General features: G+C 52.9%; 56 protein-coding genes, 1 tRNA gene and 3 pseudogenes (2 of these 60 cut by a window edge). 27 read left to right on the top strand and 33 right to left on the bottom strand.

Features of this window, described 5'->3' with window-relative positions:
- Positions 1-472, top strand: the 3' portion of a protein-coding gene (locus JCM12308_RS29390; RefSeq protein WP_208978381.1) for a leucine-rich repeat domain-containing protein. 65 nt of this gene lie to the left of the window's left edge; only the last 472 of its 537 coding nucleotides appear in the window; the start codon falls outside the window, past its left edge; it ends in the stop codon at positions 470-472.
- A 41-nt stretch (positions 473-513) separates the two neighbouring features.
- Here the strand turns inward: JCM12308_RS29390 and JCM12308_RS28260 are convergent, their stop codons facing one another.
- The gene (locus tag JCM12308_RS28260) at positions 514-705 is read right to left on the bottom strand and encodes a hypothetical protein (protein WP_054783405.1); all 192 of its coding nucleotides are present in this window, start codon (positions 703-705) and stop codon (positions 514-516) included.
- Between the two features lie 202 nt (positions 706-907).
- On the opposite strand from JCM12308_RS28260, the gene JCM12308_RS29385 reads away from it, so the two are divergent.
- Genes JCM12308_RS29385 through JCM12308_RS08170 form a run of 4 tightly spaced genes read left to right on the top strand, consistent with a single transcriptional unit; the run spans position 908 to position 2,715 of the window.
- Positions 908-1,108, top strand: coding sequence for a hypothetical protein (locus JCM12308_RS29385; protein ID WP_208978380.1), 201 nt, complete (start codon positions 908-910; stop codon positions 1,106-1,108).
- A 26-nt stretch (positions 1,109-1,134) separates the two neighbouring features.
- Positions 1,135-1,767, top strand: a complete 633-nt coding sequence (locus JCM12308_RS08175) for a GlxA family transcriptional regulator (protein WP_208978379.1) — start codon at positions 1,135-1,137, stop codon at positions 1,765-1,767.
- Positions 1,758-2,135, top strand: coding sequence for a hypothetical protein (locus tag JCM12308_RS31380; protein ID WP_244271852.1), 378 nt, complete (start codon positions 1,758-1,760; stop codon positions 2,133-2,135). The genes JCM12308_RS08175 and JCM12308_RS31380 overlap by 10 nt, the downstream gene beginning before the upstream one ends.
- Entirely contained in the window at positions 2,020-2,715 is a 696-nt protein-coding gene (locus tag JCM12308_RS08170; protein WP_054783404.1) for a DJ-1/PfpI family protein, read from the top strand. The genes JCM12308_RS31380 and JCM12308_RS08170 overlap by 116 nt, the downstream gene beginning before the upstream one ends.
- Before the next feature lie 23 nt (positions 2,716-2,738).
- Here the strand turns inward: JCM12308_RS08170 and JCM12308_RS08165 are convergent, their stop codons facing one another.
- Entirely contained in the window at positions 2,739-3,197 is a 459-nt protein-coding gene (locus JCM12308_RS08165; RefSeq protein ID WP_014286038.1) for a PaaI family thioesterase, read from the bottom strand.
- A 187-nt stretch (positions 3,198-3,384) separates the two neighbouring features.
- Between JCM12308_RS08165 and JCM12308_RS08160 the strand changes: the two genes are divergently transcribed.
- The 4 genes from JCM12308_RS08160 to JCM12308_RS08145 all read left to right on the top strand — a co-directional run bounded on the left by JCM12308_RS08160 (position 3,385) and on the right by JCM12308_RS08145 (position 6,745).
- Positions 3,385-4,215, top strand: a complete 831-nt coding sequence (locus tag JCM12308_RS08160; protein ID WP_054783403.1) for an enoyl-CoA hydratase — start codon at positions 3,385-3,387, stop codon at positions 4,213-4,215.
- A 23-nt stretch (positions 4,216-4,238) separates the two neighbouring features.
- Positions 4,239-4,694 carry a DUF3052 family protein gene (locus JCM12308_RS08155; RefSeq protein WP_054783402.1) on the top strand — a complete coding sequence of 152 codons (456 nt, stop codon included), beginning with the start codon at positions 4,239-4,241 and terminating at the stop codon, positions 4,692-4,694.
- Between the two features lie 7 nt (positions 4,695-4,701).
- Positions 4,702-5,142 carry a CoA-binding protein gene (locus JCM12308_RS08150; protein ID WP_054783401.1) on the top strand — a complete coding sequence of 147 codons (441 nt, stop codon included), beginning with the start codon at positions 4,702-4,704 and terminating at the stop codon, positions 5,140-5,142.
- A gap of 319 nt (positions 5,143-5,461) precedes the next feature.
- On the top strand, positions 5,462-6,745 hold the full coding sequence (locus tag JCM12308_RS08145; RefSeq protein WP_054783400.1) for an O-acetylhomoserine aminocarboxypropyltransferase: 1,284 nt from the start codon (positions 5,462-5,464) through the stop codon (positions 6,743-6,745).
- Between the two features lie 133 nt (positions 6,746-6,878).
- Here the strand turns inward: JCM12308_RS08145 and JCM12308_RS08140 are convergent, their stop codons facing one another.
- Positions 6,879-7,964, bottom strand: coding sequence for a COX15/CtaA family protein (locus tag JCM12308_RS08140; RefSeq protein ID WP_054783399.1), 1,086 nt, complete (start codon positions 7,962-7,964; stop codon positions 6,879-6,881).
- A 290-nt stretch (positions 7,965-8,254) separates the two neighbouring features.
- On the opposite strand from JCM12308_RS08140, the gene JCM12308_RS08135 reads away from it, so the two are divergent.
- Complete coding sequence (locus tag JCM12308_RS08135) at positions 8,255-8,458, top strand: DUF2842 domain-containing protein (protein ID WP_008546191.1); 204 nt, start codon at positions 8,255-8,257, stop codon at positions 8,456-8,458.
- Between the two features lie 15 nt (positions 8,459-8,473).
- On the opposite strand, the gene JCM12308_RS08130 is transcribed toward JCM12308_RS08135, so the two are convergent.
- The gene (locus JCM12308_RS08130) at positions 8,474-9,385 is read right to left on the bottom strand and encodes a polysaccharide deacetylase family protein (RefSeq protein ID WP_208978378.1); all 912 of its coding nucleotides are present in this window, start codon (positions 9,383-9,385) and stop codon (positions 8,474-8,476) included.
- 319 nt (positions 9,386-9,704) lie between these two features.
- On the opposite strand from JCM12308_RS08130, the gene JCM12308_RS08125 reads away from it, so the two are divergent.
- Positions 9,705-10,922, top strand: coding sequence for a GNAT family N-acetyltransferase (locus JCM12308_RS08125; protein WP_054783397.1), 1,218 nt, complete (start codon positions 9,705-9,707; stop codon positions 10,920-10,922).
- Positions 10,923-10,957: 35 nt separating this feature from the next.
- Here the strand turns inward: JCM12308_RS08125 and JCM12308_RS08120 are convergent, their stop codons facing one another.
- On the bottom strand, positions 10,958-13,315 hold the full coding sequence (locus JCM12308_RS08120) for a GumC family protein (RefSeq protein ID WP_054783460.1): 2,358 nt from the start codon (positions 13,313-13,315) through the stop codon (positions 10,958-10,960).
- A gap of 221 nt (positions 13,316-13,536) precedes the next feature.
- On the opposite strand from JCM12308_RS08120, the gene JCM12308_RS08115 reads away from it, so the two are divergent.
- The 6 genes from JCM12308_RS08115 (at position 13,537) to JCM12308_RS08095 (ending at position 18,543) form a co-directional block, all read left to right on the top strand.
- A complete protein-coding gene (locus tag JCM12308_RS08115) occupies positions 13,537-14,094 on the top strand; it encodes a polysaccharide biosynthesis/export family protein (RefSeq protein WP_014286048.1) in 558 nt (185 codons plus the stop codon).
- 183 nt (positions 14,095-14,277) lie between these two features.
- A complete protein-coding gene (locus tag JCM12308_RS08110) occupies positions 14,278-15,492 on the top strand; it encodes a glycosyltransferase (protein ID WP_054783396.1) in 1,215 nt (404 codons plus the stop codon).
- 12 nt (positions 15,493-15,504) lie between these two features.
- Positions 15,505-15,810, top strand: coding sequence for a hypothetical protein (locus JCM12308_RS29380; protein ID WP_208978377.1), 306 nt, complete (start codon positions 15,505-15,507; stop codon positions 15,808-15,810).
- Positions 15,807-17,063 (top strand): undecaprenyl-phosphate glucose phosphotransferase, encoded by a 1,257-nt coding sequence (locus tag JCM12308_RS08105; RefSeq protein WP_208978376.1) that lies wholly within the window; start codon positions 15,807-15,809, stop codon positions 17,061-17,063. The genes JCM12308_RS29380 and JCM12308_RS08105 overlap by 4 nt, the downstream gene beginning before the upstream one ends.
- Before the next feature lie 265 nt (positions 17,064-17,328).
- Entirely contained in the window at positions 17,329-18,327 is a 999-nt protein-coding gene (locus tag JCM12308_RS08100; protein WP_208978375.1) for an O-antigen ligase family protein, read from the top strand.
- Positions 18,328-18,466: 139 nt separating this feature from the next.
- A tRNA-Pro gene (locus JCM12308_RS08095) sits at positions 18,467-18,543 on the top strand.
- Between the two features lie 8 nt (positions 18,544-18,551).
- Here JCM12308_RS08095 and JCM12308_RS08090 read toward each other — a convergent pair.
- The 4 genes from JCM12308_RS08090 to JCM12308_RS08075 all read right to left on the bottom strand — a co-directional run bounded on the left by JCM12308_RS08090 (position 18,552) and on the right by JCM12308_RS08075 (position 23,937).
- The gene (locus JCM12308_RS08090) at positions 18,552-19,334 is read right to left on the bottom strand and encodes a glycoside hydrolase family 108 protein (RefSeq protein WP_208978374.1); all 783 of its coding nucleotides are present in this window, start codon (positions 19,332-19,334) and stop codon (positions 18,552-18,554) included.
- Positions 19,335-19,426: 92 nt separating this feature from the next.
- The gene (locus tag JCM12308_RS08085) at positions 19,427-20,197 is read right to left on the bottom strand and encodes a DUF2793 domain-containing protein (protein ID WP_083416965.1); all 771 of its coding nucleotides are present in this window, start codon (positions 20,195-20,197) and stop codon (positions 19,427-19,429) included.
- Positions 20,198-20,310: 113 nt separating this feature from the next.
- A complete protein-coding gene (locus JCM12308_RS08080) occupies positions 20,311-20,616 on the bottom strand; it encodes a nucleoside triphosphate pyrophosphohydrolase family protein (protein WP_008546976.1) in 306 nt (101 codons plus the stop codon).
- Between the two features lie 258 nt (positions 20,617-20,874).
- The gene (locus tag JCM12308_RS08075; RefSeq protein ID WP_054783394.1) at positions 20,875-23,937 is read right to left on the bottom strand and encodes an aminotransferase class III-fold pyridoxal phosphate-dependent enzyme; all 3,063 of its coding nucleotides are present in this window, start codon (positions 23,935-23,937) and stop codon (positions 20,875-20,877) included.
- A gap of 139 nt (positions 23,938-24,076) precedes the next feature.
- Between JCM12308_RS08075 and JCM12308_RS08070 the strand changes: the two genes are divergently transcribed.
- Positions 24,077-24,505 carry an Lrp/AsnC family transcriptional regulator gene (locus JCM12308_RS08070; RefSeq protein ID WP_008546341.1) on the top strand — a complete coding sequence of 143 codons (429 nt, stop codon included), beginning with the start codon at positions 24,077-24,079 and terminating at the stop codon, positions 24,503-24,505.
- 66 nt (positions 24,506-24,571) lie between these two features.
- On the opposite strand, the gene JCM12308_RS08065 is transcribed toward JCM12308_RS08070, so the two are convergent.
- The 6 genes and pseudogenes from JCM12308_RS08065 to JCM12308_RS08040 form a co-directional block, all read right to left on the bottom strand.
- A complete protein-coding gene (locus JCM12308_RS08065; protein WP_054783393.1) occupies positions 24,572-25,282 on the bottom strand; it encodes a MerR family transcriptional regulator in 711 nt (236 codons plus the stop codon).
- A 41-nt stretch (positions 25,283-25,323) separates the two neighbouring features.
- Entirely contained in the window at positions 25,324-25,635 is a 312-nt protein-coding gene (locus JCM12308_RS08060) for an integration host factor subunit alpha (RefSeq protein ID WP_008546564.1), read from the bottom strand.
- 135 nt (positions 25,636-25,770) lie between these two features.
- A pseudogene (locus JCM12308_RS08055) lies at positions 25,771-26,747 on the bottom strand (beta-ketoacyl-ACP synthase III).
- 10 nt (positions 26,748-26,757) lie between these two features.
- Positions 26,758-27,807 (bottom strand): phosphate acyltransferase PlsX, encoded by a 1,050-nt coding sequence (gene plsX, locus JCM12308_RS08050; RefSeq protein WP_008546257.1) that lies wholly within the window; start codon positions 27,805-27,807, stop codon positions 26,758-26,760.
- Positions 27,808-27,974: 167 nt separating this feature from the next.
- Positions 27,975-28,547, bottom strand: coding sequence for a YceD family protein (locus JCM12308_RS08045; RefSeq protein ID WP_054783392.1), 573 nt, complete (start codon positions 28,545-28,547; stop codon positions 27,975-27,977).
- Positions 28,540-29,100: a ubiquinol-cytochrome C chaperone family protein gene (locus JCM12308_RS08040; protein ID WP_075697056.1), complete on the bottom strand. Its 561-nt coding sequence runs from the start codon at positions 29,098-29,100 to the stop codon at positions 28,540-28,542. The genes JCM12308_RS08045 and JCM12308_RS08040 overlap by 8 nt, the downstream gene beginning before the upstream one ends.
- 127 nt (positions 29,101-29,227) lie before the next feature.
- Here JCM12308_RS08040 and JCM12308_RS08035 point away from each other — a divergent pair, with 127 nt between their 5' ends.
- From JCM12308_RS08035 to JCM12308_RS08020, 4 genes are all read left to right on the top strand, one after another.
- A complete protein-coding gene (locus JCM12308_RS08035) occupies positions 29,228-29,665 on the top strand; it encodes an outer membrane protein assembly factor BamE (RefSeq protein ID WP_008546731.1) in 438 nt (145 codons plus the stop codon).
- Between the two features lie 240 nt (positions 29,666-29,905).
- The gene (locus JCM12308_RS08030) at positions 29,906-30,814 is read left to right on the top strand and encodes a DUF417 family protein (protein WP_054783391.1); all 909 of its coding nucleotides are present in this window, start codon (positions 29,906-29,908) and stop codon (positions 30,812-30,814) included.
- Positions 30,815-30,965: 151 nt separating this feature from the next.
- On the top strand, positions 30,966-31,385 hold the full coding sequence (locus tag JCM12308_RS08025) for an acyl-CoA thioesterase (RefSeq protein ID WP_054783459.1): 420 nt from the start codon (positions 30,966-30,968) through the stop codon (positions 31,383-31,385).
- A gap of 378 nt (positions 31,386-31,763) precedes the next feature.
- On the top strand, positions 31,764-33,029 hold the full coding sequence (locus JCM12308_RS08020) for a carbohydrate porin (RefSeq protein ID WP_054783390.1): 1,266 nt from the start codon (positions 31,764-31,766) through the stop codon (positions 33,027-33,029).
- A gap of 78 nt (positions 33,030-33,107) precedes the next feature.
- Here JCM12308_RS08020 and JCM12308_RS08015 read toward each other — a convergent pair whose 3' ends face one another.
- From JCM12308_RS08015 to JCM12308_RS07935, 17 genes and pseudogenes are all read right to left on the bottom strand, one after another.
- Positions 33,108-35,237, bottom strand: a complete 2,130-nt coding sequence (locus tag JCM12308_RS08015; RefSeq protein ID WP_054783389.1) for a sodium-translocating pyrophosphatase — start codon at positions 35,235-35,237, stop codon at positions 33,108-33,110.
- Positions 35,238-35,417: 180 nt separating this feature from the next.
- Positions 35,418-36,365 (bottom strand): MFS transporter, encoded by a 948-nt coding sequence (locus JCM12308_RS08010; RefSeq protein ID WP_306303327.1) that lies wholly within the window; start codon positions 36,363-36,365, stop codon positions 35,418-35,420.
- Positions 36,269-36,634 carry a hypothetical protein gene (locus tag JCM12308_RS32750; RefSeq protein ID WP_306303326.1) on the bottom strand — a complete coding sequence of 122 codons (366 nt, stop codon included), beginning with the start codon at positions 36,632-36,634 and terminating at the stop codon, positions 36,269-36,271. The genes JCM12308_RS08010 and JCM12308_RS32750 overlap by 97 nt, the downstream gene beginning before the upstream one ends.
- A 621-nt stretch (positions 36,635-37,255) precedes the next feature.
- Positions 37,256-38,275: a thiamine-phosphate kinase gene (thiL, locus tag JCM12308_RS08000; protein WP_054783387.1), complete on the bottom strand. Its 1,020-nt coding sequence runs from the start codon at positions 38,273-38,275 to the stop codon at positions 37,256-37,258.
- A 4-nt stretch (positions 38,276-38,279) separates the two neighbouring features.
- On the bottom strand, positions 38,280-38,771 hold the full coding sequence (gene nusB, locus JCM12308_RS07995) for a transcription antitermination factor NusB (RefSeq protein ID WP_008546596.1): 492 nt from the start codon (positions 38,769-38,771) through the stop codon (positions 38,280-38,282).
- Positions 38,772-38,779: 8 nt separating this feature from the next.
- Complete coding sequence (gene ribH / locus JCM12308_RS07990; RefSeq protein ID WP_008546707.1) at positions 38,780-39,229, bottom strand: 6,7-dimethyl-8-ribityllumazine synthase; 450 nt, start codon at positions 39,227-39,229, stop codon at positions 38,780-38,782.
- A 156-nt stretch (positions 39,230-39,385) separates the two neighbouring features.
- A pseudogene (locus JCM12308_RS07985) lies at positions 39,386-40,007 on the bottom strand (riboflavin synthase).
- Positions 40,008-41,153 carry a bifunctional diaminohydroxyphosphoribosylaminopyrimidine deaminase/5-amino-6-(5-phosphoribosylamino)uracil reductase RibD gene (ribD, locus tag JCM12308_RS07980; protein ID WP_054783386.1) on the bottom strand — a complete coding sequence of 382 codons (1,146 nt, stop codon included), beginning with the start codon at positions 41,151-41,153 and terminating at the stop codon, positions 40,008-40,010.
- 151 nt (positions 41,154-41,304) lie between these two features.
- Positions 41,305-41,790 carry a transcriptional regulator NrdR gene (gene nrdR / locus JCM12308_RS07975; RefSeq protein ID WP_037035745.1) on the bottom strand — a complete coding sequence of 162 codons (486 nt, stop codon included), beginning with the start codon at positions 41,788-41,790 and terminating at the stop codon, positions 41,305-41,307.
- Between the two features lie 69 nt (positions 41,791-41,859).
- Positions 41,860-43,173 carry a serine hydroxymethyltransferase gene (glyA, locus tag JCM12308_RS07970; protein ID WP_008546488.1) on the bottom strand — a complete coding sequence of 438 codons (1,314 nt, stop codon included), beginning with the start codon at positions 43,171-43,173 and terminating at the stop codon, positions 41,860-41,862.
- Positions 43,174-43,358: 185 nt separating this feature from the next.
- Positions 43,359-43,544 carry a DUF6898 family protein gene (locus JCM12308_RS07965; protein WP_014286070.1) on the bottom strand — a complete coding sequence of 62 codons (186 nt, stop codon included), beginning with the start codon at positions 43,542-43,544 and terminating at the stop codon, positions 43,359-43,361.
- Positions 43,545-43,704: 160 nt separating this feature from the next.
- Positions 43,705-45,051: a L,D-transpeptidase family protein gene (locus JCM12308_RS07960; protein ID WP_054783385.1), complete on the bottom strand. Its 1,347-nt coding sequence runs from the start codon at positions 45,049-45,051 to the stop codon at positions 43,705-43,707.
- Positions 45,052-45,576: 525 nt separating this feature from the next.
- Positions 45,577-46,089, bottom strand: a complete 513-nt coding sequence (gene ldtR, locus JCM12308_RS07955; protein ID WP_008546709.1) for a transcriptional regulator LdtR — start codon at positions 46,087-46,089, stop codon at positions 45,577-45,579.
- A gap of 155 nt (positions 46,090-46,244) precedes the next feature.
- Complete coding sequence (gene mmsB, locus JCM12308_RS07950) at positions 46,245-47,147, bottom strand: 3-hydroxyisobutyrate dehydrogenase (protein ID WP_041769086.1); 903 nt, start codon at positions 47,145-47,147, stop codon at positions 46,245-46,247.
- 157 nt (positions 47,148-47,304) lie between these two features.
- Positions 47,305-47,715, bottom strand: coding sequence for a DUF6163 family protein (locus JCM12308_RS07945; protein ID WP_008546554.1), 411 nt, complete (start codon positions 47,713-47,715; stop codon positions 47,305-47,307).
- A gap of 58 nt (positions 47,716-47,773) precedes the next feature.
- Complete coding sequence (locus JCM12308_RS07940) at positions 47,774-48,823, bottom strand: enoyl-CoA hydratase/isomerase family protein (protein WP_208608987.1); 1,050 nt, start codon at positions 48,821-48,823, stop codon at positions 47,774-47,776.
- Between the two features lie 132 nt (positions 48,824-48,955).
- Complete coding sequence (locus tag JCM12308_RS07935) at positions 48,956-50,122, bottom strand: isobutyryl-CoA dehydrogenase (RefSeq protein WP_054783383.1); 1,167 nt, start codon at positions 50,120-50,122, stop codon at positions 48,956-48,958.
- A gap of 478 nt (positions 50,123-50,600) precedes the next feature.
- Here JCM12308_RS07935 and hemB point away from each other — a divergent pair, with 478 nt between their 5' ends.
- From hemB to JCM12308_RS07910, 5 genes and pseudogenes are all read left to right on the top strand, one after another.
- The gene (gene hemB, locus JCM12308_RS07930; RefSeq protein ID WP_008547025.1) at positions 50,601-51,629 is read left to right on the top strand and encodes a porphobilinogen synthase; all 1,029 of its coding nucleotides are present in this window, start codon (positions 50,601-50,603) and stop codon (positions 51,627-51,629) included.
- Between the two features lie 34 nt (positions 51,630-51,663).
- Positions 51,664-52,905: a threonine ammonia-lyase gene (locus JCM12308_RS07925; RefSeq protein WP_054783382.1), complete on the top strand. Its 1,242-nt coding sequence runs from the start codon at positions 51,664-51,666 to the stop codon at positions 52,903-52,905.
- 219 nt (positions 52,906-53,124) lie between these two features.
- The gene (locus JCM12308_RS07920; protein ID WP_208608986.1) at positions 53,125-53,613 is read left to right on the top strand and encodes an RDD family protein; all 489 of its coding nucleotides are present in this window, start codon (positions 53,125-53,127) and stop codon (positions 53,611-53,613) included.
- Positions 53,614-53,696: 83 nt separating this feature from the next.
- Positions 53,697-55,527, top strand: a pseudogene (locus JCM12308_RS07915) (SLC13 family permease).
- A 38-nt stretch (positions 55,528-55,565) separates the two neighbouring features.
- Entirely contained in the window at positions 55,566-56,312 is a 747-nt protein-coding gene (locus JCM12308_RS07910; protein WP_054783381.1) for an arginyltransferase, read from the top strand.
- A 21-nt stretch (positions 56,313-56,333) separates the two neighbouring features.
- Here JCM12308_RS07910 and JCM12308_RS07905 read toward each other — a convergent pair whose 3' ends face one another.
- On the bottom strand, positions 56,334-56,677 hold the 3' portion of the coding sequence (locus JCM12308_RS07905) for a uracil-DNA glycosylase (protein WP_208608985.1). 328 nt of this gene lie beyond the right edge of the window; 344 of the gene's 672 nt are visible here — the last part of the coding sequence; the start codon falls outside the window, past its right edge; it ends in the stop codon at positions 56,334-56,336.

Raw genomic sequence — 56,677 nt, 5'->3', positions numbered from 1 at the left:
AGAGCTACCCAACAGAATCGGAGAACTGGCTGCACTTGAGTATTTTGGGTGTACAGACAACAACATCCGCCAGCTTCCTGACAGCATTGACCAGTTAAAGAACCTCCAGGAGCTTCGTCTCTATGGCAACGGCTTGAAGGAGCTTCCGCAGACATTCAGCAAGCTTTCAGGTTTACGAGAGGCCTATCTGCGCAACAACGCACTCACCAAACTGCCGCCCAACATGAGTGAGCTGAAGCAGTTGGAAATTCTGGATTTACGCAACAATAAAATCAACCGGTTGCCAGAAGACATCGGAGGCCTCTCCAACCTCTACCAACTAGATCTGCGCGCAAACCCACTTGAAGAGCTGCCCAACTCAATGAAGAACCTGACAAACTTGCGCAAACTGGATCTACGCTGGACACGCCTGACACAAGAACCAGACTGGTTCCGTGATCTACGTGCTCAAGGCACACTGATCTATCTTTAGCCCCTTAAAAACAAAGGTAGCGATGCCTCTCACCTATCTTATCATAGGGAATGCACCGCTATCTCATCATCATCCTGTCCGTTCTGCTGGTTGGCATCTGGAACGCACAAGCGCAGGAAAGCAAGTTTCGCAAACGGCCCCGCAGCCTGTTCAAACAACCGGATTGCTACTGCACCAACCGCGGCAAACGCATAGAACTCGGCGACTTCTCCTCCTGTACGTCGATGGCACATCCTACCTCGCCCAATGCCAAATGGCCCTCAACAATCCCATGTGGCGCAAAATACAGGACGGCTGCCCAACAACACGGCTGGAGACCAAACAGCAGACTTCTGAGAGCCTGCTAAAGGCCGAGAGCAACTAACGAAACGAACTGGCAGAAAATGAGGGATCGTTGTCATTGTGCCAACGCACACCTCGTTTATAGTAAGTGTCATGCAAAAGACACCGACAGCCACCTCACACACCTCAGGAACGCACAATACACCTAAGCTCGTTCTTATGGTGGTCTTCGACGGCGCCATTGCTACAGATATCGCAGGACCGTTAGATATCTTTGCCTCTGCCTCACTTATGAAAAACGAGCAGCTTCCCACCTACCAAGTTGAAATCGTTTCTTTGCATGGAGCCTTGTAACCACCTGGCCCACAAACATTCAGATGATGAGTAAGCCTTTCAGTGAGTTCGAGAACAAAGCAATCGATACGCTTCTGATAGCTGGTGGTGCACACAAGTCATCAGTCATCGAAAATCAGCCGCTCATTGACAGTATCCGGGAGGCAGCTCAAAGAGCCCGACGTATTGCATCAATCTGCACCGGAACCTTTGCTTTAGCGCAGGCAGGGTTACTTGATGAAAGATCCGCAACCACACACTGGAATTGGGCCGAACAGCTTCAGGAGCGCTACCCGAAGATAAAGGTGCAGCCCGACGCAATCTATAAGAAGGACGGTAAGCTCTATAGCTCCGCTGGCATGACCGCAGGCATCGACCTTGCGCTCGCACTGACTGAGGAAGATCTAGGGCGGGAGACTGCACTCAAAATTGCGCAGTATTCTGTCATGTTCTTAAAACGCCCGGGCGGGCAATCGCAGTTCAGCTCCGTCTTGTCCTACCAGAAAAGCGATGATGCACGCATGATCGCACTTCAGGAGTGGATACTCGCCAATTTGCAACAAAATCTCTCAGTCGATCGCATGGCAGAGTTCTTGAACATGGCACCCAGAACGTTTGCCCGTTTTTTCAAGCAAAATGTAGCACCTCACCGGCCAAATATGTTGAAGAGATGCGCCTGAACACGGCGCGCCAATACATCGAGAACCCGCAAACATCAATAAATGAGGTTGTCAGGCGCTGTGGCTTTGAGAATGGCGAGAAAATGCGCCGCAGCTTCATACGCAACTTAGGCATCAGCCTCAGGATTACCGCAACAGATTCTGTAGCAGCCAACTCTAAAACACCAACAACGAAGGCATTGATGAAACCTGGAGCTTCTCCGGGAATGGATCACTGCGCCCTGATCACTAAACAAACAGAGAGGAACCCTCATGAAAAAGCTAAAAACAGGTCTCTTCCTTTATCCCGGCATGACCATGCTGGATGCCTACGGGCCCCTTCAATTCCTGGCGTTTGTAAGAGGTTTAGAGACCTTTACGTTTGCTGAAAGCAGCGCCCCTCTGCCCTGCGATGCAGGTATCCAGCTAATGCCTGATTATAGTTTTGAAGACTGCCCGGATATTGATATTCTTCTTGTTCCCGGTGCTGGAAATCCACTTGAGCAGATGCAAAATTCGCGCGTTCTGGAGCACCTGCGCCACGTCGGCGAAAATGCACAGTACATCACATCTGTCTGCTCAGGGGCGTTGATACTGGCAGAAGCTGGCTTACTGGATGGATACGAAGCAGCAACCCATTGGGCCTATCGGGAAACCCTGGAAAAACTGGCTGATGTTACAGTCGTCAACAAACGCGTTTCAGTTGACAGAAATCGTATCACTGGTGGAGGCGTGACTGCGGGAATAGATTTTGCCCTATCTCTCACAGCTGAACTGTTCGGGCCTGAAGAAGCACAGCTTCTGCAGTTGATGTTTGAGTACCACCCCAAACCACCTTTCAACTCCGGCTCACCGGAAACCGCCAGCGCAGAAGCTGTAAAAATAGCCAGACACGAGATCGCTTCTATTGCACCCGATCTGATGCAGTATGCTGAAGAGCGAAGTATCGCGAGAACGCTAACAGCGTAAACTCGCTCAACACAGTGTGTCCCTTACCCCTTAAATGAGGCCGGTGGGATGGAATAGGTTGCGGTGGCGTGTGCAATCAGGTCATCGCTGCCTTCGCGGATGATTTCGCAATCCATAACCACAAGGCGTTTGCCACCTTTCAGGATACGGCACGTGGCGATCATATCGCCCGCCTCAGCTTTGCGCAGGAAGTTGATGTTGATGTTGGTGGTCACCGCAAGCGCGTGCAGGCCCATGTTGCCAAGCAGCACCACATAGGCGGCATAATCCACCAGCGCCATCAAGGATGGGCCGGAAACAGTCCCGCCCGGACGCAGATGAACATCCCCTGCCTTCAACCTGACAATCGCTTTTCCCGGTAGAATTTCGTCGATGAAATATGCGCGCCCCAGCGCATGCATCTGCGGGAATGCCTTGTCCAGAAATTCCGTCAATTCTGCCGGACTAAACTTAACAGCAGGCGCCGCCACCTCACTGGTCATGAAGTCCCTCCTCCTCATGCAAGCCGACATACTGATATATGAGACTGCGATTTACCAGCTGAACAAAAGTTCTAAACCGTTGCGCTAGGCTCAAGTTTTGTTCACTCTGTGATTTAACACTTAATCAAGGCCAGATAGCCTGCTAAAGGCATCTCAACGACTAATTTAAGCACGATGGAGATCCACCATGTCTGACGCAGACACCGCAAAAGATCAGAGCGAAGCAGAGCGCCCAATGCTCGGCAAACTGCTGCACAATGGTGTTCAGCGTATCGTCATGCAGCGCCCGGAGCGTATGAACGCACTGTCCATGGCCATGATGAACGAGCTTTGCGCTGCCTTGGACGAAGCAGCAGCCAACCCGGAAGTTCGCGTTGTCCTGCTCGGCGCAGAAGGCAAGGTGTTCTGTGCAGGCCACGACCTGAAAGAACTGACCGCAGCTCGCGCGGAAGCCGACGGTGGCAAAGCTTTCTACCAGCAGACATTCGATCAGTGCGCTGAACTGATGCAGAAGATTGTGAACCTGCCAAAGCCAGTCATCGCTGTCGTCACGGGCGTTGCCACGGCTGCTGGCTGTCAGCTCGTCGCCTCTTGCGACCTTGCTCTGGCACTCGACACCGCCACCTTCTGCACCCCTGGCGTCAACATCGGCCTCTTCTGCTCCACACCAATGGTTGCCCTCACCCGCAACATTGGCCGCAAGCAGGCGATGGAAATGCTGCTGACCGGTGAAAGCATTGATGCCTCCACTGCTAAAGAGTACGGCCTGATCAACCGCGTGGTACAGGCAGACTATCTGGAAGTTGTGGTGCAGAAGTATGCTGAAGTCATCAGCTCCAAATCTGCCCTGACAATCAAAACCGGCAAGGAAGCCTTCTACAAACAGGCAGATATGCCACTGGCAGAAGCTTATGCTTACACCTCAAAGGTCATGGCGGAAAATATGCTGGCCAATGATGCAGAAGAAGGCATCAGCGCATTCCTGCAAAAGCGCACACCGGAATGGAAAGACAGCTGATCAGCCAATAAGGAGCGACAAGCATGGCAGCCGGGTATTCGAAAAGATCACTAGCCCAAAAACTAGGTCTGAAACCCGGCATGCACTGTTGGTGGCACAACATGCCACAGAGCGTTTCCGATGAAATTACCGCAGGAGTTGACGATCTGGTCCTCCTACCCACTCTGGAAACCGGCGTAAGCACTGCCCATATCTTTGTAACAGGTCAAAGCGAACTGTCAGATCTGCTGGGTAAGCTGCGCATGAAACTGGATGCAGACGGCATGATCTGGGTGTCATGGCCTAAGAAAGCATCCAAAGTCCCCTCTGAGGTGACAGAAGATACAGTAAGAGAAATTTGCTTGCCTATGGGGCTGGTCGACATCAAGGTCTGCGCCGTTGATGCAGTCTGGTCCGGTCTCAAACTTGTCATTCGCAAGGAGCTGCGTACCGAACATCGGCAAAGGCAGCAGGCAGCCAAAGAAATTGCAGAGAGTTGATAAGAACATGAACCACGATCACTATTCCGACGATTACATTCAGAACATTCTGGAAAGTACCAAGACAATTGCGTTGGTCGGCGCCAGCAACAAGCCGGAGCGTGCCAGCTTCCGCGTGCTGGGCTACTTGTTGGAGCAAGGCTACACCGTCTACCCAATCAATCCAGGACAGGCAGGCACTGAAATCGCAGGCGCTAAAGTATACGCATCCTTGAACGACTTGCCTGAAGCCGTCGACATGATTGATGTCTTCCGTAACTCAGAAGCTGCTGGCGGCGTCATCGATGAGGCCATCGCACTGCCAACACCTCCCAAAGCCATCTGGCTTCAGCTGGGGGTGAGAAACGACGACGCAGCTGCACGGGCAGAAGAAAAGGGAATCAAAGTGGTTATGGACCGCTGCCCAAAGATCGAAATCCCGCGCCTGGCATCTGTTGCAGCCAGCTAAACATGCATTTTATGCGCTCTCGGCTCCTTACACCTGAGAGCGCATTGCACTTCTTAGAATGATTTTCCAATCCCTCACCACTAAAGCAAACAGAATTTCAAGCATCAGATAGCCGTCCTATTGCTTGAGCTTTCTGCAAGAGTGAAGCGCGCTCATCTTTCCCTTCTGCGCTTGCCAACCTGCGGTTGCCCCCTCATAGTTCCTAGCGGGAAATTATATAAATTTCAGCAGAGAATGACGCGCCTGTTCCAAGGGTTTGCATGCCATGCACCTTGCGCAGCACCGCTCCATCCTGCAAGCGCATTGAAAGGACTGCCTCATGAGCGAGAACACCCCAGGCTTTGATACCCTTGCAATTCACGCAGGCGCGAAACCAGACCCAACCACAGGCGCACGCGCAACACCAATCTATCAAACCACGTCATTCGTGTTTGATGATGTAGACCACGCGGCTTCCCTGTTCGGCCTTCAGGCGTTCGGCAACATCTACACCCGCATCACCAACCCAACCACAGCAGTGCTTGAAGAGCGCGTCGCAACGCTGGAGGGCGGCACAGCAGCTCTGGCAGTGGCATCCGGCCATGCGGCACAGCTCCTCACCTTCCACGCGCTCATGACACCGGGCTGCAACATCGTTGCCTCCAAGCGCATGTACGGCGGCACCATCAACCAGCTCAACCATTCCTTCAAGAGCTTTGGCTGGGACGTGAAGTGGGCGGAAGGTCTGGATGGACAGAGCTTTGCAGATCAGATCGACGAAAACACCCGCGCTGTGTTCATTGAAAGTGTCGCCAACCCGGGTGGCGTGGTCATGGACATTGAGGGCATCTCAGCCGTTGCCAAAGAAGCTGGCGTCCCGCTGATCGTCGACAACACCATGGCAACGCCATATCTCTGCCAGCCAATCAAGCACGGCGCAGACATCGTGCTCCACTCCCTGACCAAGTTTATGGGCGGTCATGGCAACTCCATGGGCGGTGCAATTGTTGATGCAGGCACTTTTGATTGGGCAGCCTCCGGCAAGTATCCAATGCTGACCGAGCCGCGCCCTGAATACAACGACATGCGCCTCTTCGAGACCTTCGGTAGCATCGCCTTCGCAATCTGCTGCCGCGTCCTCGGCCTGCGCGATCTTGGCCCTGCAATCTCACCGCAGAACGCCTTCATGCTGATCACTGGCATCGAAACGCTGGCCCTGCGCATGCAAAAACATTCTGACAACGCGCTGAAGGTCGCCGAGTTCCTGCAAAGCCATCCAGCCGTCAGCTGGGTCTCCTACGCTGGCCTCGCAAACGATCCATTCTATCAGGCACATCAGAAATACTGCCCGAAGGGCGCAGGCGCTGTCTTCACCTTTGGCCTGAAAGGCGGATACGAAGCAGGCGTAGAGCTGGTGAAAGGTCTGGAATTGTTCTCTCACCTTGCCAACATCGGCGACACCCGCTCACTGGTCATCCACCCAGCTTCAACCACCCACCGCCAACTTTCTGACGAACAGAAAACAGCAGCAGGGGCTGGTCCGGACGTGGTCCGCGTCTCCATCGGCATTGAAGATGCTGCAGACATCATCGCAGATCTGAAACAGGCACTTGAGAACGCATAATCCTCAAATAAGTCAAAGACTTGAGATTGAAAAATGAATCAATCTCCAAGCTTTAGCTCAAAAGCAAGAAAGGCGCCCTTAAAGGCGCCTTTTTCGATTCTACATCAATCACTTACTCCAGAAACCGGAATCACTATCTGAGCGCAGCTTCCTTTTCCCGGCGCAGCAGGCAAACCTGCTCAACAGCCAGCGCAAGAACAATCAGCGCCATGGCCTGATGTGCCAATGCGCGATCCATTGGAACCATGCCAAGCAGTGTTACGACACCGAGGAAAACCTGAATGACAATCGCAACCATCAACCAGCTGGCATTCTGCTTCAATGCGGCATCCCGGTTCCCACGCATCAGATAAAAGCTCTGCAGGAACACAGCCACAACCAACAGGTAGGCAATCATGCGATGCTGGAACTGCACCATCATCACATTCTCAAAGAAGTTGGTCCACCAAGGAGACATGATGAACAGACCGGACGGGATAATCTGCCCATCCATCAGCGGCCATGTGTTGAAGGTCAGGCCCGCATTCAGGCCAGCCACCAATGCCCCAAGGAACAGCTGGAAGAGCACCAGAGCAACCAGACCATACGCCCCCATCAGGCCGTCACCAAACACATCCCAGCCATCACGCTTTAACTCAGGACGTCGCTTGAGAACGCCAGCAAGGTAATAGAGATAGGCGAACAGAATACACGCCACACTCAAATGCACGGCGAGACGATACTGGCTCACATCAACCCGGTTCACCAGCCCTGAAGCCACCATCCACCAGCCAATCGCACCTTGCAAACCGCCCAGCAGAAACGCGATCACAAGCCGTGGTTTCAACCAGGAACTGACCTGTCCGCGTGCCCAGAACCACACCAATGGAATGAAGAAGAACAGGCCAATCACACGGCCCAGCAGGCGATGCCCCCACTCCCACCAGAAAATGCCTTTGAACTCATCAAGTGTCATCCCCTCATTGAGAACTTTGTACTGAGGGATCTGCTTATACTTCTCAAACTCCTCCTCCCACTCAGCTGCATTCAGAGGCGGAATAGCACCGTGAATTGGCTTCCATTCTGTGATGGAAAGGCCGGAATCCGTCAGACGGGTCGCCCCACCAACAACAACCATGGCCAAAATCAAAAAGCAGATGAACAGCAACCACACGCGAATTTGCCTGCGGTTGGATAGGTCTTGAGCGGAAAGATCTGAAGTGTAGAACGGAGTAGACATGACACCTATTCGAAGAGCTTGTTTGCCCCTATATATGTCAGATCCGCAGCCAAATCAGGAAAAATACGCAGATCCTCACAGCAGTCTAGACAAATTACCTAGAATTTTCAGGCGAAAGCAGGCCACTCAATAGCGCAGCGCTGTCATAGGCTTAGAGGCTCAACAGTAGGATCTGATCAGCGAGACTTGCAATTTGTCAGCAAGATCCTCTTGAAAAATATATGCATTTTGAACTATGGCTTGCGCGGAAAAGAAAAGCCCAATGCAATGAGGCTTTCAAGGAGAACTATATGGCTTCGCCAGTGCGCCGCTTCATCGGTATGATTTTTCTGGTCACATTTGTGGTCGTCTATGTCTTCGTCGCCATGGTGATTGGTGATCTGACAATGGCAGACAAACACTGGTCCCTTAAGCTGATCTTCTTCGCAATCGCTGGCCTGATCTGGGTTATCCCGGCAGGCATGATCATCAGCTGGACCTATAAGAAGCGCTAGGTTTTCTAGCGCTCGTTACCTCTGCAGCCAGGACCCTACGCGTTTCACCGCGTGATAAGCCGCAAAGGCTGCCCCGGTCAGGTACACATCAACCATCCTCTGGTTTTGATGCAATCCATTTAGCGAGACCCGTGGCAAATGATAGGGCCGCTCCAGATTCTTCGCAGAGAGCGTTCCAGGCTGCGTTGTAACAGCCGCCGCAAACCCAAGTTCCTCCGCCACAGCTTCACACCGTCGGTCAACCGCCTCTGCAAACCCATAAGGGTAAGCCAACATAGTCGGTCTCTTGCTAAGTCGCGCAACCATTTCCTGCTGCCCGGCCTCTATATGCTGCCGGATCTCTTCCTCAGTTGAAAGCCGTGCCAACATCGGATGAGTATCCGTATGAGCACCCAGGCTCACTAGAGGGTCCTGAGCAAGCTCTTTCAGCTCATCAAAGGAAAGAATAAGTTCCCGACACAGAGCTCGCCAATCGTGGCCGTATCGCTCCGCAGCTTCCCGAACAACATCCCTTTGAGCCGTCTCAGGCACTTCGCTAATTAACATGCAGCGTGAAGCTTCAAAAGCAGCTTCTTTCAACTCAATTGACGAACAATCATAGGTAAACTGCCGCTCACCATATCGCAGAGTAACACTTGCGTTCTCAGCAATGAGTTGCTCCAGAATGATCCACCAAAGCTCTGAATTATGGTTGCTGTACTCACTGCTGATGAAGATTGTGAAAGGGACACCCAGTTCCTTCAGGATTGGGTAAGCCACGTCACGATTGTCTTTGTAGCCATCATCAAACGTCAGAACAGCAAACCTGGAGGCAGACTTCTCACTTGCCCGAAGCCGCTCAAGCGCAACATCCAATGATACAAACTCGTATCCAGAAGCCCGCACCTGTTTGACGGTATCACGAAGAAACTCAGGCGTGATTTCCAAGAGTTTATTGGGCTGAAAAGCACGATCCGATGCGGGCAGCACGCGGTGCAGCGTAAAAATAACACCATCGCCAGCGGTCACCCCTTTAAAAAAACGAGCGGGACCACGACTGCTAAAAAGATAACTCGCGCAACTAATAAATAAATGTTTGAAGGATTTCCGCACGGAGACCCCCTAGTTCCCAACCGAAATTGTATCAAATTGTAACTGGGAATTATTTACGATTAATTTCAATTTGGGTTGCTCTACATAGTTAGATTTGAGATTCATTAAGAGCTTGGAACTAATAATTCCTTGTATTTTATTTAGGGCATTCTCAATGGCACTTCCTCAATCCACCGAAAAAAGCGAGAGCACATCATGCGCTGATCGCAAGACCACGCTGGATTTGAACCAACTTTCCTTTCAGATTTATACCGGCAACGACCTGCAGCAATTGCGAACAGACTGGCTGGCATTGGAAGCAGAAGCCCAAGGAAGTGCGTACCACGCCTATGAATGGTGCAAAAGCTGGGCACAACACGTGGCTGCTTCCGAAAAAGCCACAACCTTGATTGTTGCTGGATACATCAACGAGAAACTCCACGTCCTACTCCCCCTCGCCCTTCACCAGTGCCATCTGGCAAAAACGGCAAGATGGCTCGGCGAGGAGATTTTCAACCAGAACACAGGGTATTGGTCAAAGGAGTTGTTGGCCGCACCACAAGCGCATTTCCTCCGCCCTCGCCTGATTGCTGAACTGAAGGCATGGGGAGTTGATCTTATTCACCTGGGCAACACGAGCTTTAAGGTGGAAGCCGCAGACAACCCTCTGGTGCGCATGGACGATACCACCAGCACCAACGCAATCTATCCGTTTGAGCTGACAGGCTCTGCAGAAGAGTTCGTCAAAGCAAAACGCTCCAAAGCCGCCCGCAAGAAGCACCGCAGCAAACTGAACAAGCTACAGTCTCTAGGCACACTCACCTTCACAAAAGAAGCAACCTGCGAAGGTGCATCAGCCACTGTGGACGCGATGATCAAGCAACGCGAAGTGCGGCAAGCCGAAACCGGCATTCCAACAGCTTTTGCATTACCCAACTATCAAAGCTTCGCAAGAGAGGCTTTCGCTGATCTGGCAAAAGAGGACAACCCAACAAAGCCGCTGATCTATAGCCTGAAACTTGATGATGAGATCATCAGCACTTGTCTCAGCCTCAAATCCGGAAACCGCATCTACTGTTACTGCACATCCATCATCAGCGGAGACCTGATGCGCTACAGCCCGGGTGAGCTGCTCATGCAACACGTGATTGAAGACATGTGCGAAGAAGGCCTGGAAGTCTTTGATTTCGGCTTAGGAGAAGAACGCTTCAAACTGGCTTGGGCTGAGCCGGAGTATCTCAAAGACTGGATCGAGCCCCTTACCTTTAAAGGCAAGCTTGCTGCAGCCCTAGAAAGCGCTAAACTCAGCTCAAAACGCAAGCTCAGAAACAACCAGAGCTTCTGGCAGCTATACCGCCGCATCCGCGGAATGTTCGCCCGCCTGCAGCACTAAAATTCTTTTGAGAATAAGCTGCTAAATGGCAGCCCTTACGCCGCCATATCAACCTGCAACCACGCCGCAGCTTCATTGCTGACCACACGCTCCACCTCTACAGGTGCCTTGGTGTGCTTCTCCAGAATGGAGAGCGCTTTTTCCAGTTCTGGCCCTGCAGGAGAACCATCTGTCGCAATAATCACACGATCCGCTTCAGAAAGCATCTGCGCGCAAATCAGGCTTGGCTCGATAAGGCCGAGGTCAGCAACAATCACGTCATAGGTCAGATCCAACGCTTCCATGATCAGGTTATAGCGGCCACCATAGACCACCTCGTCCCGAATAGGCATGACACCTGATTGTATCACGTGCGCACGGGAAACAGGATCGCGGTGGATCACATTCGTGAAGGCCGCTTCCCCTTCCAACAACTCAGAAAAGCCCGGCTTGAGCGGCTCTGATCCATCTTCGGACTGCGGAACATCACCCACTTCCTCAAGCGGAGTTTCCTTCAGGATAGACTGAGCACCTTCCCCACCTTCGGAGCGCACTTCAACAACAACAGGCATGATGCCACGAGCAGCAATTTTGCGAGTGCAGCTCAGCGCTACACGAGAAGAAAGGCTTTCGTCCTCAACGCTCAGCACAACAACACGGCTCACCTTTTCAAGCTGGTTTGCATTGTCCGCCTTCACTTCCTTCAAAGCGATGGAAGGGACTTCAACCTCGTGCTCTTCTTCATCCTGCTCTTCATCAAACTCTTCAACTTCATCGCCCACAGCTTCGTCTTCGGCATCATCATGAAGCTCAGCCTGCTCTTCTGTCAGCTCGTCTTCAGCAACCTCTTCCTCCTCAGGAGCTGGCTTGTCTTCCTCTTCTTCAAAGGAAGGCTTCAGCTCAACAGGAGGTGCAGCAACTGCATGGCTGCGGGTTGTTGCATCAACCACACTTTCCAACGCATTTGATGTCGCAGTCCCGACAGACTCTTTCGGATTGGCCGCAGGCGCTGCTGGTGTCGCAAAAGACTCACGGCGCAGCACCTCACCTGAGATCAGCGCCCGTACAATGCTCCACAGACATCCCAGGAAGAACGCAGCGAAACCAGCGATTGCAGCAAGTGCAGATGGTTTACGGCCTGATGGCTCGCTAGGCACAGACGCGCGGGAAATCACACGAGAGTCAGCATTCAAAACACCAACACCTTGCAGAACCTCCGCTTCTCGAAGGCTCACCAGCAACTGGTTCAGCTGCTCTTCCTTAGAACGCGCTTCACGCTCCAGTTCCTGCAAACGCACCTGATCAGCACCAGAACGAGCAGCTTCTTTCTTCAGCTCATTCACTTGCGCATTCAAAGAAACATAACGGTCCTGAGCAATCTTGGCGTCATTCTCAAGACCAATAACAATCTTCTCAGCTTCAGCACGGATCTGACGATCATACCCACGCAGCTGAGAGCGCAGAGCTTTGATCTGTGGGTGGTTCGGCAGCAAAGTGGTGGAAAGCTCAGCAATACGGTTCTCCAACGCCAGCTGGCGCTCCCGCAAACGCTGAATAAGGGAAGAATTGAGAACCTGCGTTGCAGTTTCCAAGGATCCACCATTCTCCAACAAAGACCGGATCTGCTTGGCCTGCGCTTCAGCTTGAGACTTTGCCACGATGGCAGCGGAGACCTGAGAGTTCAGCTCTGATAACTGCTGCTGATTAAGTGTTCTGTTTTCAGACCCCAACAGCAAATCAGCACCGGAGCGGAACTCAGCAACTTTCTGCTGTGCAGCCTCAACCTCATTCTCAAGACGAGCAACCTGAGGAGCAAGCGCATCCGCTGTGTTGTTAGTCACTGCTCGCTTCGCATTATCCTGCAGCGTGCGGTACTCATTGACCACGGTGTTCGCAACACGCGCAGCCAGCTCCGGGTCCTTGCTGGTAAAGCGAACCGCAATCACGCGGGAACCGTCCACCTGATAAACATCCAGATTGCTGGTGAACTTGTTCAGAAGACGCTCAGCTTTACTTACCTGATTGGAAGTTGGCTCAAACCCAACGGAGGTCATCAGCCGATCAACGAGGCCCGGCTCACTCTTGGAAGCAAACACACTGTTGTTTTCAAGATCGAGCTTCTGAACAACATGACGCGCCAGATCGCGCGATTGCAGCAGCTGAACCTGGCTAGCGATACCTTCTTTATCTAAGAGGGAACGTTCCTGCTCGCTGTTCCGGATCTGCCCCGGCAGCACAATCTTCGCAGTATCGATAAGAACTTTGGATTCACTGGTGTATTTAGCGGTCTGCTTGCTAGCCAGATAGAAGGTGCCAAAAGCGACCAGCGCTGCAAACGGGATCACCCAAAGGAGTCCCTTCAGCACTTTTTTGAACAGCACGCCCATATCAAGAAAGACATCTTCTTGCGGCACAGCCCACTTCCCCACTCAATACAAAGCCCGAAACAATTTTCTGCGCACAAGAATGCATAGACAGGGTAACCAAGTTATTAAGCACCTTAATCAAATGCTGGAAAGAAATGACAAAGAGCCCAACAATTCTTACAAAATTAATTGGAGGATAATTACAATATTTATATTCTGTTAACCTTGAGCGCCGAAATATACTCCCAATGAATTTAAAGGATTTCGTAATGCGCCCGCGCCTACTAGCAGTTATTGCTGGCTTAACTCTGTTAACGAGTTGTTCATCTTATAAAAAGCCAGAACCTGCTTTCCATGAGGAACTGGTCCAGCCTTACACACTTGCCGCGAGTGACGAAGTCCGCATCATTGTTTTTGGACAGGCTGATCTGTCCAACACCTACAAGATTGATCAGGGCGGTAGCCTCGCCTTCCCACTCATCGGGCAAGTCAACGCAAACGGCAAAACACCCAAGCAACTGGCAAGCATGATCCGTGCACGCCTGAAGAACGGCTTCATCCGCGATCCGGATGTCTCTGTTGAAGTGGCCGTCTATCGTCCAATTTTCGTCATGGGTGAAGTCAGAAACGCAGGCCAGTATGCCTACCTTCCAGGCATGACAGTGCAGAACGCCATTGCAACAGCAGGTGGCTTCACGGCACGCGCGCGCCAGCAAGATGTAGACCTGACCCGCCAACTGGGCGCTGAAGTGACCAACGGCGTTGTTCCAATCACAGCACCGGTCCGTCCGGGTGACACGCTGTATGTGCACGAGCGGCTCTTTTAAAATTAAGAGCATGCACCCTACATGCCTTTGCGTCTTGTTAAGCTAAAACCGCAGGTTAAGAGTTAATTAACCCTGTCGATTAACAGGTCAAACAGTATTTTAAGCTAGCAATAAACTCAGTTGCGCGGCGGTCTGTGCTGGGGAGCATCAGACCATGCATGCGCGGTGGGGAGTTTGCTGCGGATGTCTACGGACAAGCTGAAAATCGTTCATTGCATACGTGCGCCTTTGGGCGGCGCGTTTCGCCATCTTATGGATCTGGTCGAAGAGCAGATTGAGATGGGTCACGAGCTCGGCATCGTCTGCGCCTCCAACGATATTCCATCCTCTTCATTGGCACAGCTCGAAGCACTAAAACCCAGACTTTCTCTGGGTTTAATCACCGTTCCAATGGCGCGGGCGCTCGCTCCCAAAGACCTGTTCAGCTTCTTCAAACTGCTCAAACATCTTGCTCCTTTAAAGCCAGATGTCCTGCACGGCCATGGCGCCAAAGGGGGAGTATGGGCACGTACAATCGGCTCAGCACTTAAACTACGCGGCCTCCCAACCAGACGTGTTTACAGCCCTCACGGCGGAAGCCTGCACTACGACTTTTCCAGCACCTCAGGCAAGGTCTATATCACGCTTGAAAAGCTCTTGAGACCGCTCACAGACTCACTAGTGTTTACCAGTGCGTTTGAGAAAGCCGCTTATCAACAAAAGATCGGCATGAAGGGCGAACGCCCAAACAGCAAGATCGTTCATAATGGCCTGAGAGAAACTGAGTTCTGGCAAAGCCCCATTGATGAAGACGCTGCTGATCTCCTGTTTATCGGTGAGTTACGTCTGCTCAAAGGGGTAGACCTGCTCATCAACGCTATTGATGATCTGCATCGCAACACCAACTCCAGGCCAACCCTCGCTGTTGTCGGCGACGGACCGGATCGTACGCTCTTTGAGCAAATGGTCAGCGACAGGAACCTGCAGGCCTACATCACGTTCCATGGCTTCCAGAAAGTCGATCAGGCTCTCCCCCTTGGAAAAACAGCTGTCATTCCGTCCAGAGCAGAAGCCCTTCCCTACATTGTGCTGGAGCTGCTTGCCGCTCAAAAGCCACTGATCACAACTCGTGTTGGTGGCATTCCGGAAATCTATGCACAGCACAAGAAGACACTCGTTCAACCAGACGACCAGCAAGCCCTGACATACGCCGTCAGCTGGGCGCTGTCGCATACGGATGAACAGATCGAGCTGAGCCTGCAACTGCAGGACCATCTCAAATCCAATTTCACTCTGTCGCAAATGGCGCGGAGCATAACCCAACTTTATCAACCCGTTCAAAGTGCGAAGAACGAACTGGCAGACGCTTCACAGCAGTCTCAACAGTCCGCGCTGCACTCACCAGAAAAACTCACTTAGGCGCACGGCAACATGGTCAAACATCGCTTCAATGTAATTGAGAGTGGCCCGTCACCTGATGACAAAACCACGACAGACGGTCACCAGGCATCTGCGACGCACAACGAAGACGTCACTATCAGCAATCTTTCCAAGGATGCATTGGAGGTGGCAGCAACCCTGCGCACCAACACCATCTCCAAGTCCGTTTTTGATGGCTTCATGCGCACTGCAGACGCGACCTTGATCGTCATCACGGGGATTGTCGCATACTTAAGCGGAGCAGCCCTCGATATCCCGCCCCTCTGGCAGATCTTTGCGCTGTTCGAAGCTCCATGATCGGCATCATGCTGTTTCAGATGGCAGATCTTTATCAGGCCAACGCACTGCAAAAAGTGGTTGCACAAGTTATGCGCCTGATTACCGCATGGGCGCTTGTGTTCGCCGCTCTGATCACGTCTCTGCTTCTGATCCTGCCTTCCGCTGAAATTCCGCAGGCGTTCCTGTTGAAGTGGTTTGTCAGCGGCGCTGCTGTCCTGACCATCTTCAGAATGGTCATGCGCGGTTTCATCGTGCGCTGGACACGCATGGGCCGCCTGAGCCGCCGAGCCGTTCTGGTGGGCGGCGGACAAGCAGCCGCTGACCTTATTGCAGAGCTGGAGCGCCAGCCAAACAATGACATCGAGATCTGCGGCATCTTTGATGATCGCTCCAATGACCGCTCCCCACCGAGCGTCGCCGGCTATCAGAAGCTCGGCAACGTTTCTGATCTGGTGGAGTTTGCTCGCATCGCGCAGATCGACATGCTGCTGGTAACGATCCCAATCCGCGCAGAAAAGCGCATCATTCAGCTGCTGGAGAAACTCTGGGTGCTGCCAGTCGATATCCGCCTGTCCGCACACGCAGATAAACTCCGCTTCCGTCAAAGAGCATCGTCCTTCGTTGGCACCGTCCCATTCGTTGATGTTCTGGAAAAGCCAATTGCGGATTGGGACACCATCGCCAAACGGGCATTTGATATCTTCTTTGCCAGCCTGTCGCTGATCGCCCTCTCCCCTGTCATGCTGATCACGGCACTGCTGATCAAGCTGGACAGTTCCGGGCCGGTCATCTTCCGCCAGAAGCGCTATGGCTTTAACAACGAGCTGATCGACGTCTTCAAGTTCCGTTCCATGTATCACGACATGACGGACGCCAACGCCTCCAAATTGGTCACCAAAGGCGATCCACGCGTCACTAAGGTTGGCCGTATCATCCGCAAGACATCCATCGATGAACTTCCGCAGCTCATCAATGTGCTAATGGGCCAGCTGTCACTCGTCGGCCCACGCCCTCACGCCCTTTCGGCAAAGGCCGAAAACCGCCTCTATGAGAACGTGGTGGATGGATACTTCGCACGCCACAAAGTGAAGCCAGGCGTGACGGGTTGGGCACAGATCAAAGGGTGGCGCGGTGAGACGGACACAGAAGACAAGATCCAGAAGCGTGTCGAATGCGACATCTACTATATTGAGAACTGGTCCGTTTTCTTTGATCTCTACATCCTGATTAAAACACCGTTCTGCCTTCTGGAAACGGAAAACGCATATTGACCAACCTATCGCGCCCTCACGATGTTATCGGACGCACGCGCCCCTTCTGGCACGTGCCTCTGACGATCGGCACAGAAACAATCGCCCGCGCGCTGTTGTTTTTGACCGCGTCCGTGAGCGCACTCGTCATCATAGAACCTGCCCCATATGACCTGCTCATCGCGCTTTTGCTGGTGGGCTGGTCCTTCTTTGGGCTGGAACTGCGTAAAGACATCCTGCCTCTTCTGATCCTGCTGTGTTTCTACATCGTAGGCGGCATCATGCTTTGCCAGCAGCGGCAGACACCAAAGAAGCTGTCATCTTCTATGCAGTCACGGTCTTCTTGGCATTCTCGTCTTTCCTCTACGCAGCAACGCTCTCAGCGAAAATTGAGCGGATTGAGGCGATTGAGAAGGGATACATGCTCGCCGCTCTGTTTGCGACGCTGCTGGCCGTTGCTGGATATTTCAACGCCTTCCCCGGAGCCTATGACCAGTTCACTCTGTATGGCCGCGCCAAAGGCACCTTTAAAGACCCCAACGTCTATGGCCCATTCCTGCTGCTGCCGACGCTACTGATCACCTACGACATCCTGACCAAGCCACTGAAGGAGAACATTCTCAAAGCGGGCATCTTGCTCGTCTTATTGCTCGGCGCTTTCCTTTCCTTCTCCCGCGCAGCCTGGGGCATGACGCTCGGTGGCGCACTCATGGTCTTCCTGCTCGTCTTCATCAATGAACGGCGTTCAGTGCCACGGTTGAAGCTTCTGGGCATTCTTGGCCTCGCAGGTATCGGCCTTATTATGGCTCTCCTGGCAATCCTTTCCATTGAATCGATCTCGGAGATGTTCACTCTCCGCGCCAGGCTTGTTCAGGACTACGACGGGGCTCGTTTGGGCCGTTTTGGCCGCTGGGGGGAAGGTTTCACGCTTGTCACAGAGCGCCCATTTGGCCTTGGTGTTGGCGGGTTTAACTCCATCTTCCCGGAGGATGAACACAACGCCTATCTGAAGGCCTTTACAACCTACGGGTGGCTTGGTGGTCTCTCCTATGTAACGCTCGTTTTCTGGACACTGATCAAAGCTTTGCCACTGGTTTTCAAACCACGCCCATGGCAGAAATACATCGTCTGCACCTACGTGGCGTTCCTGCTACACGCTTGTGTTAGCTTCATTATTGACAGTGACCACTGGCGCCACTACTTCCTGCTGCTTGGCATCCTGTGGGCTATCATTGCAGCGGAATCCGGCATTTCCCGCTACAGGCGTTTTCCACCAGCACAATAACACCAGCCGCATTTGATCCTTGATCAGACAACCTGAATTAGGTAGGAAAGTTGTAAGGATAAGCCGTTAAGGCTACTCCTGAAATAGGAATACTTGCATGTGCGGTCCCCGCATCCAGGCGCAAGTATCCTCATAGGTTCGGGTAGTAGCGCAGCCTGGTAGCGCACTTCACTGGGGGTGAAGGGGTCGTCGGTTCAAATCCGGCCTACCCGACCATTTTTCTTCTATTCGTCAGGCGTCTCGTGTTCTCTGCACCAGCAAATAGCTCCAACACCCACGCCAATCAGAAGTGAAAGCGCAAACGCCCATTGCACGGGACCAGAACCGGCGAGCATTCCCGCAAAGCCTGAAACAGCCGCTGCAGCTTTGCTCAAACCCTCTGGCGTCATCAACGCATTGATCACACCAGTCTCCTGCCCCAACGCTTTTGCCCCCTGCCCGCGATCAAACCCATCCAGAACTGGCACTGTTTGTTTCTGCTTGCCACGATCTTCCATAAGTTTGAGCGACTTTTCCTGCACGTCCCGCACCCGACGGGACCAGCCATTCTTGTTGTAAGGCCAGTTCCGCAATCGCTTCATGAAAGCCAGCCTTCGAGCCGAAAGCTCATTCACCAGATAAACCACGGGCCGCTGCTTGATCGCAGCAAGCGTCTTCAAGCCAATCACACCGTCAACGCCCACCCCGAGGATCGCTTGAAGTGTCTTCACCGCCCGCGCAGGACCCGAGTTCACCCCAAAGTCAAAAAGCGCATAGTCCAGACCAAGCGGCAAACGATCCCCTCGCACAGCATCCCAATACTGCGCCCGATAGATCTCGACAGCCTCAGACTGGTTCAGCGCCTGAACTTCCTCCACACTCACTTTTCGCTCCCGCCACGCACTCAATGTACCCTGCGTGATCCCATAGTGTGTCGGCCCTCCCGGATCCGCTTTGCGGCTGCGATGGGCAAACCCGCCTTCGGTGTGAAGCAAATCGGCGATAATCAGATCAAACGTAGACTTCATCAACATCTCCCAACAAAAAAGGAGGCTCGAGGCCTCCATCAAAACACAAAAAAGACCGCGGAAGCGGCCTCAGAAAACTCAAATAGATATGATCAGCTTTGCGGCACGACCGGCAGGAAGTAATGCAAGGAAAGTCGGAGCTTACCGCCAGTGAAGCCGCCTCCGTTCGCCGTGACCCGCACAGGCGTATCTGCATAATACGCTGTCGGCCCAATCACCCCGGCATTGTTTGAGCCAGCAGTCACACCCAGCGAACCACCAAACTTGCTGGTCTCACCCAAGATCCCACAATCATAGGAGCTCGCGCCGGTGATGGCCTCAGTCACACGTGTAGAAACGCAAAAAACGATTGCTCGGGAAGGAATGTGAAGGGTGCTGTCGGTAAAGCTACCCGAAAGAGTAATCAGTTCATCAACGGTGACAAACTGGTTTTGCGCCTTATGAACGCTCTCGCAAAGCACCGTCGCTTCCTGCTGAAACGCAGCGCCACCAGTGGTGCTGTCAACGCCTAGTCCTGCAACGGAAGAAAACCCAATCCAGCCACCGCCGGAATAGATACGCATAGCGCCCAGGCTTTGTACCCAGGCAGCCCAGCCATCAACTGGCGCTAGAAATCGCCAGACACCTCCATCGAAGGCTGCGATTTTGTGCTCATGTCCGGCAAAGATGCCCGTGGCACCAGCAGGCACGATGTAGCGGTCACCCTCAGCAGGGTCCGCAGGAGGCGCGTTTACGCTGTCAGAAACAACAGCAAGCTGCACCACCAGATCAACGAGTGCCAAGGCCTCGTTATGTGTCACATGCTTTTGTGCTTGAGCAGCTGCCAGAAACGGCAGCTTAAGATGTGTCGTCCACTCACTCATCAAGATCCCCATAGATCGCCTAGCCTACGCAAAAGCGTATCATTCAGCGTAGCGAGGGGGATAAGTCTTGATGAGACCGTAAGGCCTGTCAGCCAGCAGCAAAGACCTATAGCTTAAGCGACGTGACGACCGGTACCATCACCAGCCAGAGACCAGATGCGGGTGCGGTTACGTGCCATTTTTTCATCGACAGCAAAGGAAAGCTCGGCACCATGCAGACCAACAAGGCGATGCAATAGAATAGCAATCTCAGCTGCATCAGCTGCAACATCACGCGCACTGTCACCGCTTTCGACAGCCATTTGCAGAGCAGCCAGCTCTTCTCGCGCCCGCTCAATCAGTGCATTCAGATCAGCCACCTGACCAAAGGTTCTCTCACCCCAGGCGGTAATGCTTGCACTGCTTTCAATGGTTACCATGTTCGCCCACCTTCAAACTCTGGGGCCTGTTCCCGCAAGGTTGGTAAGCCAACCCAATTGAAAACAAACCCGAAACACCAAACCGGAGCACTCAGTATGTTGCGATCTTGAGCGACGCCTCCGGATATCCAACATGAAATGAACTCACGCTTCCCCCTATCCAGTTAGCCCTCAGGATAAAGAAAAAGCGGAGACAACCTCCTGTCCCCGCCTATTCTTCAGGTAAAAAAGGCCAGACTTTGGCCCTTTTTTGATAGTTTACATGGTTTCCAGAGCCGAAACGGACTCATTCATGGCCTGATCGAGCACGTCCAGCAGGTAATCCGCATTTTCCTTAGAAAAAATCATCGGTGGGCGCATCTTCAACACATTGTCATAGGGCCCTTCAGTGCCCATCAAAATACCCAGATCCTTTGCACGGTTCGCCACGCGTCTGGCCATATCCGTTGCAGGCTCCTTGGTTTTGCGGTCTTTCACCAGCTCAACACCAAGGAACAAGCCCATGCCACGCACATCACCAATGAACTCATACTTCTCCATCATCTTGCAGAAGCCAGACAGAATATAATCGCCCACGACGCGAGCATTCTCACGCAATCCATCCCGCTCAATTACATTGAGAACAGAAAGCCCCACCGCGCAGGAAACCGGATTGCCGCCAAATGTGTTGAAGTACTCCATACCGTTGTTAAAGCTCTTCGCCACCTCGCGCGTGGTAACGAGAGCGGCCATAGGATGACCGTTGCCAATTGGCTTGCCCATGGTCACAACATCAGGCGTCACACCCTGGGTTTCAAAAGCCCACCAGTGAGAACCAACCCGGCCAAAGCCAACCTGCACTTCATCAGCCACACACAGGCCACCTTCTGCGCGGATCAGCTTGTAAACCTCATCCAGATACCCATCCGGCATAAACACCTGACCAGCCACACTTGGAATTGATTCAGCAATGAAGAAAGCTGGCGCACGACCTTGTTTCTTCATCAGATCCAACTGCTCAGCTACACTCTGCACATAACGCGCGGTGATCTCCTCAGGCGCCCAGTCCGCAGGAGCGCGGTAGGCGTCAGGAATAGCAGCCTCGAACACATGATCAGGCTGTCCCCTTCCGCCATTGCGCTTGTATTTGTAAGGGCTCAGCGCAATCAGCTCAGGCGTGGTGCCATGATAAGCCCAATCCAAAACCACCGCATCCCGCCGGCCCGTATGCGCTTCGGCCATACGGATCATCAGGCTGTTCGCTTCACTGCCCGTACACACAAAGGACGCAACCGCCAGATCATCCGGCAATGTAGCCGTCAGCCGTTCGGAGTACTCCACGATATTGTCATGCAGATAACGGGTATTGGTGTTCAGCAGACCTGCCTGATGAGAAAGCGCTTCAACCACCTCCGGATGTGCGTGACCCAGATGACAAACATTGTTGAAGCAATCCAGATATGCCCGTCCGCAATGGTCAATCAGATAAGCCCCTTCACCACGCACAAACTTGATCGGCTCGCTGTAGGAGATGGAAAGGTTCGGCAGTAGGTTCTGGCGACGCGACGAAACAATCTCATCAATTGAACGCCCGCCACTGCCCAATGTCTCTTGAGGAAGCCCGGCAAAATCAATGGCGGATGGGAACAGGTCCGCCCACACATCGAGATACTTTTCTTCCCCAACACCAAGGATCTCCTCAGCGCTCAAAGAAACATCCGCTGAAAGCTGCAAGTGCAAATGAGGTGCCCAGCCCCCATTCTCATCTTCAGCACCAAGGTAACCAACCGTCTCACCGGCTCTAACCACATCACCCGCCTTTAATCGACTTGCCGCCTCATGCGCCATGTGCCCCCACAGGCTCACGAAGGGCTGGCCACAGTCCGTCTCATGATCCAGCGCGATCATGCAGCCATAGCCAAGCGGATCAGTTTCAATCACAACAGAACGGACCTTGCCGTCCATAGGCGCACGAACACGGGTGCCAGACGGGAGGAACAGATCAAACCCCAAGTGATTACGGCGGCGCTCACCTTCGATAAACCGGCTCTCAAAAAAGTCGGAGGAGTAAACACTACGGCTCTCACCCCATGGGCCGATACCCAGCTCCACATTGTGAGCTTCGCAGTAATCTTCCCACCACTCCTGCGCAGCTTCTGGCTGCCGATCCCGGGACTTCACAGTCATCTCATTCTCGGGATCTCCATAGGGCACCATAGCCTTGGACATCAACTTTGGATGACGCTCAAACAGACCGACAAAGGAGTTGCGGTTCTTTGCACAGAACTCAGCAACCTTCCGCGCGCCCGGCACCGCCTCAAACCCACAGGCCTTGCGCAGGATCGATGTCGCGAACGCAGGCTTCATGCTGTAAAGTTTGTAGAGCAGGTTCCATGCCGGCGCTTCACTGACCGCCAGATAAGGATTGTCTTCAGTCTCGTCTTTCCGAAGCGCAGAAAGGCTCACACTGGTCACAAGGCGCATTGCAATCAGGTCAAAGAGAAGATCAACCTCCCCCTCTTCCAACGGATACTCCTCATGATAAGCCGCAGCCAAATCTGCTGCTGCACCAATCGGATCAGGCACCTCCATGATCGTATAGGCCGCCGCAATCGCAACTTCCGCAATCACCGGCGTGAGCAAGCTGTCCCCGAAATCAATCAGACCACAGACACGGGAATGATCATCAGGATCAACCAGAACGTTCCAGTCATTTGCATCATTATGAATGACAGCTGCCCGCAAGCCTGCGAGCTTGGGAGCAACCAGACGATCAAAGCGCTCAAGGAAGTACTCCACAATACGCCGATGATCAGGATCGCCAATCGCGGCCAACCGATCACGCGCATCACCAGCAGCACGAAGATCCCACTCAAAACTGCGCAGAGCTCCAGGATGCACGAAACCGCGAAGCGCCTTGTCCATCTTTCCAAGCAAACTGCCAAGGCTGGCAACAATGCCCTCTTCCCGCTTAGTTTCAGCCAGTGGTACACCTGTCACCCAGGAAACCACGCGCATTGCATGCTGTGCTCCATCTGGCCCGACGACACTTTGCGTGGCACCGCCGTCATTTGTCAGGCGCAGTCGTGGCATTGGCAGCTCTGGCGCAGAAACAGCAAGATGCTGCAGCATGGCCGTCTGAAAGCCAGTCTCTGCCTCAGGCTCACTGGAATTGACAATCTTCACGGTCCAGCGCGTTCCATCTTCCGCATCAAGGCGATGGTTCTGGTCGCGCTCACTTTCCAGCGGCGACAAGGCACCTTTCAGATCCCAATGCTTATTCAGCAGCTCAGCAATGGTTTCACGATCAAAATTTGGGGCGGGATGGCTAATATCAGTCATGGGTCTCTCCGGTTCTCCCGAATATAGCTGACACTGATATTTCAGAATACCGACTTTATGTCAGTTGCGCCGACACTATGTCGCGATTAATAAGTATTTTAACGGCACTCTTCCTGAAAGCCCGCTTTAAGGACCACCCATGCTCGACGCCACCGACCGCGAGATTATCGCGATCCTCTCCAAAGAAGCCCGTATCCCGATCAAAACACTGGCCGCACGCATCAACCTGTCCCGCAGTGCCACCAGCGAGCGCATCACGCGGCTGGAGAACAACGGCACAATCCGCGGCTACAGAGCAGACATCGGAGGCCTCGACCCAACACACATCTCTGCCTTCCTCTTCATCCGTCTCTCCCGCACACCCATGCGCGAAATTCTGGACGTATTGGCCGCATTCCCGGAAGTGAAGCGAGTGAGTTCTGTCAGTGGTGAGCTGGATCTGGTGGTTGAAGTGGTTGCTCCATCCATGGAAGTGCTGAATAACGTGCGCGATGCCATTGCCTCCACTGATGGCGTGAAAGATCTGACAACCACAGTCATTTTGCGGGATGAGTTTCAGCGCACCTGAAACGACAAAGGGCGCCGACTGCATGAAACAGTGAACGCCCTAAACCTTGAAATCAAATCGACCTGACTAGCGTGCCTGATCCAGCATACGCTTACATTCCAGCAGCTCAAACAGCGTGGATTGCAGACGATCAACATCGTCTTTGGAAAGACCAGGCGCAGCAGCCTCTTCCTTCTCAGAACCCATCAGGCGGTCCATGAAGCCAAAGGCACCATGTCCGCCTTTACCACCCGCCTCTGGTTCATCATCTGGCAACAAACCAGATGGCAGCGGCATTTGCGGCTCAGGTTCACTTTCAAGCGGAAGATCTGCCTGTGTCTCAACAGGTCGCTCAGCAACCCAATCTTCCTGAGGCTCATAAACATCCTGTGCAGGCGCCATCACAGCCTGAGCCACAGCGGCTTCCGCTGCACTGCGCACAGAATGATCAGAAACCTGGGATGGATCAGGAGCAACGCCTACAGGCGTGGAAGCGCTGGATGAGGTCGGGATGACAACGCCACCGCCCTCTTTCCAAACGTCCATAACGACGCGCACGCCTTGCTCTCGCAAAATACGTTGCACGCCTTTAATCGTATAGCCTTCCCCATAGAGCAAATGGCGAATACCGCGCAAAAGCTCAAGGTCGTCAGGTCTGTAGTAGCGGCGACCACCACCTCGTTTTAGAGGCCTGATCTGGGTAAACCGAGTTTCCCAGAACCGCAGAACGTGCTGCGGCAGATCCAGTTCGCTTGCTACTTCACTAATTGTTCGGAACGCGTCGGCGCTCTTCTCCACGATGCAGACCCTCTAAACCTTATTATTTTTGGGGCAGCAAATTAGCTGGCGCCCTCAACCAGTGCATCGTTGATGCGCTGCTTAAGAACATTGCTTGGCTTGAACACCATAACCCGGCGTGGAGAAATCGGAACTTCCTCGCCTGTTTTTGGGTTACGGCCAATGCGTTCACCTTTCGAGCGAACAACAAAAGAGCCAAAGCTAGACAGTTTGACAGACTCGCCATTTTCCAGGCTTGCAGAAATCTCTGCGAGCACCTGCTCGACGAGTTCGGCAGATTCAGTCCGAGATAGGCCGACCTTCTGGTAAACCGCTTCACATAAATCAGCGCGGGTTACAGTGTGACTACCCATTCCACCCTCCTCCGGTAAAGCCATGATCCGTAAGAATAAAGCTTGCTTTCAACAAGTTACGGTATGGCCAACCGGCGTCAGGGTCAACAGCTCATTTGCTAAGAATTGCAACCCTCTGGGGTTTTTTGCTGCTTTTTACCACTTAAGGAGCACTGAACCCCAGGTAAAGCCGCCGCCCATGGCTTCCAGCATGATCAGATCACCCTTTTTGACCTTGCCAGCTTTTACAATGCTGTCCAGTGCCAAAGGAATCGATGCCGCTGAAGTGTTGCCGTGTTGGGAAACTGTTTTCACTACCTTTTCAGGAGCGATTCCGAGTTTCTTGGCGGACGCATCAATAATGCGCTGGTTCGCCTGGTGCGGAACAAACCAGTCCAGATCTTCGCAGATGTGCCAGTGGCATCAAAGGCAGCTTCAATCACGTCGGTGACCATGCCAACCGCGTGCTTGAACACTTCTTTGCCCTGCATGCGCAGATGACCTGCTGTACCAGTGGTGGAAGGACCACCATCCACGTAAAGCTTCTCTTTGTGACGACCATCAGAACGCAGCTGACAGGTCAGAACGCCGCTCTCATCAATGGAAGGCTCACCTTCCTGCGCTTCCATCACAACAGCGCCAGCGCCATCGCCAAACAGAACACAGGTCGTGCGGTCTTCCCAGTCTAGAATGCGGGAGAAAGTCTCTGCGCCAATCACAAGCGCACGCTTTGCAAGACCGCCACGCAGATAGGCATCCGCAGTGGTCACAGCATAAACGAAGCCGGAGCACACAGCCTGAACATCAAACGCAAATCCGTGGTTGATGCCAAGCGCAGCCTGCACAGCAACAGCTGTTGCCGGGAAAGTGTTGTCAGGTGTGGAGGTTGCCAGAACGATCAGATCGATGTCCTGCGCATCAACACCGGCATTTTCCAGCGCAGCTTTGGCAGCATTCACTGCAAGGTGAGAGGTAAACTCGCCTTCTGCAGCAATGTGACGGTTCTTGATCCCGGTACGCTGAACGATCCACTCATCCGAAGTGTCAACAATCTCGGTAAGCTGCTGGTTAGTAAGTGCTTTCTCAGGCAGATAGCTGCCACAGCCCAAAAATACAGAGCGAAGTGCCTTCACTTTAAACCCTTCAGTTTTCTTCAGCCTCTGAGAAACGACCGCGATGGTAGTTTGCCAGATCGTCAGAGATCTTTTTAATCAGTTCATTCTTGGCCATATCGTAGGCCAGTTCAACGGCAGCAGCAAAACCTTCGGCATCTGTTCCACCATGGCTTTTGATCACAATGCCATTCAGCCCGAGGAACACACCGCCATTCACTTTACGTGGGTCCATCTTCGCGCGCAGACGTTCAAACGCACCGCGTGCAAAAAGATAACCAATCTTCGCCATGAGCGTACGACTCATAGCAGCTCGCAGATAGCCAGCAAACTGTTTTGCTGTGCCTTCCGCAGTCTTGAGCGCAATATTACCTGCAAAACCTTCGGTGACCACAACGTCAACCGTGCCCTTGCCGATGTCATCACCTTCAACAAAGCCGGAGTAAACAAGGTTTGGAGGAGAAAGGTCACGCAGCATTTTGCCTGCGGTCCGCACTTCCTCAACACCCTTCACTTCCTCAACGCCGATGTTGAGAAGACCAACTGTAGGCTGGCTGACACCATGAACAGAACGCGCCATCGCGCCGCCCAGAATTGCAAAATCAATCAGCTGCTGAGCATCCGCACCAATAGTCGCACCCACATCAAGAACGATGGATTCTCCGCGCAGTGTTGGCCAGATCGCAGCAATCGCAGGCCGCTCAATGCCAGACATGGTGCGCAGGCAGAACTTGGACATGGCCATCAGTGCGCCGGTGTTACCGGCAGAAACCGCAACATGAGCCTCAGAGTTCTTCACCGCAGCAATGGAGTTCCACATGGAAGACTTCCCGCGCCCCTTACGAAGGGCCTGGCTGGGCTTTTCATCCATTCCAATGGAAACATCACAGTGATGAACGACAGATGCCTGTTTCAGACGAGGGTATTCCTCGAGCATTGGCTCGATGACCTTGGCATCACCGAAAAGCAGGAACTCGATATTCGGGCAGCGCTGCAAAACCAGATCAGCACCTGGCAACACCACCTCAACACCGTAATCCCCTCCCATAGCATCAAGAGAAATACGTATTTTTTCAGACATTTCCAATTTCTTGCCTTGTCCCAACAAAGTCTGCCCTTGTATCGGCAGACCTTGGAATAGTTAAGAGCATTTTCCCTATGTTCAGTGGAAATGCGCGTCGCGAAGATACTCGATTATAAACGTCTCGCAACACCCACCTCCAAAAAACCTTTGCAGCAGTCTAACAATTACTTTTTGCCTTTAAGGGCCTCTAGCGCAGCAAAGGGAGAAGGCTTTTGCTCTTCATCCTGTTTTAGTTCTTCCTCTGGGTCCGGAGCATATTTCTCATCCATTTCAACCCCTTCAGCCCGAGGGAATGGATCAAGACCCAAAGCAAAATGTTCACAAATGACCGCTCCGAGATCCACCTGTGGCCCGTCGAAATAGTCCGGTGGATCGCTCTCATCAATATCCAGATCTACTTCCAAGGTATCATCGTCAGTGCGACGTCGCCCCCGGGAATCTTGCTCTGGCAAAAATGTACGGTCGAACTCTTCGTCCACCATGCAATCAACGGGTTCGAGTGTCACGACACATTGCTGGATGGCTTTGGCACGAATGTGACCACGCACGGCCAATCCATCACGGCGCCACGGGCGCACCTCAAGGTCCACATCCAGTTCTGGCAGCTCAAGCAGATCATAGGCTTTGGCGATTTGCGCCCGCTCGCTCTCATTCAAAGAGAGTTTCAGATGCTTGGTTTTGTTACCAAGACGCGTCGCATCAAATTGATAAGCCCACGGGTAATCAGTATCAGCCATTACTGGCGCTTTCCCTTATAAGTTCTGTTTTTGGAGCCACAAATTTGACGTCGCCCGCAAGAATTTCTGATGTAGGAAGGGCAGCAAGGCCTTCCACCGCTTCATGCATGTAATGAACCAGCGCCTTTATCGCAACTGCTTCCCCGCTCTGCCCATAGATGTTTCTCATAAAGGCCTCAAATAGAGCGGCATTGTCCTTGTTTTCCAAAGCTTGCATATAGCTGGTGGTACGGCCATAGAACGATTCGACCATAATCCGGACACGTTTGCGCACACCTTCATCGCCAATACCCAGCTCGCGCATGCTCTGGTCCATATCCTGAAAAAAATAATCGAATACAGCCTGTGCAAATTTTCGGGACGCCTTATCTTCGCCTCTTAACCGGTGAAAGACACAAAAAGCGTGCAAAACAATCATCTCGAAGCGACCTTCGCTCGTATCAGGTATACCATAGTGCTGATAAAACACTGGTAGTCGTGCCTGCGCGACGATCCGCTCGTAAGTTGTTCTGACGGATGTGTCTTTACGTCGACGGAAAAAACCGAAGATCATGGCACCTCTCTTGCGCTTGTCGAGTTACTTGTGTCCCTGCCACGTCGGTGGCATAAGCACAAGTCTGAATCTAAACCGCTTGCTTGCTGTATTTTGCCAGCATTTGCAAGCCAACAGGATGTTTGGAATGTTTGCATTTGCGCGCCGTACTGTGTTCCTTGCTTGTTTGAGCCTGCCACTTGCCGGCTGCTTCACCCAGACACTAACGCATGGCCAGGTGGTTTCACCTGATGCAATTCAAGATGTACAGGTCGGTTCCAGCCGTGAGCAGGTTGAACTTCTCCTTGGTAGCCCGTCCACAACATCTAATCTGGACGGTGAAGCTTACTATTATATCTCTCAAAAGAGCGAAACAGTGGCATTCTGGTCCCCATCCATCGTGGATCAGCGCGTTGTCGCAGTTTACTTTGATAAAGATGGTTACGTGAAATCTGTTGCTGACTACGGCATCGAAGACGGGAAGGTCTTTGATTACCTTGGCAGAAAAACACGCACCGGCGGTGCTGATTATGGTCTCCTGACGCAGATCCTGCGTGGAGCTGCAAACCCATCAATCGGCCTCTAAACTGCCTGCATTCACTTGAAAGAAACGGCGTCTCTCGCAGGCGCCGTTTTTTTGTGCGCAAACACCAGCAGAAAAAGCCCACACGTCAGTTCCCACCAAACTCTAAGTTTCACTCTTAAAATAACGCCGGTGTTATTGGAGGTTTGCTACATGTGATCCTGTATTGAGGAGTTATACGCATTCTGGCCGTCTTCTTCCGTGGTTTCTTCAAGGCCTCAACGACAAACGCGAAGTAAAATCATGACGCAAGCTTCTTCTCCCCTCAAAAGAATTACAGATATACGTCCCTCCGAAAACGCTCTCTTTGTCTACCTCACTCTTGTCACCGCAACCTATCTGATCTGGCTGGGCCTGCTGAAGTTCACAGCACCAGAACATCAGCAGATTGAGTTCTGGCTGGGCAACAGCCCGCTCTTCAGCTGGCTGGTTGCAGCCCTTGGCGCACCAGTGACAGGCGTTTTGATGGCCCTCTTTGAAGTTCCAGCCGGCATTCTGGTCCTGCTCGGTCTCAAAGATCGCCGTCTTGGCATCCTCGGCTGCCTGATGGCCATGCTGATCTTCCTGCTGAACTTCCTTTACCTGTTCACAAACCCCGTCTGGATGGACGCTCTTGGCGGCTTCCCGATCATCGGCTCAGGACAGAACCTCCTCAAGTACCTCTCCATGTTCGCCGTGCCCGCCTATATTCTGGGCCATCACATGCAGGCCGCGGGAAAAGACAAGACAGCTGGCTCCTTCAAAAAACTCGCCGTCTACGCAAGCTTTGCCGGTATTGCGCTGGTCATGGGCTGGATCGGTGCCATGAAGTTCTATGAGTTTGAAGCTCAGGGCATCGTCCGCTTGATGGAATCCAACGTGCTCTTCAGCTGGACCTATCAGGTCTGGGATGTGCAGGGCGCCTCCAACTTCATCGGCATTGTGGAATGGATCTTCCTCATTCTGCTGCTTTGCCTGCCATTCAACCGCTTCCTCGGTGGTCTGGGCGTTCTCGGCATTGCTGCCACAGCATTCGGCACTCTCACCTTCATGTTCTCCGTACCAGGTTGGGATGCAGACTCCTTCTTCCCTCTCCTCAACCGCACAGGCGTCTTTGTGCTGAAGGACCAGTTCCTCCTCGCAGCCGCCATCATCCTCTGGAAGAACTACTGATCAGAACATAATCTGAAAAACAGAATGAGCCGGAGCCTATGATCAGGCGCCGGCTTTTTTTGTGCGCGTGCAAACGTAGCCGACAGTCGTAATGACCTGCTGCCAGCTTCCCAATAGGCTGGATGAGACAGCAATCATATTGGAAACAAAGATGTTTGAGACATATCGCGGGATCGTTTATCCGCAGCACGAAGACCACATGGGGCACATGAATGTGGCGTGGTACACCTCCAAGTTTGACGAAGCCACCTGGCACATGCTCGCCTACATCGGCATCACACCCGCCTATATTCGCGAGAAAAACAAGGGCATGGCAGCTCTGGAAATCACCTACAAATACCTCGCTGAAGTCTCCGCAGGCGATCTGCTCGTCGTACGGTCCCAGATCAAAGAACTCCGCGATAAAACGATCCTCTTCCAACACACCATGTTTGAGGCAATCAACGACACCCCAGTCGCAACCATGCAGGCTGTTGGCGTGCACATGGACCGTGAAATCAGAAAGTCCTGCCCGTTCCCTCCGCACGTCAAAGAGCACTGCGAAACCTTACTTCTGGAACCAACAGCCTAAGCGACCACCTGAATTTTACTTAGCAGGTTTCAGATAGCAGCAGGCTAGAGAACAACCGACTATACTCACTCTATTGAGTGAAACTGAGTACGGCATGTAGCCCTGCTGCATACCGGAAGGATGCGGGCATATTCTTTGAAATCTGCGGCGTTTTTCGCAAAAAGGATGGGTTCCATCTTGAGCGTATTCCCGAAAAGCAGTTCCGGCTTTCGGTACGCTTTGAAGTGAAGACCTAGAGCGCGGCACGTGAATGCAAATGAACGTGACAAGCTCTAAAGGCTGGAGCATGCCGTGTGACCGGAGGAGGTCACGGGCTGTTCCGGAGTTTCTCTGTTTGCTGAGCCAGTTTAGGGGAACCTGCTTTTGCGAGCGTTCAAGATGCCTGTCCCACTCAAACGCAGGTCGTCAGTTCTATGGTGTATCGCGGTTGCCAGCACATGCCTGACACCCAGCACAGAACTACGCGCGCAAGACAGCAGCAACTGGCCGCTTGTCTGGGCTCAATGGCACAACAAAACCCGCGACTGGGGCGGCATCCGCACGGACCTCTCCGATAAAGGCCTCGACCTCGGCGTTCTCTACACGCAGGACGTCGCAGCTAACCCCGCAGGCGGCATGAAGCAAAGCCTGACCTATGGCGGTCGCCTGGAAGGCATGGCTAAGCTGGACTTTGACAAAATCTTTGGCATCAAAAACAGCAGCCTGCATTACATTATGTATCAAGGCCTGGGTCAGGGCCTGTCGCAGGAAGCCATTGGCAACGACTTCGGCGTGACGCAGATTTTCTCCAGCGACATCCTCGCCATCGCCAACCTCAGCCTTCAGCAAAAGCTCTACCATGATCAGGTCTACCTCTCCGCAGGCCGCCTTGCAGTGGGGGACATCTTCGCTCGCGATGATACATTCGCGTATTACCTCAACGGCGCCCTCAACAGCACGCCGGGTCAGCTCCTGATCAACCAGCCCGCTTTCACCACCTACCCCTTCAATACATGGGGAGTGGCTGGCACTTACACCTTCCCTGACAATCAGTATTTCGGCCTGGGTGTCTACGATGCCAACGTCGATGATCTGAACAACGCCGAACATGGCTTCAACTTCCGCTTTCAGCCAGAGGGCAATGTGCTGGTAGTTGGTCAGGTGGGCGTCAATCCGGGCAAGGATGATACAAGTCAGTTTCTTCCTGGCCACTATCAGCTCGGCGCCTATTACAACAGCGGCACCGTGGATGTGCTCGGCGATAGCACAGAAACACGAGAGGGCAACTGGGGACTTTATGGGATAGCCCGTCAGATGGTCTATCAGGAGGAAGGAGACCAGGGCTTGAGCCTTTGGGGCCTCTTCACCATGGCGCCCCAACAAGCCATCAACACCCAGCCCTACGGCGTCAGTGGCGGCTTCTTCTATCAGGGTCTGCTCCCCAACCGCGACGACGACGTCACCGCTGGCGCATTCATCCTCGGCTTTTACAGCGACAATCTCGTCAACCAATCCTACGAACTCGTCTTCGAATTCGCCCATCGTTACCAGTTCCGCGACTGGTCTTACCTCACGCTGGACTTCCAGTACGTGGTGAACCCTGCTGGCAACGACGACATCCCCGACGCTTGGGTCTTTGGAACAGAGTTTTCAGTAAAGTTCTGACCAGCTCTTACACGCACCAGAACAGCAAAAAGCCCGGCCTTTTCAGACCGGGCTTTTTAATCTCAAATCAGATCAAATTTAGTGTGCCAGAACTGCTAGAAGCAGAAGAGCAACGATGTTTGTGATCTTGATCATCGGGTTCACAGCTGGACCAGCAGTGTCCTTGTAAGGATCACCAACGGTATCACCTGTCACCGCAGCTTTGTGAGCATCAGAGCCCTTACCGCCGTGATTTCCGTCTTCGATGTACTTCTTCGCGTTATCCCACGCACCGCCACCAGCGGTCATGGAAAGCGCAACGAAGAGACCGGTCACGATCACACCCAGCAGCATCGCACCCAGGGATGCGAACGCATTCGCCTTACCTGCAATCGCGTTGATGACAAAGTAGATCACGATCGGAGACAGAACCGGCAGCAGAGAAGGAACAATCATTTCCTTGATCGCTGCTCTGGTCAGCATATCAACCGCACGGCCATAATCAGGGCGTTCTTCACCCTTCATGATGCCAGGCTTTTCTTTGAACTGACGACGAACTTCTTCAACCACCGCACCAGCGGCGCGGCCCACAGCGGTCATTGCAATACCGCCGAACAGGAATGGCAGAAGACCACCAAAGAACAGGCCAACCACCACATATGGGTTAGACAGTGAGAAGTCGATGGACGCCTCAGTCATGCCCTGGAAGTAGGTGAACTGATCAGAGTTCGCCACGAAGAACTTCAGATCCTCAGTGTAGGCTGTAAACAGCACCAGCGCACCAAGACCAGCAGAACCAATCGCGTAGCCTTTGGTCACAGCCTTTGTGGTGTTACCAACAGCATCCAGCGCATCGGTGGTGTCACGAACTTCCGCAGGCAGCTCAGCCATTTCAGCAATACCACCAGCGTTGTCCGTCACAGGACCAAACGCATCAAGCGCAACAACCATACCGGCCAGTGCCAGCATCGTAGTTACCGCAATCGCAATACCGAACAAACCGGCAAGCTGATAGGTCACGATAATACCAGCAATGATCACCAGCGCAGGCAGAGCTGTGGATTCCATGGAAACCGCCAGACCCTGAATGACGTTGGTACCATGACCAGTTTCAGAGGCCTTCGCGATTGCACGCACAGGACGGAAACCAGTACCGGTGTAGTACTCAGTGATCCAGATGATCAGGCCAGTGACAACAAGACCGGAAACGCCGCAAAGGAACAAGGCCATCGGCGTAAAGCTCAAGCCATTGCCCATTGTCAGCACTGTATCCATTCCGCCAAATACCCAGTGGGTCAGCGGATAAAGAATGATCAGTGAGATCACGGCTGTTGCAATGAAGCCTTTATACAGCGCACCCATAATGGAGTTGGAAGCACCAAGGCGAACAAAGAATGTACCGATGATGGAAGCTACGGAACAAACACCGCAGATCAGCATTGGATACAGCATCGCCGCCTGAAGGTCAGCAGTTCCGGCAAAGTAGATCGCTGCAAGAACCATGGTCGCAACCAGCGTCACAGCGTAGGTTTCAAACAAGTCAGCGGCCATACCAGCACAGTCACCAACGTTGTCACCCACGTTATCAGCAATGGTTGCAGGGTTGCGCGGATCATCCTCAGGAATACCGGCTTCCACCTTACCAACAAGGTCACCACCCACGTCTGCGCCTTTGGTGAAGATACCACCACCAAGACGGGCGAAGATAGAGATCAGGGATGCACCAAAGCCCAGAGCCACGAGCGCGTCAATCACGGTTCTGGAAGTTGGGTCCATACCCATAGGACCGGTGAGGATGAGGTAGTAAACGGAAACACCCAGAAGAGCGAGACCAGCCACAAACATCCCAGTGATGGCACCGGAGCGGAATGCAATAGAGAGCCCTGCCCCCAGGCTCTGGCTTGCAGCTTGTGCAGTGCGAACGTTTGCCCGTACGGAGACGAGCATTCCAATAAATCCTGCGGCGCCGGAAAGAACGGCACCAATAACAAATCCGATAGCTACAGTGATGGACAGCAGATAAGCAACGATTACGAAGATAACAACGCCAACAATTGCGACACTGGTGTACTGACGAGTGAGGTACGCCTGAGCGCCCTCTTGGATGGCACCAGCAATCTCCTGCATCTTCGCAGAGCCAGTGTCAGCAGCCATCACGCTTTGAATTGCCCAAATGCCGTAAACGACAGATAGCAAACCGCACGCAATGGTAACGATAAGTTCAGTCATATTTCCTCCCCTAAGGGTACCCTGCTACTTATGTGTGTGTTCGTAGCAAAATCCGCACTGCACTTGTGTAAATTAACGCACACAGTGACGGTATATACCTGTCACTATCCGTCAAGTTGCTTTTGCGCGGTAGTGGAAGGAAACACGTATGTTGAAAGGAGAGAAATTATTTGGAATTATTCAAACTTTAACTTCCCGTTTTTCAGTAAACATCAGTGACACAACAAGAATTAGACATAAGATAACGAACGGGAACACCATTAGGTTGACAGTTTCCCAACCAAACACGTTTAACAATTTCCCTGAGGAAAACGAGGCAGTTGCTACTAAACCAAAGACGAAGAAGTCGTTTATGGACTGGACTCTGTTTTGTTCTTCTGGTCGGTAAGTTTGCGTGAGCAAAGCCGATGCCCCGACGAAAGAAAAGTTCCAACCAAGTCCAAGTAAAATCAGGGAACTCCAGAAAATCCAACGTTCTAGTCCCGTAAGGCCAACCAGCGCGCACACTGCATAAAGCAGGAATCCAGCTCCGATAACAGCACCATGGCCGAATCGGCTGATCAAACTGCCCGTAATAAAGCTCGGTGCGAACATGGCAATCACGTGCCATTGGATGCCCAACGCCGCATCTGAGTTGGTTAACCCACATGCCACCATGGCCAGAGGCGCTGAGGTCATGATCAGGTTCATGATTGCGTAACTAATCATTCCACAACCGACCGCTACGAAGAACTTTTGTTGCTTCAAAATCTCCGAAAGCGGGCGTCCACGTTCATGCTTCTCTGCTTTCGGTGGCAGCGGTATTTCCAAAAACGCTACAAAAAACAAACCGATAAGCATCAAAACGCCCTGAGCAAGGTACGTTCCGACAAAAAGAAACGGCTCAAACATGCCTTGAGTAAGAATAACGGTCTGCGGACCAACCACACCCGCAAGAATCCCCCCGGTCAAAACCCAGGAAATCGCTTTGGGCTTAAAGGCAGGGCTTGCTGTATCAGCTGCCGCAAACCGCGCCTGCTGTGTAAAGGCCATCACAAACCCACTGCCCAAAGTGGAGATGCACAGCAGTATAAAGCTGCCGATGTAAGCAGCATAAGCGGCCAGCAAAGAACAAAGTACGCCAAACAACAAGGCTCCAACCAGCCCGGCACGCGCCCAAAGCTTCGCATAATCATGCCAGCAGGGAGCGTACCAATCGCCGTCCCAAGCACGAAAGCTGTCACCGGCAATGTGGCAAGCGACTTGTCATCAACCAGCAAAACAGAAGCAAGGATAGAAGTGGTCGCAAAAATAATCGGAGGCACACCACCAGCAAACGACTGGGCAAGCGCCAAAAGCAACGCATTGCGCTTTGCCAATCCGTCATCAATCAACGGAGCCGCCAGAGTATTTGCCATAATGTAAATCTTTCAAAGAATGCAGGAAGGAACCGACAGCCTAATCAATTCCACGTAATGAGCAACCACAGAGCTCACCAGATCATCTGCAACTTTGGGAGATATACGCACAACTCGATGAAAATACGTCATGCGGCGTAAGGATTGTCGATTATATCGCATTACTTACGCAACACGCATTATGATCCCTGCCAGGGCTATCAAACCACATAACAAAAGCCAGGACGACGCCACGCTTCGCACAATCACACGAGTTTTAGTCCACTTCCGCCTCTTCAAGGTCGCTGCATCGGGCAACCTAAACAACCTAAAAATAAGATAAATAATTGAAATAATAAACGAAAACAGAATCCAGATTGACGTCATGCCAGCAAGCCCAATACAATGCGTCTTGCAATTCCGATCACCACTATCAGGCCCCACCACAAAAACAACGACCTTCCTAGGTAATAAGAAATCAGACGCTTTCTGGCCCGTCTTTGGCGTTGTATTGTCGTTGCGCGAGGAACCTTTCGCAACTTGGCAATCAAATAAAGCAATGAAATAACGAATGTTATAAAATAGATGGCCGACTCCATCTGAGTACCCTAGCAAAAATAAAGCTCAGGTCGAGACCACTGATCAAAAATGCTTGAAACCCGCAGCACCATGAAGCGCATACGCTTCGCCATTCAGGCTCAAGGAAATCATATCCTCGGAAACCTCAGCAGCGGAGAGCACGCCAATCTGAGCACAGCTCAATCCCGCTTCCTGCAAGGCCACTTCAAAAGCCACCGCATTCTCAGGCATCACAGCCGCAAGGATCTCGTAGTCATCCCCGCCCGTAATCGCAGTCTCACGGAACGCAGCATCTCTTGCAATCATAGCGGAGGCAGCATCAGAAAGCGGCACATTCTCCAGCCTGACAGCAGCCTGAACGTGCGACGTCCGGCACATGTGGCCAAGATCGGCAATCAACCCATCCGAGATATCCATCGCAGCAACAGCAAATTCACGAAGCGCGGAAACAGCAGCAACGCGTGGCTGTGGCAACAGATAGCGGTTTAGCAGGAAATCACGATGTTCAGCAGAAAGCTCAAGCTCGCCAGCTAGTTCATCATCCAGTCGCAACTTCAAACCAAGCGCAGCGTCACCAATAGTGCCCGTCACATAAAGCAGTGCACCGGCAACAGCCTCATTCCGACGAACCACCTGCCCTTTTGGCACCTGACCAAACGCAGTGACGGAAAGCAGCGGGCCTTGCGGACAGGAAATCGTATCCCCGCCAAGCAGATCAATCTGGAACTGATCCTGAACCAGCTTCAATCCGCGGCAGAACTCGGCAACCCACTCCTCGCCAATATCTTTGGAAAGCCCAAGGCCCAGCAAATAGCCCTTAGGCTCTGCACCTTTTGCGGCCAGATCGGAAAGGTTCACACCAAGCGCTTTTTGCGCGACTTCAAAGGGAGGGTCGTTTTTAAAAAAATGAACCCCTGCCATCAGCATGTCCTTGGTCACAACCAATTCACATGCGGTGTCAGGGGTAAAAACAGCAGCATCATCTTGCAGATGCACAGCGCCTGCGCTGGTGGCAAGCGGCGCAAAATAGCGCTCAATAAGCGAGAACTCTCCCGGTCTGGAACTGGCAGCTTTCTCGCTCATGTAATTAGTCTTCGAATTCGGACTGACGCAGCTCGCGAGCCAGACGGTTCATGATACCGTTGACCAGACGCGCCTCATCTCCTTCATAGAAGGACTTCGCAACATCAATGTACTCATTGATGATCACACGGGCCGGAACGTCTTTCTTGCGCAGGAACTCTGCACAGCCAACGCGAAGGATCGCACGCAGTGTAGTGTCGATGCGCTTCAGCGGCCAGTCTTCAGAAAGCGCTGTGTGAATGCGAGGGTCAATGCGCAGCTGGTCTTCGAACACAGCCTGCACCAGATCGCGGAACCACGCAGGGTCCGCATCGCGGTACTGCTCGCCGTCCACTTCCTGACCAAGGCGGTAAGCTTCGTACTCGTTCAGCACATCGTTCAAACGCGCACCAGTGATTTCCATCTGATACACGGCCTGAACAGCAGCCAACCGGGCAACACCGCGTTTGTTAGCGGGCCTTACTTCAGCGTTTTTCTTGTTGTTTTCAGTTGTCATTCTAAACCTTACACACCGAACCGGTCGCGCACGTCAATCATAGCAAGACAAGCTTCGGCAGCACCGCCGCCCTTGTTCTTCTTGGAAACGCTTGCGCGCGCCCATGCCTGATCATCGTTCTCAACTGTCTGGATACCGTTACCAACTGCAACATTAGCATCCACAGAAAGATCCATGATCGCACGAGCCGACTCGTTAGAAACGATGTCGTAATGGGTGGTTTCACCGCGAATTACAACACCGAGCAATACAAAACCGTCATAATCTGCTTCGCCATTTTCCATTGCGGTTAACGCCATGGAAAGCGCAGCAGGAATTTCGAGCACACCAGGAACAGCCAGTCGAGAGATTTTCGCCCCTTCACGCTCCAGCACATCTGCAGCACCTTCGTACAGGGCATCTGCCAGATCTTCGTAAAACCGTGCTTCAATAACAAGAATGTGCGGAACCGCGCTCATTTTAATTCTCCTAATGCCAACCAGTTCTTTTCGCTGCATCAATCAGCAAAGCTGGTTAAGGCCACGGGCACTCACAGTACCCACGTATGTGCGCTCAGGAACCACGCCCCAAGCGAAATGTCCAGTTATTTCCTGCGGAATTTTTTGGCTATAAGGCTATTTTGCAATTTCTGCAAGACTTGGAAACTCTGCAAGACGCGCAACGTACCGTGCCATCATGTCCACTTCCAAGTTTATCTCATCTCCCTGCGCCCTGTCGGACCACGTGGTCACTTCCAGAGTGTGTGGAATGAGGAACACGGAAAATGTGTTTCCTTCAGCCTCGTTCACCGTCAAAGAGGTGCCATCCAGCGCAACAGATCCCTTCTTCGATGAACCGTGCGAACTCAGGAGCACACTCGAATTTCAGGTAAACGCTCTCAGGGTGTTCAGTCCGTTCCACAATGGTGGCCTTGCCATCCACATGACCCAGAACAAGGTGACCGCCCAGCTCCGCGCCCATGGAAAGGGAACGTTCCAGATTAACCCGCTTGCCGACGCACCAGTCCTTCACAGTGGTCAGAGCCAGTGTCTCAGCAGCAGATTCAACGGTAAACCAGTTCTGCTCGCCGTCGCGACCTTTCGCAACAACAGTGTGGCAGACGCCGGAACAGGCGATGGACGCGCCAATTTCAATCCCGTCAGGATCGTAAACAGTTCCAATTTTCGCTCTCTGACCTGCAGCAATCTGCTCCAGCTCAAGGATTGTTCCAACGTCACTAACGATGCCCGTAAACACCTAGAACCTCTCTTTTGGCGTATACCGCCACAACAGATCTTCACCCACATGGCGCAGCATCTGCTTGTTATAACCGTCTTGCAAACTCTCCAGACCTTCAAAACCGAATGGCAAAAGGCCGTCAGAACCAACCGTGCTGGTTCCCTGGAAAATCAAAAGCTCATCCACCAGATCCTGCTGAAGCAGACCGTGCGCTAGTTCAGCACCGCCCTCAACCATGATCTGGGAGAGACCATGCATGTAAAGCGCATCCAGTGCCTTATCAAGACATACCTTGCCATTTCTGAGGCAGTCATTGACGATAACTGTCACACCTTCCCGCTCAAGCGCGCTGACACGATGATCCGGCGCATTATCGCCAATCACCACCCACAAAGAATTGCGCTCTGCGTTCTGCACCAGCTTCGAGGAAAGCGGAATACGCGCCTGACTGTCAAACACCACCGGCTGCGGCGAACGATGTGCCATGCCCGGCAAGCGAACAGACAGCTCTGGATCATCTTCCAGAACTGTACCGATGCCCACCACGATCGCATCCATCTGCGCGCGCATGGCATGCACCAGCTGACGTGATAATGGGCTGGAAATCGCCACCTGCCCCGCACCACGCTTGCCGATGTAACCGTCTTTGGAAACAGCCATCTTGAGCTGCACAAACGGGCGCTCATTGAGGATACGGGAGATATGACCGCGCACAGCTTCACGGCATTCCTTCTCAAGAACGCCAATCAGCACTTCTACGCCGCCCTCTTCCAAAATCTTCTTGCCGCGCCCTGCCACCGCCGGATTTGGATCCGCCGTGCCATAAACAACGCGGCTGACACCAGCAGCCACCAGCGCCCGTGCACAAGGGCCAGTCCGCCCGTAATGTGCACACGGCTCAAGGGTCACATACGCAGTCGCGCCCTTGGCGTGCTCGCCAGCGTCCTTGATAGCCAGCACCTCAGCGTGAGAACCACCCGGAGGCAGCGTTGCCCCCTGTCCCACGATGACCGGGCCATCACCAAAATCTTTTGTCAGGATTGCACCGACCGGAGGATTGGGCCATGTGCGGCCCTTTGCGCGAATGCCATAGCTGAGTGCGGCCGCCATAAAGCGCTCGTGCTCAGCTCGCTCCTTTGCATTTAATGCTTTGTGACCAGACAAAGCTGTCCCCCTGCCAGCGCTAAAGCGTATCGCCGAAAAGTGTCCGCCGGTTTTCGGATAAAGATACGCGAACTGCTTTAAAGCGTATTCCTCAAATGGATTTGACGTAACCCGAACAGAATATACGTTACAGACAACGAAAAGCCAGAGCTTAGGTCCGCGGCGGCATCATCAGCGGATCAACATCCGCATCGGAAAGCTCATCCAGCAGAGCCTCGAAATCCTTGGCTTCACGGAAATTCTTGTAAACAGAAGCGAACCGCACATAAGCCACATCGTCAAGGGTTTTCAGCCCTTCCATGACCAAATGACCAATATCTTCCGCCACAACATCGCTCTCACCGGAACTTTCCAGCTGGCGAACCAGTCCGCTCACCATGCGCTCAATGCGTTCAGGCTCCACCGGACGTTTGCGGGTTGCGATCAAAACAGAGCGCATCAGCTTTTCGCGATCAAACGGCACGCGACGCCCATTGCGCTTAATAACGGTCAGCTCGCGTAGCTGAACACGTTCAAAGGTGGTAAAACGACCACCACAAGTCTGGCAGACTCTGCGTCGACGGATAGCTGTATTATCCTCGGTTGGGCGTGAATCCTTCACCTGGGTGTCCTCACCCCCGCAATACGGACAACGCATCTCGCCTGCCTCCTTAACTAAACACTGAAGAACCGCCGAAGGGATCTCCGGCGGTTCTTCTCGTTTAAATTAGTTTTTGTAGATTGGGAACCGGGCAGTAAGGGCCAGTACCTTCTCTTTGACCTGTGCTTCCACAGCTTCGTTGCCGTCAACGGAATTTGTCTTGCGCAGACCTTCCAGAACCTCGGTAATCAGCTTACCGATTTCACGGAATTCTTCCTTACCGAAGCCGCGGGATGTACCAGCAGGCGTACCAAGGCGGATACCGGAAGTGATGGTAGGCTTCTGAGGATCAAGCGGAACACCGTTCTTGTTACAGGTGATGTTCGCACGGCCCAGAGAAATCTCTGCATTCTTACCGGTCAGGTTCATTGGACGCAGATCAACCAGCATCAGGTGTGTGTCGGTACCACCGGAAACGATGTCCAGACCACCTTCAACAAGGGTCTCAGCCAGAACCTGTGCGTTCTCAACAACGTCTTTTGCGTAGGTCTTGAACTCAGGACGCAACGCTTCACCGAAGGCAACAGCCTTACCAGCAATCACGTGCATCAGAGGACCACCCTGCAGACCTGGGAAGATCGCGGAGTTGATTTTCTTCGCAATGTCAGCGTCGTTGGTCACAACCAGACCACCGCGAGGACCACGAAGGGTCTTGTGAGTGGTGGATGTTGCAACATGTGCATGCGGGAACGGGCTTGGGTGCTGACCACCCGCAACCAGACCAGCAAAGTGCGCCATGTCGACCCACAGGTACGCGCCCACTTCGTCAGCGATTGCGCGGAATGCAGCAAAGTCGATCTCACGGGAGTATGCAGAACCGCCAGCGATGATGATCTTAGGCTGATGTTCTTTTGCAAGCTCGCGCACTTCGTCCATGTTGATGCGGCCAGTGTCGGTGTTCAGGCCGTACTGAACAGCGTTGAACCACTTGCCGGACATGTTAGGACGTGCACCGTGTGTCAGGTGACCACCCGCATCAAGGCTCATGCCGAGCAGAGTGTCGCCTGGTTTAGCCAGCGCAAGAAGAACAGACTGGTTAGCCTGGGAACCGGAGTTCGCCTGCACGTTTGCAAACTCACAGCCGAACAGTGTCTTCACACGATCGATCGCAAGCTGCTCAACAATGTCGACATACTCACAACCACCGTAGTAACGGCGGCCTGGGTAACCTTCAGCGTATTTGTTGGTCAGAACGGAACCCTGTGCTTCCAGCACAGCGCGGGACACGATATTTTCCGAAGCGATGAGTTCAATCTCGTTCTGCTGACGAGAAAGCTCTTTATTGATTGCCTCGAGAAGCTCTGGGTCACCAGAAGCCAGGCTACCTGTAAAGAACTCTGGGTAGAGCGGCGTCGTAATTGGACTATCCGATACGGACATAGGTGGACCTCATTACAAGGTTGGAGCAACAAACTGACGAAACGTCCCAATATCGTTTCGCATTCCGATCCCCGACAAGTTGTAGCTTCGGGTGCTTAGCCCATTAACATATAGGGGGTAATGAACCAAGCTTTGTTCATAGGAATTGCGCAATAGTATTGCCGCCATCACCCAAAATTTATGAATTACGCATCTTGAGGTTGTAATTTACGTTCCAGCTTACGGAGCGCCAGTTGTTTCAGATGCGATTCGCTCGCATTACGAGGCCCCACCACAAACACCTCAACACCGCTCTGAGCACAGATTGCAGACATGCGAACAGAGTTGCCGATAACGCGTGCTTCAAAGTAGACCTGTCCCAGTTTTGCCATAGAGCCCCTCACCTTACCTCTTCAGGATTCGTAAACTGCATCAGCATTTTTAGCAGCATGAGACGCAACACGCAGGCCTGTCAGCGATCACATCCCCAAAAGAAAAGGCCGCCCCGATAGACACCGGAAGCGACCCTTAATTCGAAACTATGAAACCTGCTTACTGAGCAGAGGCCTGCGCCAGTGGATCAACACTTGCTGAATACAGACCATCCTTGTCGTAAATGTCATCACGGAAGTGAACCATGCCATCGCTGAGCGCCCATGCAGTCACATAGGACAGATGCAGCGGAATGCGGCTCTTCATCTTAACATCCAGACGCTCACCAGAGTTGATGGTCGCATCCACGCGGGAGCGGGTCCATTCAGGTGTTGTGGAGCCCAGCAACCATGTCACCAGCTCACGCACGTTCTGCACGCGCACACAGCCGGAAGAGTGGAAGCGATAGCCTTCACCGAACAGAGACTGCTCTGGCGTGTCATGCAGGTAAACTTGATGGGTGTTGTTGAAGTTGATACGGATGCTGCCCATGGAGTTGCCTTCGCCCGGCTCCTGGGTAAAGCGATACTGGGTCGCCTCATCCGTGTTCCAGTCAATCTCCTGCCACTGCTTCTCTTTTCCATACCAGTCGAAGATATGGATGTTGTTCTTCGCCAGATACTGCGGGTCCTTCTGCATTTTCGGAATAAGGTCTTTCCGGATAATGCTGACAGGAACAGTCCAGTACGGGTTGAAGTTCACCTCATAGATCGCAGAGCTCAGGATTGGAGACTGGCGATCCTGCTTGCCAACAACAGCAGTATGGCGGGAACGAACGCGGCCATTTTCGACAACCTCAATACGAGCTGCCGGAATGTTCACGTTCACATAAGTATCACTCACATTATCAGCTAGAGCGGAAACGCGCTCCAGATTGGTGCGCAGCTGCTGCAAACGCACCTCAACAGGCACGTTCATGGCAATCACAGTCGCGCGGCCCACAACACCATCTGGTGTCAGGCCATGGCGCAGCTGGAAACGGCGCACAGCTGAATCAACGTAGCTGTCAAAAACTTCAGAAACACCAGCATGCTGCGCCATATCGCCAGAAACAATCAGGCGCTGTCGCAAAGAAGCAATCGCCGGTGCACGCATACCGATGCGCAGAACCTTTTTGGTAGAAACTTCAGGCCAACCACCATTGAGGGCGATACGCTCATAATCGAGAATCGCGTCAATCATGTACTGGGTGGTCTGTTTGGAGATAATCGGCGCCACAAAGTCGATCTGCTCCAGAGATGAAACACCCTCATCAAAGGTGTCTTCCCACTCTGTGCCCTGACCAACAATCGGCTGCTCAGTGACGACCGGAGCTGGCTCGGTCACAGCTTGCTGGATGTTTCCGCTGTAGGAAAGCAATCCAGGAACTTTAACCTGCGCCTGTGCGGACATCATACCTGCAGAAAGACCTGTACTCACAACGAGAGCAAGAGCAAGTTTGCTGCGGTTTAAAAGAGGTGCCAACACGAAATAGTTCTCCTAGCAATCAATCGTCCCGTAAGATTCCATGCGAACTTGGTAAACAGAGACTTAACATGGCAAATCTACATGGCATTATCTGCGCAAACTCGCAAGACTTCCGCCAAAACTCGGGGAGGAACATCTGTTGGTGAATTAGAGAAAGTGATCGTCTCCCTGAACAAATCAGAGTTGACAGTTTCTAAATTTCAAAAAACCAACAGTACTTTTTCAGCCCGAAAAGTGAGCAAGTGTCTTCCTCACTCAATGTGACCGTTTAATGGCTATTTACCCTAAGTGGGAAAAAGGTGGCTGCTGTGCAGGTGTTCGTTCCGACCTAGTGCAAGAAAGCAACAATCAGGCCGACTTACTCACAGATGGCTGTTGCGAGGCTGGCCTGCCCTTCTGCCAGCACACCCGAAACAACATCTGAACCAGCCAGACATTGAGCCGGTAAATTCATCCAGACAAACAAAAACACCGCTCCCGGTTTCGGAAGCGGTGTTTTTTGAAAGGTCAGAAACCACTCTGAAATCAGAGACGGTAGAGGATTTGATCTGTCCAGAAGCGTTCCAGACGACGCAGGGACCGGTTTAGCTCCTCAAAGTTCTCGGTTGAGAGCTCACCAACCTGCTCAACAGAAAGGATATGACGACTATAAAGATCGTCAACAATCTGAGCAATTTCACGTCCTTTGTCCGTCAGGCTCACACGTACGGAACGGCGATCCATCTGGGAACGTTCATGATTGATGTATCCGGTTTCTACGAGCTTCTTAAGGTTATAAGAAACGTTAGAACCTAGATAATAACCGCGAGTACGAAGCTCGCCTGCAGTCAGCTCGGCGTCGCCGATGTTGAAAAGAAGCAGCGCCTGAACGCTGTTCACATCGGAACGACCCATCCGGTCAAACTCATCTTTGATGACGTCAAGAAGGCGACGATGCAAACGCTCAATGAGCGTAAGTGCCTCAAGGTACGCAGGCTTCAGCCCTACCGTTTCTTCTTCTTGCGCCAAGACCTCAACGGCCCTGTTTGTATTGATCATCTGGTTGCGCCTCATGTCCATATTTTTCGTGCGTTCGTATTTTTATCAGCACTTGAAGCAAATTTACGCGACCGCTTCTAAGAACCGCTTAAGAGACACGATGAATTATTTCTTAATCACTAGCAAGCGTGTAGACCTTTCCGTTAACCCTCTGTTTACCCTGACTTCCGAAGCAAGTGGATGATGCCGGAGAAGTCGACGTTTTCCCCGCCATTGTTACAGTATTCCTCATAAAGGCGAGCCGCTTTTTCACCCATAGGTGTATTCGCCCCACTCGAATCTGCTGCCTCTTCCGCCAGTAACAAATCTTTAAGCATCATTGGCGCTGCAAAGCCGGGTTTGTATTCATTGTTGGCTGGCGAAGTCGGGACCGGTCCGGGAATCGGGCAGTAAGAGGTCAAAGACCAACACTGACCAGAGGACTTGGAGGAGATGTCATAAAGCTTCTGTGGGTCCAGACCCAGCTTCTCAGCCAAAACAAACGCCTCGCAGGTACCGATCATCGAAATACCAAGCAACATGTTGTTACAGATCTTTGCCGCCTGCCCAGCGCCAGCATCACCAGCATGAACAATTGAGGCTCCCATGATATCCAGGAGCGGTTTAGCCCGTTCAAATGCAGCATCAGGCCCACCAACCATAAAGGTCAATGTGCCGTTCGCAGCACCCACAATACCACCGGAAACCGGAGCATCGACCATGTCCATGCCAGCTTCGCTCGCTGCTTTTGCAACATCGCGGCTGCTGTCCACATCGATAGTCGAACTATCAATAAACAGCGTGCCTTTTGGTGCATGCGCAAGAATGCCATCCGCGCCCGTATAAACGGCGCGAACATGCTTCCCTGCTGGCAGCATGGTAACAACAGCCTGAACGTCGCGGACTGCTTCAACCGCGGATGTGGCAACCTGCCCACCTGCAGCCTGAAACGCAGCACGCGCCTCTTCAGAAAGATCTACACCGACGACTTCATGTCCGGCTTTGACAAGATTTGCAGCCATAGGGCCGCCCATATTGCCAAGACCAATAAAAGCAACGCGAAGAACAGTTTCTCCCATTGCATCCTCCCGAAAATCGCCGTCCGTCTGGATTTTGAACATTTAGAACTTGCCCGAAGCTGATCACCTAGGGTTCGCTCAGATCAAATTGACGTGAACGGCCGTTTGCAAAACGATAAATTTCAATGAGTTACAGACCAAACACGACTTTGGTCGATCAGGCCCGCTCCTCTCGCTCTGCAAGATAAAGCAGAACTAGGTAAACGGCGATTGCACTGATGTAGAATACCACCTCGGTCGGACTACGACCAAAGACCATGGGAAACACAGAATACATCACCACCTGGGCCAGTGAGCGGAACAGCCACATGACTGTTCCCCAGCTGGAAAGCAGCCACAAACCGATAGCTGTCACCAGATCAAGAATCGCGAAAAAGATAATGGTGGACTGCACTTGCACACCCACATCCTCAAACGGCATGCCATCAATCAAACGCACACCAATAATCGCGCTCCAATAGTTAAGGCCAGCAAACAACATGAACACAGCAAGCAGCCTGACATACGCATGCAGCAAAAACTGAAAGGAGGGAACCCTCTTCATCAGCTCTACAAAAACGCCAGGCATACTCTTAGCTCCACCTTACTCATCCGCCTCAACAACAGGCAGGAGGCCCCTCGCCCCGTTAAAATACGAGGTCACCCCCCTTCGGTGACATAAAATGGGCCTCAACATCAACTGTTTTTATTTCATCAAGGCTTGAATGCTGCCATTTAGGTGCATGATCCTTATCGATAATCACAGCTCGCACGCCTTCATAGAAGTCCTTGCCCAGCAGGATCTGTGAGACGATCCGATGCTCCATGATCATGCAGTCTTTCATGGAAAGCCCTTCACCGCGCCGCACCTGCTGGAAAGCCACTTCCATGCTCAGCGGGGAGCGCTTGGAGATCGTATCCAGTGCAGCTGCTGCGAAATCATCATGCTCAGAACCCAAAAGCTTGCGCAGACGATCCACAACTTCCAACGTGCTCTCAGCACCGAAGCACTCATCCACCACATCCGCTTTGGCATGCAGCGGTGCTGGTCCCGGATCAAACGCATAGCGCGCCAGCACTGGCTCCACATCCTGCGCTTCACACAGCGCCTCTTCCAGAGCCGCCATATCATCCCGCTTCACCGCATGGGTGAGAATACCAGTCCAGTAGCAATCCGCCTGCTTAAGACGCTCACCGGTCATGGCGCAGTACATACCCGTGTTCTGAGGCATCTTCGGCAGGAAGTGACTGCCGCCCACATCCGGGAAGAAGCCAATCGCAGTCTCTGGCATCGCGAACAGCGTCTTCTCACTGCCAACGCGGTAAGCCCCATGCACAGAGATGCCGACACCACCACCCATCACGATCCCATCAATCAAGGCAATCAACGGCTTAGGGTAACTCTCCATGTAGGTGTTCAGGCGATACTCATCCGCAAAGAACGGCAGGCTCTTGTCGATATTCTCCGGGCCATTCTCAGCCACCTGACGAATATCACCGCCTGCGCAGAAGGCTTTCTCGCTGTTACTCTTGATGAGAACATGATGGACCGCATCATCAATCAGCCAGCGCTCCAGCTGCCGATGCATGACAACACACATCTCGTGTGTCAGAGCATTCAGAGCCTTCGGGCGATTGAGAATGATCAGGCCCGCATGGCCTTTCTCTTCAAAAAGAACATCAGTAGTTTCGGACAAGACATCCCCCGCATATTCCTGTTGCACAGCGCACCTATTCATTTGCTAAAAATGTTAGGCGTATCTCCGCGCAGTAGACACCGAGTTTCGGGCAAAGATACGCAACACGGGAGCCAAAGCAGCTCCCTCAATTCATCCTATGAAGAACCAGCTAGGCAGCTCAAGCTTCATCAGCTCACGCGCCACGATGACGCGCATGATCTCGTTGGTACCTTCCAAAATCTGATGCACCCGCAAGTCACGCAGATGACGCTCCAGCGGATAATCCTTCAGATACCCGTAACCACCATGGATCTGCAGCGCCTCATTGACCACCTTGAAGCCCGTATCCGTCGCAAGTCGCTTGGCCATCGCCGCCATCTTGGTCGCCTGAGGATCTTTTTTGTCCAGCAAGTACGCTGCTTTGTGAAGCAGCAGACGCGCTGCTTCCAGTTCAGTCGCCATATCCGCCACTTTGAACTGCAGCGCCTGAAACTGCGCTAGAGACCGCCCAAACTGCTTGCGCTCATCCATATACTGCAGCGCCCGGTCCAGACAGAACTGCGCCCCGCCAAGAGAACAGGCACCAATGTTCAGACGACCACCATCAAGCCCGGCCATCGCAATACTGAAGCCCTGGCCTTCTGCGCCAACCAGATTCTCCACTGGAACACGGCAATCCTCAAAGATCACCTGGGCCGTCGGCTGACTGCACCACCCCAGCTTATGCTCGTTGGCACCAAAGGAGAGCCCCGGCGCATCCTTCTCAACAACGATACAGGATATCCCTTTCGGCCCATCCTCACCGGTACGCACCATGCAGACATAAACATCCGACACACCACCACCGGAGATAAAGGACTTGGAACCGTTGATCACATAATGATCCCCATCCCGCACAGCCCGCGTTCTCAAAGACGCTGCATCAGAACCGGCCCCCGGCTCGGTCAGACAGTAACTCGCCACTTTCTCCATGCTGCAAAGATCAGGGAGAAATCTCTGCCGCAGCTCATCAGACCCAAACCGGTCCAGCATACCCGCTGCCATATTATGGATAGAAAGAAACGCAGACGTGGAAACACAACCCTTGGAAAGCTCTTCAAAGATCAACGCCCCATCAAGCCGCCCCAACTGAGAGCCGCCCACATCTTCACGCACATAAAGTCCGCCCAGACCCAGCGCAGCCGCCTTGCGAAGCACATCCAGAGGGAAATGAGAGTTCGCATCCCACTCCGCTGCAAAAGGCGCCATCTCCTCCTGCGCAAACCCGGCAGCCATATCAACAAAGGCACGTTGATCTTCGTTCAGTTCAAATTCCATGGAATCCGTCCTCCCAGCCAACGGCTCCCACAACCATCAGCCCCAAAATTGAAGTAATTGCGTCAATCGGTAGCCCCGCACCCAAACTGCGTCAATTCTCGGAAAGACCAAGATAAGACCAATTGCTCAGTCAAAACAGCACCCCGTACACAACAACGTTCAAAAAACGCAAAGCTTTCAAACCAACGCAACAAATCGCGCAAAGCTGAAACCAGCGTCCAATTCTGGAGTGATTCCCCACTTGTTCCCGTTGCGTTTCCAATCTGCTGAGGGGATAACAAGGTCGTCCACTATTAAATTGCACGGAAAGCGAAAACCTTTCTGCGATTCTAAAGAAGCTTTGGAACACAAAAAGAATTTGAGTTTTATCAAGCAAACACACCGTGCTATCTGACATCAAATGCCCTAGTAGTTTTGAGTAAGCCGTCGCTCTCAGCTCTACGAGAGCGCCAACAACCAGTCATTCAGGTGAGTTACCATGCCGTTTGCCAATGAATCGCATTCTTCCGTAGACATGAACCAGATTTTGAACGGCCGCCGAATGCGTCGCAATCGTCACAGCGATTGGTCCCGTCGCCTCATCCGCGAAAACACAATCACCACTGATGACCTGATCTGGCCGATCTTTCTGATTGATGGCGAAAAGAAAACAGAACCAGTTGCTTCCATGCCGGGCGTTGAGCGGTACTCTGTCGATATGGCAGTGCGCGCCGCTGAGCAGGCAGCAGAACTGGGCATTCCGGTTATTGCCCTGTTCCCGAACACAGATCCAGACCTGCGCGACGAAATGGGCACCGAAGCGCTGAATGACAGCAACCTCACCTGCCGCGCTCTTCAGGCGATCAAGGCAGAAGGTTTCCCTGTTGGTCTGATGACGGACGTCGCGCTCGATCCCTACACCTCTCACGGCCACGACGGCCTGATGGCTGGTGATAAGATCATCAACGACGAAACCGTCGACCAGCTCTGCCGTCAGGCGCTTATTCAGGCAGAAGCAGGCTCTGACATCATTGCTCCATCCGACATGATGGATGGTCGTATCGGCGCGATCCGTTATGCGCTGGACAATCAGGGCTTTGAGAACCTGCAGATCATGGCGTATTCCGCAAAATACGCTTCCGCCTTTTACGGCCCGTTCCGCGACGCTGTTGGCTCCAATGCAAATCTGAAGGGCGACAAGCGCACTTATCAGATGGACCCGGCCAACACAGACGAAGCACTGAAAGAAGCAGAGCTGGATCTGGCAGAAGGCGCGGACATGATCATGGTAAAGCCTGGCATGCCGTACCTCGATATTCTCCGCCGCATCAAAGATACCTTCCTTGCCCCAACCTATGCCTATCAGGTCTCCGGTGAGTACGCGATGATCTGCGCTGCAGCTCAAAACGGCTGGATGGACAAGGACAAGGCGATGATGGAAAGCCTGATGGCCTTCAAACGCGCCGGTGCAGATGGTGTCTTAACCTACTTTGCACCTGAACTTGCGAAAAAACTGAACGGCAAATAAAGCCCGTAAAACAAGACACCTGCGAGAACAAAACATGCCAAAGGTGGCCTCACCTCTTCTCACCCTGTCCAACATTGAAGAGGCTGCAAACAACATCAAGGGCGCGGTGATTTCAACACCGCTCCTGCCAGCAGCTCAACTGGATGCCATCACCGGTGCCTCCGTTTTCGTCAAATACGAGAACATGCAGGCCACCAACGCATTCAAAGAGCGCGGCGCCCTGAACAAGCTGCTTCACCTGACAGAAGAAGAAAAGAGCCGCGGTGTGATTGCCATGTCCGCAGGCAACCACGCACAGGCGGTGGCTTTGCACGCACAACGCCTTGGCATTCCCGCTCTCATTGTCATGCCTAATGGCACGCCTTATGTGAAAGTAGAAGCAACCAAAGCCTATGGCGCCAAAGTCGTCCTCGCAGGCGAAACTGTAGACGATGCCAAGAAAGAAGCTGACCGCCTCTCAGAAGAGCACGGCTACATCTGGGTCCACCCATTCGACGATCTGCAAGTCATTGCTGGTCAGGGCACCATTGCACTTGAAATGCTGAAGGATCAGCCGGATCTGGACACCCTGATCGTGCCAGTCGGTGGTGGCGGAATGATCTCCGGCATCGCAGTCGCAGCCAAAGCGATCAATCCAGATATTGAAATCATCGGTGTTGAAAGCGAGCTCTACCCGTCCATGTACGCCGCCCTGCGCGACGAACCGATGGAATGTGGCGGCAACTCGCTGGCAGAAGGTATCGCGGTGAAAGTGCCCGGCACTTACACCCAGCAGCTGGTCAAAGAATATGTCGATGACATCCTGCTGGTCAGTGAAAGCCAGATTGAGGAAGCTATCAACATCTTCCTCACCCGCCTGAAAACCGTAGCTGAAGGCGCTGGAGCAGCCGGGCTCGCTGCCATGTGCGCCCATCCTGAGCGCTTCAAAGGCAAAAAAGTTGGACTTGTCCTCTGCGGCGGCAACATTAATCCACGTCTGCTGGCTTCCATCGCACTGCGCCAGTTGGTTCGCCTCGGCAACATCATTCACATCCGCTGCAACATCCCGGATCGCCCGGGCATCCTCGGCGAAATCTCAACCACTATCGGCCAGCTGGGCGGCAACATTCTGGAAGTCTCCCACCACCGCCTGTTCCTCGATGTCTCAGTCAAAGGGGCAACACTGGATGTGGCCATTGAGACCCGCGATAACCAGCACGCCAAAGAAATCATCGCGGCACTGGAAGCCGGAGATATCCACGTCACACTGCTCTCTTCCGGTGAGATGCGGTTCTAGGCATATCCTCGCCTGACAGTAAGACGAGCAATCAGAACAAGCGCCAGCCTCTCCCGTTGGCGCTTGCGCAACTATTGTGGTCCACGCAAAAATATCCCCACATGCCGGATTCTACAAAAATAGTTTACTACTCCCGCTTGAAACTTGAAAATGCACACCCAATTCTACTGAAAGACGCTGGGGAAGACCTCAGCACAGTTGAATCTAACCGAGGAAGAAATGAGCCAGCAAGTGAGCGCGCACCCCAACACTTATTATGATCCCTACCTTAATCCGCACCTGTTTGATGGTGTGCGGAAAAAGCGGATCTTTGCGTGCGTGATTGATATCATCGCGATCACCGTTCTCTCTGGTATCGCTTACTTCGTCGTTGGCTTTCTCGGCATCCTGACGCTTGGCCTTGCATGGCTGTTATTCCCTGCAATCTGGCCACTTGTTGCCCTTGCCTACACTGCCTTCTCACTGGGCGGATACAACTCCGCAACACCGGGTATGCGCGCGTTTGGGCTGGAAATGCGCCTGCAAAATGGTGGCCGTCCGTACCCGCTCTACGCAGCAATCCACGTTCTGCTCTTTTATTTCTCGGTAACAATACTCAGCCCTTTTGTCCTCATAGTCTCATTGTTTAGTGACCAAAAGCGACTGCTCCATGATATCGTGCTAGGTGCCGTTATTATGAATTCCCCGGTGGATAGTCTGCATCGATAACAAACCAATGATGCAACGTGCAGTGACGAACCCGCCCGGACCCTCTAATAACGTGTGAAAGAGTAGCACGAGCGGGGACGCGCATGGAGAACCTGAACATACCGATGATCCTGACCTTTGTGATCATCGGATTCACGATTGTCCTTTATGCGCTGGAACGCATCGCCATCGAAATCGTAGCACTTGGCTCCATCGTAGCCTCATGCTGCTGTTCATGGCTTTCCCACATACACTCAATGGATCACCGATCAGGCCGGAGGATTTTCTCTCCGGCTTTTCCAATCAGGCCCTGATCACGGTGATCTGTCTGCTCATAGTCGGGCAAGGCCTCTTCCAGACAGACGCTCTCGACAAACCCGCTCAAGCCATCCTGCGCATGTCAAAACAGCGCCGCTGGCTCGCGACCGGACCGCTGCTTATCACCGTCGGCATCGTCAGCGCGTTTTTGAACAACACACCTGTGGTGGTCATCACACTGCCGATTTTGACCACGGTTGCTGCCGCGCATAGCACCTCTTCCTCACGTTTTCTTATGCCCCTCTCGTTCATCACGATCCTGGGCGGCATGACAACAATGATCGGCTCCTCCACCAACCTGCTCGTCGCCAACGTAGCCAACGCAACCGGCGAAGTCCGCATCAATTTCTTCACCTTCACCGGATTCGGCGCCATTCTGGCAGCCGTTGGTGCCGTCTACGTCCTGTTCGTTCTGCCACGCGTCCTCAAACCGCGCCAAACCATGGCGGAAGAGTTCACCGGCAAAGACGGACGGCAGTTTATTGCACAGATTCCAATAGTTTACGGCCACCCTCTGGTTGGTGAAAAGGCCGTTGCAGGCATGTTTCCTGCCCTGAAAGAGATGACCGTTCGCCTGATCCAGCGCGGCGAACGCCCGCTCCTGCCTCCATTCGAAGAGGTCCAGTTGCAGCCGGGCGACACCGTGATCGTTGCCGCCACCCGCGACACCCTCACCCGCGCCATCAGCCAACGCCACCCCCTCCTTCCAGCAGACGCAAACGAAAGCCCAACCAGCGAAGCAGAGCACGCTTCCCCGTCTGGCACCCTCACCCTTGCTGAAGCAGTTATTGCCCCTGGTTCACGCCTGATTGGCCGCACGCTTTCCATGACAAGTTTCCACGCTGATACCGGCTGTGTGGTGACGGGATTGCAGCGCCGCAGCCGCATGCCACGCATGCCGATGACTGATATCCGTATGGAATCTGGGGATGTTTTGCTGATCGCTGGCAACCGTGAAGAAATTAACCGTCTGCGCGGTAACCGAGATGTCCTCCTCATGGACTGGTCCGCAACCGAGCTGCCTCAACGACAATATGCCCGCCGTGCGCTGGCCATTTTTGTTGCCATGATCACGCTTGCTGTCACCGGAGTTGTACCGATTATGGTCGCCTCCGTTGCTGCAACCTTTGCCATGATCACCTTCGGCTGCCTCAACATCCGCCAGACCCTGCGCACCATCGATAGTCGCATCTTCATGCTCATCGGCGCCTCGATCGCAGCCTCGTTAGCACTGGAAGCAACAGGTGGTGACGATGCCATCGCCTCGGCACTTCTCAACATCGCCGATGGCCGATCGCCGGCATTTGTCCTCTCATTGCTCTTTGCTGTTGTCGCTGTCTTAACCAACTTACTCAGCAACAACGCAACCGCGGTGCTGTTTACGCCCATTGCAATCGAAATGGCGCACCGGGTTGGCGTACCTGTAGAGCCTTCATCGTCTGCCTGATTTTTGCAGCAAACTGCTCATTTGCAACGCCAATTGGTTATCAGACAAACCTCATCGTCATGGGCCCAGGCCACTACCGGTTCTCAGATTTCCTCTTCGCCGGCACACCTCTCGCCATAATCATATGGTTGACCTTCTCATTTGCAGCTCCTTACTATTATAATCTGTAAGGCCAGCGATAAATAAAGAAGAGAGAGGGACGCGCTAGGTGACACGGCAAGCCTATGATAACCCGCAGTTTTATCTGACTGCCCCCACGGATTGCCCCTACCTGCCAGATCGTAAAGAACGCAAAGTCTTCACGCATCTTGTTGGACCCAATGCCCCTGCGCTTAACGACGTTCTCACACAAGGCGGTTTCCGCCGCTCTCAGAATATCGCCTATCGTCCTGCCTGCGAAGATTGCCGAGCTTGCGTCTCTATCCGCGTCTGCGCTCAGGAGTTCAAGTGGACCAAATCGCTCAAACGCGTCTGGAAAGACAATCAGGATTTGCTTGGCACGGAGCTGCCACCCGGCCCGTCCACTGAGCAATATGACCTGTTCCATGAATATCTGAATGCCCGCCACACCAATGGCGGCATGACAGAGATGTCCCCGGGCGACTATTCCATGATGGTCGAAGATACCCACGTTGACACAGCTATCATCGAGTACCGCCGACGAGGCCCAAACTCCTTCCTGTCTGGTGAAGGAGAAGGCCCACTCATCGGCGTCGCTCTGACCGACCGCCTCTGCGATGGCCTCTCCATGGTCTACTCTTTCTTCGACCACTCCCAAACCAACCGAAGCCTCGGCACCTTTATGATCCTCGATCATATCGCCCGCGCACAACACCTCGGCCTGCCCTATGTCTATCTGGGATACTGGGTCGAAGGCTCTCCGAAGATGGCGTATAAAGAGCGCTTCAAACCACAGGAACACCTTGGCTCCCAGGGCTGGGAACGTCAGGACTAACCTAAGCTTTTCGCTAATTTTCTAAAGAGAGTTCAAATACTCGCGCACGCGCATAAACACAGCCGTAAACTGCTCGGCTGTGATCCGCCGCGTATTCACGTTGTACTGAGAACAATGGAAGCTGGAAAACATTCTGAGAAAAGGCGTGAGCTGAGTTTCACGATTATGCCCGAACGGATAGTCCTTCAGCTTCAACTCAAAAGCCTTCAACAGCTCCTCATGCGCCGTCCGCCCCACAGCCACAACAGCACGCGTCTGATCACTCACCAGCATGGAATCTAGAAAGAATGGCCGACAGCTCCTGATTTCCGCAGGTTTTGGCGCATTTTTCGGCGGCATGCACTTCACCACATTTGTGATCCGCA

Source organism: Pseudovibrio denitrificans JCM 12308 (assembly GCF_001310815.1).
Classification (GTDB): Bacteria; Pseudomonadota; Alphaproteobacteria; order Rhizobiales; family Stappiaceae; genus Pseudovibrio; species Pseudovibrio denitrificans.
The sequence above is the reverse complement of the archived record's forward strand: the minus strand, read 5'-3'. Positions and strand labels throughout refer to the sequence as shown.

Bases quoted from the DNA above. Each gene is read 5' to 3' on its own strand.
- JCM12308_RS28260 (WP_054783405.1), bottom strand. From the start codon at position 705: ATGTGCCATCGACGTACAGGAGGAGAAGTCGCCGAGTTCTATGCGTTT.
- JCM12308_RS29385 (WP_208978380.1), top strand. From the start codon at position 908: ATGCAAAAGACACCGACAGCCACCTCACACACCTCAGGAACGCACAAT.
- JCM12308_RS08175 (WP_208978379.1), top strand. From the start codon at position 1,135: ATGAGTAAGCCTTTCAGTGAGTTCGAGAACAAAGCAATCGATACGCTT.
- JCM12308_RS31380 (WP_244271852.1), top strand. From the start codon at position 1,758: ATGCGCCTGAACACGGCGCGCCAATACATCGAGAACCCGCAAACATCA.
- JCM12308_RS08170 (WP_054783404.1), top strand. From the start codon at position 2,020: ATGAAAAAGCTAAAAACAGGTCTCTTCCTTTATCCCGGCATGACCATG.
- JCM12308_RS08165 (WP_014286038.1), bottom strand. From the start codon at position 3,197: ATGACCAGTGAGGTGGCGGCGCCTGCTGTTAAGTTTAGTCCGGCAGAA.
- JCM12308_RS08160 (WP_054783403.1), top strand. From the start codon at position 3,385: ATGTCTGACGCAGACACCGCAAAAGATCAGAGCGAAGCAGAGCGCCCA.
- JCM12308_RS08155 (WP_054783402.1), top strand. From the start codon at position 4,239: ATGGCAGCCGGGTATTCGAAAAGATCACTAGCCCAAAAACTAGGTCTG.
- JCM12308_RS08150 (WP_054783401.1), top strand. From the start codon at position 4,702: ATGAACCACGATCACTATTCCGACGATTACATTCAGAACATTCTGGAA.
- JCM12308_RS08145 (WP_054783400.1), top strand. From the start codon at position 5,462: ATGAGCGAGAACACCCCAGGCTTTGATACCCTTGCAATTCACGCAGGC.
- JCM12308_RS08140 (WP_054783399.1), bottom strand. From the start codon at position 7,964: ATGTCTACTCCGTTCTACACTTCAGATCTTTCCGCTCAAGACCTATCC.
- JCM12308_RS08135 (WP_008546191.1), top strand. From the start codon at position 8,255: ATGGCTTCGCCAGTGCGCCGCTTCATCGGTATGATTTTTCTGGTCACA.
- JCM12308_RS08125 (WP_054783397.1), top strand. From the start codon at position 9,705: ATGGCACTTCCTCAATCCACCGAAAAAAGCGAGAGCACATCATGCGCT.
- JCM12308_RS08115 (WP_014286048.1), top strand. From the start codon at position 13,537: ATGCGCCCGCGCCTACTAGCAGTTATTGCTGGCTTAACTCTGTTAACG.
- JCM12308_RS08110 (WP_054783396.1), top strand. From the start codon at position 14,278: ATGTCTACGGACAAGCTGAAAATCGTTCATTGCATACGTGCGCCTTTG.
- JCM12308_RS29380 (WP_208978377.1), top strand. From the start codon at position 15,505: ATGGTCAAACATCGCTTCAATGTAATTGAGAGTGGCCCGTCACCTGAT.
- JCM12308_RS08105 (WP_208978376.1), top strand. From the start codon at position 15,807: ATGATCGGCATCATGCTGTTTCAGATGGCAGATCTTTATCAGGCCAAC.
- JCM12308_RS08090 (WP_208978374.1), bottom strand. From the start codon at position 19,334: ATGAAGTCTACGTTTGATCTGATTATCGCCGATTTGCTTCACACCGAA.
- JCM12308_RS08085 (WP_083416965.1), bottom strand. From the start codon at position 20,197: ATGAGTGAGTGGACGACACATCTTAAGCTGCCGTTTCTGGCAGCTGCT.
- JCM12308_RS08080 (WP_008546976.1), bottom strand. From the start codon at position 20,616: ATGGTAACCATTGAAAGCAGTGCAAGCATTACCGCCTGGGGTGAGAGA.
- JCM12308_RS08075 (WP_054783394.1), bottom strand. From the start codon at position 23,937: ATGACTGATATTAGCCATCCCGCCCCAAATTTTGATCGTGAAACCATT.
- JCM12308_RS08070 (WP_008546341.1), top strand. From the start codon at position 24,077: ATGCTCGACGCCACCGACCGCGAGATTATCGCGATCCTCTCCAAAGAA.
- JCM12308_RS08060 (WP_008546564.1), bottom strand. From the start codon at position 25,635: ATGGGTAGTCACACTGTAACCCGCGCTGATTTATGTGAAGCGGTTTAC.
- plsX (WP_008546257.1), bottom strand. From the start codon at position 27,807: ATGTCTGAAAAAATACGTATTTCTCTTGATGCTATGGGAGGGGATTAC.
- JCM12308_RS08045 (WP_054783392.1), bottom strand. From the start codon at position 28,547: ATGGCTGATACTGATTACCCGTGGGCTTATCAATTTGATGCGACGCGT.
- JCM12308_RS08040 (WP_075697056.1), bottom strand. From the start codon at position 29,100: ATGATCTTCGGTTTTTTCCGTCGACGTAAAGACACATCCGTCAGAACA.
- JCM12308_RS08035 (WP_008546731.1), top strand. From the start codon at position 29,228: ATGTTTGCATTTGCGCGCCGTACTGTGTTCCTTGCTTGTTTGAGCCTG.
- JCM12308_RS08030 (WP_054783391.1), top strand. From the start codon at position 29,906: ATGACGCAAGCTTCTTCTCCCCTCAAAAGAATTACAGATATACGTCCC.
- JCM12308_RS08025 (WP_054783459.1), top strand. From the start codon at position 30,966: ATGTTTGAGACATATCGCGGGATCGTTTATCCGCAGCACGAAGACCAC.
- JCM12308_RS08020 (WP_054783390.1), top strand. From the start codon at position 31,764: ATGCCTGTCCCACTCAAACGCAGGTCGTCAGTTCTATGGTGTATCGCG.
- JCM12308_RS08015 (WP_054783389.1), bottom strand. From the start codon at position 35,237: ATGACTGAACTTATCGTTACCATTGCGTGCGGTTTGCTATCTGTCGTT.
- JCM12308_RS32750 (WP_306303326.1), bottom strand. From the start codon at position 36,634: ATGGCAAATACTCTGGCGGCTCCGTTGATTGATGACGGATTGGCAAAG.
- thiL (WP_054783387.1), bottom strand. From the start codon at position 38,275: ATGAGCGAGAAAGCTGCCAGTTCCAGACCGGGAGAGTTCTCGCTTATT.
- nusB (WP_008546596.1), bottom strand. From the start codon at position 38,771: ATGACAACTGAAAACAACAAGAAAAACGCTGAAGTAAGGCCCGCTAAC.
- ribH (WP_008546707.1), bottom strand. From the start codon at position 39,229: ATGAGCGCGGTTCCGCACATTCTTGTTATTGAAGCACGGTTTTACGAA.
- nrdR (WP_037035745.1), bottom strand. From the start codon at position 41,790: ATGCGTTGTCCGTATTGCGGGGGTGAGGACACCCAGGTGAAGGATTCA.
- glyA (WP_008546488.1), bottom strand. From the start codon at position 43,173: ATGTCCGTATCGGATAGTCCAATTACGACGCCGCTCTACCCAGAGTTC.
- JCM12308_RS07965 (WP_014286070.1), bottom strand. From the start codon at position 43,544: ATGGCAAAACTGGGACAGGTCTACTTTGAAGCACGCGTTATCGGCAAC.
- ldtR (WP_008546709.1), bottom strand. From the start codon at position 46,089: ATGATCAATACAAACAGGGCCGTTGAGGTCTTGGCGCAAGAAGAAGAA.
- mmsB (WP_041769086.1), bottom strand. From the start codon at position 47,147: ATGGGAGAAACTGTTCTTCGCGTTGCTTTTATTGGTCTTGGCAATATG.
- JCM12308_RS07945 (WP_008546554.1), bottom strand. From the start codon at position 47,715: ATGCCTGGCGTTTTTGTAGAGCTGATGAAGAGGGTTCCCTCCTTTCAG.
- JCM12308_RS07935 (WP_054783383.1), bottom strand. From the start codon at position 50,122: ATGGAATTTGAACTGAACGAAGATCAACGTGCCTTTGTTGATATGGCT.
- hemB (WP_008547025.1), top strand. From the start codon at position 50,601: ATGCCGTTTGCCAATGAATCGCATTCTTCCGTAGACATGAACCAGATT.
- JCM12308_RS07925 (WP_054783382.1), top strand. From the start codon at position 51,664: ATGCCAAAGGTGGCCTCACCTCTTCTCACCCTGTCCAACATTGAAGAG.
- JCM12308_RS07920 (WP_208608986.1), top strand. From the start codon at position 53,125: ATGAGCCAGCAAGTGAGCGCGCACCCCAACACTTATTATGATCCCTAC.